This window comes from Achromobacter sp. GD03932, from assembly GCF_029839485.1.
GTDB classification, from domain to species: Bacteria; Pseudomonadota; Gammaproteobacteria; order Burkholderiales; family Burkholderiaceae_B; genus Achromobacter; species Achromobacter bronchisepticus_A.
The window spans coordinates 1-53,812 of the sequence record NZ_JAOCAT010000010.1; the positions used below are offsets into that span (position 1 = coordinate 1).

General features: G+C 63.0%; 62 protein-coding genes and 1 tRNA gene. 50 read left to right on the forward strand and 13 right to left on the reverse strand.

Annotated features, from left to right (window positions below):
• The first annotated feature begins 133 nt into the window (after positions 1 to 133).
• From N5C88_RS11315 to rpoC, 9 genes are all read left to right on the forward strand, one after another.
• Positions 134 to 209, forward strand: a tRNA-Trp gene (locus tag N5C88_RS11315).
• 64 nt (positions 210 to 273) lie between these two features.
• The gene (secE, locus tag N5C88_RS11320; protein ID WP_054459362.1) at positions 274 to 654 is read left to right on the forward strand and encodes a preprotein translocase subunit SecE; all 381 of its coding nucleotides are present in this window, start codon (positions 274 to 276) and stop codon (positions 652 to 654) included.
• Between the two features lie 9 nt (positions 655 to 663).
• Positions 664 to 1,197, forward strand: a complete 534-nt coding sequence (gene nusG, locus N5C88_RS11325; protein WP_006389586.1) for a transcription termination/antitermination protein NusG — start codon at positions 664 to 666, stop codon at positions 1,195 to 1,197.
• A gap of 66 nt (positions 1,198 to 1,263) precedes the next feature.
• On the forward strand, positions 1,264 to 1,695 hold the full coding sequence (gene rplK, locus N5C88_RS11330; RefSeq protein WP_006389587.1) for a 50S ribosomal protein L11: 432 nt from the start codon (positions 1,264 to 1,266) through the stop codon (positions 1,693 to 1,695).
• A 2-nt stretch (positions 1,696 to 1,697) separates the two neighbouring features.
• Positions 1,698 to 2,396 (forward strand): 50S ribosomal protein L1, encoded by a 699-nt coding sequence (gene rplA, locus N5C88_RS11335; protein ID WP_054459364.1) that lies wholly within the window; start codon positions 1,698 to 1,700, stop codon positions 2,394 to 2,396.
• A gap of 249 nt (positions 2,397 to 2,645) precedes the next feature.
• Positions 2,646 to 3,170 carry a 50S ribosomal protein L10 gene (gene rplJ, locus N5C88_RS11340; protein WP_013397032.1) on the forward strand — a complete coding sequence of 175 codons (525 nt, stop codon included), beginning with the start codon at positions 2,646 to 2,648 and terminating at the stop codon, positions 3,168 to 3,170.
• A gap of 81 nt (positions 3,171 to 3,251) precedes the next feature.
• Entirely contained in the window at positions 3,252 to 3,632 is a 381-nt protein-coding gene (gene rplL, locus N5C88_RS11345) for a 50S ribosomal protein L7/L12 (RefSeq protein WP_042795892.1), read from the forward strand.
• Between the two features lie 163 nt (positions 3,633 to 3,795).
• The gene (gene rpoB, locus N5C88_RS11350; protein ID WP_059380284.1) at positions 3,796 to 7,908 is read left to right on the forward strand and encodes a DNA-directed RNA polymerase subunit beta; all 4,113 of its coding nucleotides are present in this window, start codon (positions 3,796 to 3,798) and stop codon (positions 7,906 to 7,908) included.
• Positions 7,908 to 12,152, forward strand: a complete 4,245-nt coding sequence (rpoC, locus tag N5C88_RS11355) for a DNA-directed RNA polymerase subunit beta' (RefSeq protein WP_059380283.1) — start codon at positions 7,908 to 7,910, stop codon at positions 12,150 to 12,152. The genes rpoB and rpoC overlap by 1 nt, the downstream gene beginning before the upstream one ends.
• A 108-nt stretch (positions 12,153 to 12,260) precedes the next feature.
• Here the strand turns inward: rpoC and N5C88_RS11360 are convergent, their stop codons facing one another.
• Complete coding sequence (locus N5C88_RS11360) at positions 12,261 to 12,656, reverse strand: TssQ family T6SS-associated lipoprotein (RefSeq protein ID WP_280015334.1); 396 nt, start codon at positions 12,654 to 12,656, stop codon at positions 12,261 to 12,263.
• Positions 12,657 to 12,811: 155 nt separating this feature from the next.
• On the opposite strand from N5C88_RS11360, the gene N5C88_RS11365 reads away from it, so the two are divergent.
• On the forward strand, positions 12,812 to 14,080 hold the full coding sequence (locus tag N5C88_RS11365) for a serine/threonine protein kinase (protein ID WP_280015335.1): 1,269 nt from the start codon (positions 12,812 to 12,814) through the stop codon (positions 14,078 to 14,080).
• Between the two features lie 12 nt (positions 14,081 to 14,092).
• On the opposite strand, the gene N5C88_RS11370 is transcribed toward N5C88_RS11365, so the two are convergent.
• The 3 genes from N5C88_RS11370 to N5C88_RS11380 all read right to left on the reverse strand — a co-directional run bounded on the left by N5C88_RS11370 (position 14,093) and on the right by N5C88_RS11380 (position 18,284).
• On the reverse strand, positions 14,093 to 16,414 hold the full coding sequence (locus N5C88_RS11370) for a CHASE2 domain-containing protein (protein ID WP_280015336.1): 2,322 nt from the start codon (positions 16,412 to 16,414) through the stop codon (positions 14,093 to 14,095).
• A gap of 10 nt (positions 16,415 to 16,424) precedes the next feature.
• A complete protein-coding gene (locus N5C88_RS11375; RefSeq protein ID WP_280015382.1) occupies positions 16,425 to 17,480 on the reverse strand; it encodes a FecR domain-containing protein in 1,056 nt (351 codons plus the stop codon).
• An 87-nt stretch (positions 17,481 to 17,567) separates the two neighbouring features.
• Complete coding sequence (locus N5C88_RS11380; RefSeq protein WP_059380278.1) at positions 17,568 to 18,284, reverse strand: response regulator transcription factor; 717 nt, start codon at positions 18,282 to 18,284, stop codon at positions 17,568 to 17,570.
• Between the two features lie 271 nt (positions 18,285 to 18,555).
• Between N5C88_RS11380 and N5C88_RS11385 the strand changes: the two genes are divergently transcribed.
• The 18 genes from N5C88_RS11385 to N5C88_RS11470 all read left to right on the forward strand — a co-directional run bounded on the left by N5C88_RS11385 (position 18,556) and on the right by N5C88_RS11470 (position 31,141).
• Positions 18,556 to 19,260: a winged helix-turn-helix domain-containing protein gene (locus N5C88_RS11385; protein ID WP_280015337.1), complete on the forward strand. Its 705-nt coding sequence runs from the start codon at positions 18,556 to 18,558 to the stop codon at positions 19,258 to 19,260.
• Between the two features lie 550 nt (positions 19,261 to 19,810).
• The gene (rpsL, locus tag N5C88_RS11390; RefSeq protein ID WP_005017264.1) at positions 19,811 to 20,188 is read left to right on the forward strand and encodes a 30S ribosomal protein S12; all 378 of its coding nucleotides are present in this window, start codon (positions 19,811 to 19,813) and stop codon (positions 20,186 to 20,188) included.
• A gap of 166 nt (positions 20,189 to 20,354) precedes the next feature.
• Positions 20,355 to 20,825 carry a 30S ribosomal protein S7 gene (rpsG, locus tag N5C88_RS11395; RefSeq protein ID WP_006216561.1) on the forward strand — a complete coding sequence of 157 codons (471 nt, stop codon included), beginning with the start codon at positions 20,355 to 20,357 and terminating at the stop codon, positions 20,823 to 20,825.
• 18 nt (positions 20,826 to 20,843) lie between these two features.
• On the forward strand, positions 20,844 to 22,946 hold the full coding sequence (gene fusA, locus N5C88_RS11400; RefSeq protein WP_054459383.1) for an elongation factor G: 2,103 nt from the start codon (positions 20,844 to 20,846) through the stop codon (positions 22,944 to 22,946).
• A 76-nt stretch (positions 22,947 to 23,022) separates the two neighbouring features.
• Complete coding sequence (gene tuf, locus N5C88_RS11405) at positions 23,023 to 24,213, forward strand: elongation factor Tu (protein WP_119449751.1); 1,191 nt, start codon at positions 23,023 to 23,025, stop codon at positions 24,211 to 24,213.
• Positions 24,214 to 24,288: 75 nt separating this feature from the next.
• A complete protein-coding gene (gene rpsJ / locus N5C88_RS11410) occupies positions 24,289 to 24,600 on the forward strand; it encodes a 30S ribosomal protein S10 (RefSeq protein ID WP_003806903.1) in 312 nt (103 codons plus the stop codon).
• 445 nt (positions 24,601 to 25,045) lie between these two features.
• Complete coding sequence (gene rplC / locus N5C88_RS11415; protein ID WP_008168945.1) at positions 25,046 to 25,735, forward strand: 50S ribosomal protein L3; 690 nt, start codon at positions 25,046 to 25,048, stop codon at positions 25,733 to 25,735.
• Between the two features lie 4 nt (positions 25,736 to 25,739).
• Positions 25,740 to 26,360, forward strand: a complete 621-nt coding sequence (gene rplD / locus N5C88_RS11420) for a 50S ribosomal protein L4 (protein WP_013397019.1) — start codon at positions 25,740 to 25,742, stop codon at positions 26,358 to 26,360.
• A complete protein-coding gene (gene rplW, locus N5C88_RS11425; protein ID WP_006216557.1) occupies positions 26,357 to 26,653 on the forward strand; it encodes a 50S ribosomal protein L23 in 297 nt (98 codons plus the stop codon). Before rplD ends, rplW begins: the two co-directional genes overlap by 4 nt.
• Positions 26,654 to 27,481: a 50S ribosomal protein L2 gene (gene rplB, locus N5C88_RS11430; protein ID WP_025136344.1), complete on the forward strand. Its 828-nt coding sequence runs from the start codon at positions 26,654 to 26,656 to the stop codon at positions 27,479 to 27,481.
• A 12-nt stretch (positions 27,482 to 27,493) separates the two neighbouring features.
• Positions 27,494 to 27,769, forward strand: coding sequence for a 30S ribosomal protein S19 (gene rpsS, locus N5C88_RS11435; RefSeq protein ID WP_006216555.1), 276 nt, complete (start codon positions 27,494 to 27,496; stop codon positions 27,767 to 27,769).
• A 3-nt stretch (positions 27,770 to 27,772) separates the two neighbouring features.
• Entirely contained in the window at positions 27,773 to 28,102 is a 330-nt protein-coding gene (gene rplV, locus N5C88_RS11440; RefSeq protein WP_043541551.1) for a 50S ribosomal protein L22, read from the forward strand.
• 9 nt (positions 28,103 to 28,111) lie between these two features.
• Positions 28,112 to 28,906 carry a 30S ribosomal protein S3 gene (rpsC, locus tag N5C88_RS11445; protein ID WP_042795906.1) on the forward strand — a complete coding sequence of 265 codons (795 nt, stop codon included), beginning with the start codon at positions 28,112 to 28,114 and terminating at the stop codon, positions 28,904 to 28,906.
• A gap of 2 nt (positions 28,907 to 28,908) precedes the next feature.
• Positions 28,909 to 29,325: a 50S ribosomal protein L16 gene (gene rplP / locus N5C88_RS11450; protein ID WP_006389610.1), complete on the forward strand. Its 417-nt coding sequence runs from the start codon at positions 28,909 to 28,911 to the stop codon at positions 29,323 to 29,325.
• A gap of 11 nt (positions 29,326 to 29,336) precedes the next feature.
• Entirely contained in the window at positions 29,337 to 29,528 is a 192-nt protein-coding gene (rpmC, locus tag N5C88_RS11455) for a 50S ribosomal protein L29 (protein WP_003806912.1), read from the forward strand.
• 2 nt (positions 29,529 to 29,530) lie between these two features.
• The gene (gene rpsQ / locus N5C88_RS11460; protein ID WP_006216549.1) at positions 29,531 to 29,812 is read left to right on the forward strand and encodes a 30S ribosomal protein S17; all 282 of its coding nucleotides are present in this window, start codon (positions 29,531 to 29,533) and stop codon (positions 29,810 to 29,812) included.
• Between the two features lie 133 nt (positions 29,813 to 29,945).
• Complete coding sequence (locus N5C88_RS11465) at positions 29,946 to 30,464, forward strand: hypothetical protein (protein WP_280015338.1); 519 nt, start codon at positions 29,946 to 29,948, stop codon at positions 30,462 to 30,464.
• A gap of 146 nt (positions 30,465 to 30,610) precedes the next feature.
• Positions 30,611 to 31,141 (forward strand): hypothetical protein, encoded by a 531-nt coding sequence (locus N5C88_RS11470; RefSeq protein WP_124260371.1) that lies wholly within the window; start codon positions 30,611 to 30,613, stop codon positions 31,139 to 31,141.
• A 108-nt stretch (positions 31,142 to 31,249) separates the two neighbouring features.
• On the opposite strand, the gene N5C88_RS11475 is transcribed toward N5C88_RS11470, so the two are convergent.
• The 6 genes from N5C88_RS11475 to N5C88_RS11500 are packed head-to-tail and all read right to left on the reverse strand — an operon-like array spanning position 31,250 to position 36,949.
• Positions 31,250 to 32,317 carry a branched-chain amino acid ABC transporter permease gene (locus N5C88_RS11475; RefSeq protein ID WP_059379393.1) on the reverse strand — a complete coding sequence of 356 codons (1,068 nt, stop codon included), beginning with the start codon at positions 32,315 to 32,317 and terminating at the stop codon, positions 31,250 to 31,252.
• An 11-nt stretch (positions 32,318 to 32,328) separates the two neighbouring features.
• Positions 32,329 to 33,339, reverse strand: a complete 1,011-nt coding sequence (locus N5C88_RS11480; protein ID WP_118933129.1) for a branched-chain amino acid ABC transporter permease — start codon at positions 33,337 to 33,339, stop codon at positions 32,329 to 32,331.
• Positions 33,336 to 34,085, reverse strand: coding sequence for an ABC transporter ATP-binding protein (locus N5C88_RS11485; RefSeq protein ID WP_280015339.1), 750 nt, complete (start codon positions 34,083 to 34,085; stop codon positions 33,336 to 33,338). Before N5C88_RS11485 ends, N5C88_RS11480 begins: the two co-directional genes overlap by 4 nt.
• The gene (locus N5C88_RS11490; protein ID WP_059379396.1) at positions 34,082 to 34,852 is read right to left on the reverse strand and encodes an ABC transporter ATP-binding protein; all 771 of its coding nucleotides are present in this window, start codon (positions 34,850 to 34,852) and stop codon (positions 34,082 to 34,084) included. Before N5C88_RS11490 ends, N5C88_RS11485 begins: the two co-directional genes overlap by 4 nt.
• A 15-nt stretch (positions 34,853 to 34,867) precedes the next feature.
• Entirely contained in the window at positions 34,868 to 36,040 is a 1,173-nt protein-coding gene (locus N5C88_RS11495; protein ID WP_118933127.1) for a substrate-binding domain-containing protein, read from the reverse strand.
• Positions 36,041 to 36,052: 12 nt separating this feature from the next.
• Complete coding sequence (locus N5C88_RS11500; RefSeq protein WP_118933126.1) at positions 36,053 to 36,949, reverse strand: alpha/beta fold hydrolase; 897 nt, start codon at positions 36,947 to 36,949, stop codon at positions 36,053 to 36,055.
• 168 nt (positions 36,950 to 37,117) lie between these two features.
• Between N5C88_RS11500 and N5C88_RS11505 the strand changes: the two genes are divergently transcribed.
• Positions 37,118 to 38,077 (forward strand): helix-turn-helix domain-containing protein, encoded by a 960-nt coding sequence (locus N5C88_RS11505; RefSeq protein WP_059379399.1) that lies wholly within the window; start codon positions 37,118 to 37,120, stop codon positions 38,075 to 38,077.
• A 99-nt stretch (positions 38,078 to 38,176) separates the two neighbouring features.
• Here N5C88_RS11505 and N5C88_RS11510 read toward each other — a convergent pair whose 3' ends face one another.
• A complete protein-coding gene (locus tag N5C88_RS11510) occupies positions 38,177 to 39,604 on the reverse strand; it encodes an NAD-dependent succinate-semialdehyde dehydrogenase (protein ID WP_118933125.1) in 1,428 nt (475 codons plus the stop codon).
• A gap of 147 nt (positions 39,605 to 39,751) precedes the next feature.
• On the opposite strand from N5C88_RS11510, the gene N5C88_RS11515 reads away from it, so the two are divergent.
• The 19 genes from N5C88_RS11515 to rplQ all read left to right on the forward strand — a co-directional run bounded on the left by N5C88_RS11515 (position 39,752) and on the right by rplQ (position 49,943).
• Positions 39,752 to 40,549, forward strand: coding sequence for an aspartyl/asparaginyl beta-hydroxylase domain-containing protein (locus tag N5C88_RS11515; RefSeq protein ID WP_280015383.1), 798 nt, complete (start codon positions 39,752 to 39,754; stop codon positions 40,547 to 40,549).
• Positions 40,550 to 40,902: 353 nt separating this feature from the next.
• On the forward strand, positions 40,903 to 41,271 hold the full coding sequence (gene rplN, locus N5C88_RS11520; RefSeq protein ID WP_006216531.1) for a 50S ribosomal protein L14: 369 nt from the start codon (positions 40,903 to 40,905) through the stop codon (positions 41,269 to 41,271).
• An 11-nt stretch (positions 41,272 to 41,282) separates the two neighbouring features.
• Positions 41,283 to 41,603, forward strand: coding sequence for a 50S ribosomal protein L24 (rplX, locus tag N5C88_RS11525; RefSeq protein ID WP_006389623.1), 321 nt, complete (start codon positions 41,283 to 41,285; stop codon positions 41,601 to 41,603).
• 12 nt (positions 41,604 to 41,615) lie between these two features.
• A complete protein-coding gene (rplE, locus tag N5C88_RS11530) occupies positions 41,616 to 42,155 on the forward strand; it encodes a 50S ribosomal protein L5 (protein ID WP_054457265.1) in 540 nt (179 codons plus the stop codon).
• A gap of 12 nt (positions 42,156 to 42,167) precedes the next feature.
• Positions 42,168 to 42,473: a 30S ribosomal protein S14 gene (gene rpsN, locus N5C88_RS11535; protein WP_006216527.1), complete on the forward strand. Its 306-nt coding sequence runs from the start codon at positions 42,168 to 42,170 to the stop codon at positions 42,471 to 42,473.
• 10 nt (positions 42,474 to 42,483) lie between these two features.
• On the forward strand, positions 42,484 to 42,879 hold the full coding sequence (gene rpsH, locus N5C88_RS11540; RefSeq protein ID WP_006216525.1) for a 30S ribosomal protein S8: 396 nt from the start codon (positions 42,484 to 42,486) through the stop codon (positions 42,877 to 42,879).
• Between the two features lie 12 nt (positions 42,880 to 42,891).
• Positions 42,892 to 43,425, forward strand: coding sequence for a 50S ribosomal protein L6 (gene rplF / locus N5C88_RS11545; RefSeq protein WP_054457262.1), 534 nt, complete (start codon positions 42,892 to 42,894; stop codon positions 43,423 to 43,425).
• 21 nt (positions 43,426 to 43,446) lie between these two features.
• Positions 43,447 to 43,812 (forward strand): 50S ribosomal protein L18, encoded by a 366-nt coding sequence (gene rplR, locus N5C88_RS11550; protein WP_013397004.1) that lies wholly within the window; start codon positions 43,447 to 43,449, stop codon positions 43,810 to 43,812.
• A 15-nt stretch (positions 43,813 to 43,827) separates the two neighbouring features.
• Entirely contained in the window at positions 43,828 to 44,349 is a 522-nt protein-coding gene (gene rpsE, locus N5C88_RS11555) for a 30S ribosomal protein S5 (protein WP_013397003.1), read from the forward strand.
• 3 nt (positions 44,350 to 44,352) lie between these two features.
• Complete coding sequence (gene rpmD / locus N5C88_RS11560; protein WP_006216520.1) at positions 44,353 to 44,538, forward strand: 50S ribosomal protein L30; 186 nt, start codon at positions 44,353 to 44,355, stop codon at positions 44,536 to 44,538.
• A gap of 9 nt (positions 44,539 to 44,547) precedes the next feature.
• Positions 44,548 to 44,988: a 50S ribosomal protein L15 gene (rplO, locus tag N5C88_RS11565; protein ID WP_059379401.1), complete on the forward strand. Its 441-nt coding sequence runs from the start codon at positions 44,548 to 44,550 to the stop codon at positions 44,986 to 44,988.
• Between the two features lie 14 nt (positions 44,989 to 45,002).
• A complete protein-coding gene (gene secY, locus N5C88_RS11570) occupies positions 45,003 to 46,328 on the forward strand; it encodes a preprotein translocase subunit SecY (protein WP_013397001.1) in 1,326 nt (441 codons plus the stop codon).
• 8 nt (positions 46,329 to 46,336) lie between these two features.
• The gene (gene infA / locus N5C88_RS11575; RefSeq protein WP_003806927.1) at positions 46,337 to 46,555 is read left to right on the forward strand and encodes a translation initiation factor IF-1; all 219 of its coding nucleotides are present in this window, start codon (positions 46,337 to 46,339) and stop codon (positions 46,553 to 46,555) included.
• 34 nt (positions 46,556 to 46,589) lie between these two features.
• Positions 46,590 to 46,703 carry a 50S ribosomal protein L36 gene (gene rpmJ / locus N5C88_RS11580; protein WP_003806928.1) on the forward strand — a complete coding sequence of 38 codons (114 nt, stop codon included), beginning with the start codon at positions 46,590 to 46,592 and terminating at the stop codon, positions 46,701 to 46,703.
• A gap of 43 nt (positions 46,704 to 46,746) precedes the next feature.
• A complete protein-coding gene (rpsM, locus tag N5C88_RS11585; protein WP_006216517.1) occupies positions 46,747 to 47,112 on the forward strand; it encodes a 30S ribosomal protein S13 in 366 nt (121 codons plus the stop codon).
• Positions 47,113 to 47,127: 15 nt separating this feature from the next.
• The gene (rpsK, locus tag N5C88_RS11590; RefSeq protein WP_006216516.1) at positions 47,128 to 47,529 is read left to right on the forward strand and encodes a 30S ribosomal protein S11; all 402 of its coding nucleotides are present in this window, start codon (positions 47,128 to 47,130) and stop codon (positions 47,527 to 47,529) included.
• Between the two features lie 11 nt (positions 47,530 to 47,540).
• Complete coding sequence (rpsD, locus tag N5C88_RS11595; RefSeq protein WP_054457258.1) at positions 47,541 to 48,164, forward strand: 30S ribosomal protein S4; 624 nt, start codon at positions 47,541 to 47,543, stop codon at positions 48,162 to 48,164.
• 215 nt (positions 48,165 to 48,379) lie between these two features.
• Positions 48,380 to 49,366 carry a DNA-directed RNA polymerase subunit alpha gene (gene rpoA, locus N5C88_RS11600; protein WP_006216514.1) on the forward strand — a complete coding sequence of 329 codons (987 nt, stop codon included), beginning with the start codon at positions 48,380 to 48,382 and terminating at the stop codon, positions 49,364 to 49,366.
• 184 nt (positions 49,367 to 49,550) lie between these two features.
• Entirely contained in the window at positions 49,551 to 49,943 is a 393-nt protein-coding gene (gene rplQ, locus N5C88_RS11605) for a 50S ribosomal protein L17 (RefSeq protein WP_006389635.1), read from the forward strand.
• A 72-nt stretch (positions 49,944 to 50,015) separates the two neighbouring features.
• Here rplQ and N5C88_RS11610 read toward each other — a convergent pair whose 3' ends face one another.
• Positions 50,016 to 50,453: an HIT family protein gene (locus N5C88_RS11610; RefSeq protein ID WP_059379403.1), complete on the reverse strand. Its 438-nt coding sequence runs from the start codon at positions 50,451 to 50,453 to the stop codon at positions 50,016 to 50,018.
• 122 nt (positions 50,454 to 50,575) lie between these two features.
• On the opposite strand from N5C88_RS11610, the gene cutA reads away from it, so the two are divergent.
• Positions 50,576 to 50,923 carry a divalent-cation tolerance protein CutA gene (cutA, locus tag N5C88_RS11615; protein ID WP_059379404.1) on the forward strand — a complete coding sequence of 116 codons (348 nt, stop codon included), beginning with the start codon at positions 50,576 to 50,578 and terminating at the stop codon, positions 50,921 to 50,923.
• Positions 50,924 to 51,009: 86 nt separating this feature from the next.
• A complete protein-coding gene (dsbD, locus tag N5C88_RS11620; RefSeq protein WP_280015384.1) occupies positions 51,010 to 52,812 on the forward strand; it encodes a protein-disulfide reductase DsbD in 1,803 nt (600 codons plus the stop codon).
• 106 nt (positions 52,813 to 52,918) lie between these two features.
• On the opposite strand, the gene N5C88_RS11625 is transcribed toward dsbD, so the two are convergent.
• On the reverse strand, positions 52,919 to 53,767 hold the full coding sequence (locus N5C88_RS11625) for an IclR family transcriptional regulator (protein ID WP_280015340.1): 849 nt from the start codon (positions 53,765 to 53,767) through the stop codon (positions 52,919 to 52,921).
• Positions 53,768 to 53,812: the final 45 nt, after the last annotated feature.

Sequence of the window (53,812 nt, forward strand, 5' to 3'; positions counted from 1 at the left end):
GCAATACCCGGATGGGTAGAGTGGACTCTCAAGTCCCTCTATCCATCTTTGCTGTAAAAGTAGTATGATGTATGGTTCCGCAAGTTGTTGCATGTAAGGCGGAAGCAGCTGTGTAGTGCAAGTGTAGTGTTTTAGGGGCATAGCTCAATTGGCAGAGCGTCGGTCTCCAAAACCGAAGGTTGTAGGTTCGATTCCTACTGCCCCTGCCACCGCCAGGATAAACCCGCGGGAGATCATCGCGAGTTACGCATTCACGGCGGCTCGCGTCGCAATATGTCTAATACCAGCGTAGAAACCGTAACCAGTACCGCCGACCGGGTGAAGCTCGGGCTGGCGGTTCTTGTCGTTATTGCTGGCATCGTCGGGTTTTCCGTGCTCAGCGCGCAACCGATGCCTGCACGTATCGGCGTATTCGTCGGCGGCCTTGTGATCGCAGCCGTGATCGCCTGGTTCAGCGAACCCGGCCGCCGCACCCTGAGCTTCGCCAGCGAGTCCTACAACGAAGTCAAGCGTGTCTCGTGGCCCACGCGCAAGGAAACGACCCAGATGACGGGTATCGTTTTCGCGTTTGTGGCGGTCATGGGCCTTTTCATGTGGGTGCTCGACAAGGGCATCGAATGGATTCTTTACGGCCTGTTGTTGGGCTGGAAATAAGGACGGCGAATGAGTAAGCGTTGGTATGTCGTCCATGTGTACTCCGGCATGGAAAAAAGCGTACACAAGGCCCTGAACGAGCGCATCGAGCGCGCGGGTCTGCAAACGTCTTTTGGCCGCATTCTTGTGCCCTCCGAGGAAGTCGTCGAGGTCAAGGGTGGCCAGAAGTCGATCACCGAGCGCCGCATTTTCCCCGGTTATGTCCTGGTTGAAATGGACTTGACCGACGAAACGTGGCACCTGGTCAAGAACACCAACCGCGTCACCGGCTTTTTGGGTGGCTCGGGCAACCGTCCGACCCCGATTTCCGAAAAGGAAGTCGAGAAGATCCTCTCCCAGATGGAAGAGGGCGTCGAGAAGCCCCGCCCCAAGATCCTGTTCGAAGTGGGCGAGATGGTTCGGGTCAAGGAAGGTCCGTTTGCAGACTTCAACGGCAACGTCGAAGAAGTCAATTACGAAAAGAGCAAGGTTCGCGTGTCTGTCACCATTTTTGGTCGCGCCACGCCCGTCGAACTCGATTTCAGTCAGGTCGAAAAGACCTAATTTCAACCCCCGGGGAGCTCCCAGGCCTGAACGCCCAGGAGCGATATAACCCGCAAGGAGCAAAGCATGGCGAAGAAGATCGTCGGCTTTATCAAGCTGCAAGTGCCGGCTGGTAAGGCTAACCCCTCCCCCCCGATTGGCCCGGCCCTGGGTCAGCGTGGCCTGAACATCATGGAATTCTGCAAGGCGTTCAACGCCAAGACCCAAGGCATGGAGCCTGGTCTGCCGATTCCGGTGGTGATCACCGCCTTCGCCGACAAGAGCTTCACCTTCATCATGAAGACCCCGCCCGCGACGGTCCTCATCAAGAAGGCCGCCGGCGTGCAAAAGGGTTCGTCCAAGCCGCATACCGACAAGGTCGGCACGCTGACCCGCGCTCAAGCTGAAGAGATCGCCAAGGCCAAGGGCCCCGATCTGACCGCCGCTGATCTGGACGCCGCCGTGCGTACGATCGCTGGCAGCGCCCGCAGCATGGGCATCACGGTTGAGGGGATCTAATCATGGCAAAACTGTCCAAGCGCGCCGCCGCCATTGCGCAGAAGATCGACCGCACCAAGCTGTACCCGGTCGCTGAAGCCCTGACCCTGGTCAAGGAAACCGCCGTCGCCAAGTTCAATGAATCCATTGACGTGGCCGTGCAACTCGGCATCGACCCGAAGAAGTCGGACCAACTGGTTCGCGGCTCGGTCGTTCTGCCCGCCGGCACCGGCAAGTCGGTCCGTGTGGCCGTGTTCGCCCAAGGCGACAAGGCTGAAGCCGCCAAGGCCGCTGGCGCCGACATCGTCGGTCTGGACGACCTGGCTGACCAGATCAAGGCCGGTCAAATGGACTTCGACGTGGTCATCGCCTCGCCCGACACGATGCGTGTCGTGGGTGCCCTGGGTCAGATCCTGGGTCCCCGTGGCCTGATGCCGAACCCGAAGGTCGGCACCGTGACCCCGGACGTCGCTACCGCTGTCAAGAACGCCAAGGCCGGTCAGGTTCAGTACCGCACCGACAAGGCTGGCATCATCCACGCAACGATCGGCCGCGCGTCGTTCGGCGTGGAACAGCTGCAAACCAACCTGGCCGCTCTGGTCGACGCCCTGCAAAAGGCTCGTCCCGCAGCTGCCAAGGGCATTTACCTGCGCAAGCTGGCCGTTTCGTCCACGATGGGCGGCGGTGCGCGCGTGGAAATTGCCTCGCTGTCGGCCAACTAAGCCGATAGCTGTAAACGTACTTTGGGCTGCATCCGGATTCCTCCGGATGTTGCTGTCAAAGACCGCTGGAGCAGGGTGGTTCAAGCAGTACCGGACCCCTCCGCTTAATACCGAAGCCCGTAAGGTTCGGATCCAGCGTAGACGGCGTCCCCAGGAAGATTTCTTTACACGAAGAACTCGACCAGGCGCCGCATTCGGTTGACGCGCAAGGCTCAGGCCCCAGGCGTCTTTTGATGGAGTGTTCAAACCGTGAGTCTCAATCGTCAAGAGAAAGCGGTGGTAATCGAGGAAGTCTCGGCGGAAGTCGCCAAGGCCCAATCGATTGTTATCGCTGAGTACCGTGGTCTGGACGTCGCCTCTGTCACCGTACTGCGCAAAACTGCGCGTGAATCGGGCGTGTATCTGCGTGTTCTGAAGAACTCGCTGGCCCGTCGTGCTGTTGCCGGCACGGCTTTCGAGCCGTTGGCTGAGCAACTGACCGGTCCGCTGATCTATGGCATCAGCGCTGATCCGGTTTCGGCGGCCAAGGTCCTCGCAGGTTTCGCGAAAAGCAACGACAAGCTGGTCATCAAGGCGGGCGCTCTGCCCAACAGCCTGCTGAACCAAGACGGCGTGAAGGCTCTGGCCACCATGCCCTCGCGCGAAGAGTTGCTGTCGAAACTGCTGGGCACCATGCAAGCCCCCATCGCGCAATTCGTGCGTACGCTCAACGAAGTTCCGACCAAGTTCGCCCGTGGCCTCGCCGCCGTGCGCGACCAGAAGGCTGCGGCTTAATCGCCTGCCTTCACGGAATTCGCTGAACGACCGAGCGACACCCAAACCCTGGCATTACCAAAATATTTGGAGTTCTGAAAAATGGCACTTAACAAAGCTGAAATCCTTGACGCCATCGCTGGCATGACCGTGCTCGAGCTGTCCGAGTTGATCAAGGAAATGGAAGAGAAGTTCGGCGTGTCGGCTGCTGCCGCCGCTGTCGCTGTCGCTGCTCCCGCCGCTGGTGGCGCTGCCGCCGCCGCTGAAGAGCAAACCGAGTTCACCGTCGTCCTGACCGACGCCGGCGCCAACAAGGTCAGCGTCATCAAGGCCGTGCGCGAGCTGACCGGTCTGGGTCTGAAGGAAGCCAAGGACCTGGTCGACGGCGCTCCGAAGCCCGTCAAGGAAGCTGTGGCCAAGGCTGACGCCGAAGCCGCCAAGAAGAAGCTGGAAGAAGCTGGCGCCAAGGTCGAAGTCAAGTAAGACCTGCGTCAATTTGCCCGGGGACAGCGCAGTTTGCAGTCCCCGGGCTTTTGCGTTTCCAGGAAACCCCTACTGGGGGTATGCCCTTTACAGGGGGGTTTCCTGGAGTCGTATCACCTGGGGCCGTGGTTGACGGCCCATGCAACCTCGAGTCGGAGTGCTCATGCCTTACTCGTACACCGAAAAAAAGCGCATCCGCAAAAGCTTCGCCAAGCGTGAAGACGTTCAAAACGTTCCCTTCCTGTTGGCGACACAGCTTCAATCCTACCTAACTTTCCTGCAGGCGGATACCGCCCCGTCCGATCGCGTAGCCGACGGTTTGCAGGCGGCGTTCTCGTCGATTTTCCCGATCGTTAGTCACAACGGTATGGCGCGCTTGGAGTTCGTGAGCTATGTGCTCGGCGAACCGGTGTTCGATGTCAAGGAATGTCAGCAACGTGGCCTGACCTATGCCTCGCCCCTGCGAGCCAAGGTCCGCCTGGTGCTGCTTGACCGCGAAGTCAGCAAGCCCACCGTGAAGGAAGTGAAGGAACAGGAAGTCTACATGGGCGAAATTCCGCTCATGACGGGCACGGGTTCCTTCGTCATCAACGGCACCGAGCGTGTCATCGTTTCGCAGCTGCACCGCTCGCCTGGCGTGTTCTTCGAGCACGACCGCGGCAAGACCCACAGCTCCGGCAAGCTCCTGTTCTCGGCCCGCGTGATTCCTTACCGCGGCTCGTGGCTGGACTTCGAATTCGATCCGAAGGACGTCCTGTTCTTCCGCGTCGACCGTCGCCGCAAGATGCCCGTCACGATTCTGTGCAAGGCCATCGGCATGACGCCGGAATCGATCCTGGCCAACTTCTTCGACTTCGACAACTTCGAATTGAAGAGCGAAGGCGCGATGATGGAATTCGTGCCTGAGCGTTGGAAGGGCGAAATGGCCCGTTTCGACATCAGCGACCGCAGCGGCAAGGTCATTGTCGAAAAAGACAAGCGCATCAACGCCAAGCATCTGCGCGACCTGGCTGCCGGCGGCATCCAGCGCATCTCCGTGCCGGAAGACTTCCTGTACGGCCGCGTGCTGGCCAAGAACATCGTCGACCCGGACACCGGCGAAGTCATCGCCAACGCCAACGACGAGATCACGGAAAGCGTGCTGGGCGCCCTGCGCGCCGCCAACGTGCACGACATCCAGGCCCTCTACACGAACGACCTGGACCGCGGCCCGTACATCTCGCAAACGCTGCGCACCGATGAAACCGCCGACCAGATGGCCGCGCGCGTTGCCATCTACCGCATGATGCGTCCTGGCGAACCGCCCACCGAAGAAGCGGTGGAAGCGCTGTTCCAGCGTCTGTTCTACAGCGAAGAAACGTACGATCTGTCGCGCGTCGGCCGCATGAAGGTCAACAGCCGTCTGGGCCGTGGTGAAGACATCACGGGTCCGATGACGCTGACCAACGAAGACATCCTTGAAACCATCAAGGTACTGGTCGAGCTGCGTAACGGCCGTGGCCAGATCGACGACATCGATCACCTGGGCAACCGCCGCGTGCGTTGCGTCGGCGAACTGGCCGAGAACCAGTTCCGCGCCGGCCTGGTGCGCGTCGAGCGCGCCGTCAAGGAACGTCTGGGCCAGGCCGAGACGGAAAACCTGATGCCGCACGACCTGATCAACTCCAAGCCGATCTCGGCTGCCATCAAGGAGTTCTTCGGTTCGAGCCAGCTGTCGCAGTTCATGGACCAAACCAACCCGCTGTCGGAAATCACGCACAAGCGTCGCGTTTCCGCACTGGGCCCGGGCGGTCTGACCCGCGAGCGCGCCGGCTTCGAAGTCCGCGACGTGCACCCGACCCACTACGGCCGCGTGTGCCCGATCGAAACGCCGGAAGGCCCGAACATCGGCCTGATCAACTCCATGGCGCTGTACGCTCGCCTGAACGAGTACGGCTTCCTGGAAACGCCTTACCGCAAGATCATTGACGGCAAGGTCAGCGAGCAGATCGACTACCTGTCGGCCATCGAAGAAAGCCACTACGTCATCGCGCAGGCCAACGCCGCGCTGGACGAGGAAGGCCGTTTCGTGGACGACCTGGTGGCTTGCCGCGAAGCTGGCGAAACCATGCTGACCGCCCCGGCCAACGTGCACTACATGGACGTTGCCCCGTCGCAGATCGTGTCGGTCGCCGCCTCGCTGATTCCGTTCCTGGAACACGACGACGCGAACCGCGCGCTGATGGGCGCCAACATGCAACGCCAGGCCGTGCCTTGCCTGCGTCCGGAAAAGCCGGTCGTGGGTACGGGCATCGAGCGCACCGTGGCCGTTGACTCGGGTACGACCGTGCAAGCCCTGCGTGGCGGCCTGGTCGACCACGTCGACGCCGAGCGCGTCGTGATCCGCGTGAACGATGAAGAAAACGTCGCTGGCGAAGTCGGCGTCGACATCTACAACCTGATCAAGTACACCCGTTCCAACCAGAACACGAACATCAACCAGCGTCCCATCGTCAAGCGTGGCGACAAGGTCGCCAAGGGTGACGTGCTGGCTGACGGCGCATCGACCGACCTGGGCGAACTCGCCCTGGGTCAGAACATGCTGATCGCGTTCATGCCCTGGAACGGCTACAACTTCGAAGACTCGATCCTGATCTCCGAAAAGGTTGTTGCCGATGACCGCTACACCTCGGTCCACATCGAGGAACTGACGGTCGTTGCTCGCGATACCAAGCTGGGTCCGGAAGAAATCACGCGCGACATCAGCAACCTGGCCGAGACGCAACTGAACCGCCTGGACGATTCGGGCATCACGTACATCGGCGCCGAAGTCAGCGCCGACGACGTGCTGGTCGGCAAGGTCACGCCCAAGGGCGAAACCCAGCTGACGCCCGAAGAAAAGCTGCTGCGCGCCATCTTCGGTGAAAAGGCGTCCGACGTTAAGGACACCTCGCTGCGCGTGCCCTCGGGCATGACCGGCACCGTGATCGACGTGCAAGTGTTCACGCGCGAAGGCATCGTGCGCGACAAGCGCGCCCAGTCCATCATCGACGATGAACTGCGCCGCTATCGCCAGGACCTGAACGACCAGCTGCGTATCGTTGAAAACGACCAGTTCGACCGTATCGAAAAGATGCTGGTCAACAAGACCGTCAACGGCGGCCCGCGCAAGCTGGCCAAGGGCGCCACGATCACCAAGGCATACCTGGCTGATCTGGACCGCTGGCAGTGGTTCGACATCCGCCTGGCCGACGAGCCGCACGCCGTCGTGCTGGAGCAGGCCAAGGAATCGCTGGAGCAGAAGCGCCACCAGTTCGACCTGGCTTTCGAAGAAAAGCGCAAGAAGCTGACGCAAGGCGACGAGCTGCCCCCGGGCGTGCTGAAGATGATCAAGGTCTACCTGGCCGTGAAGCGTCGTCTGCAGCCTGGCGACAAGATGGCAGGCCGTCACGGCAACAAGGGTGTGGTCTCGCGCATCACCCCGGTGGAAGACATGCCGCACATGGCTGACGGCACGCCGGCCGACATCGTTCTGAACCCGCTGGGCGTGCCCTCGCGGATGAACGTCGGCCAGGTGCTGGAAGTGCACTTGGGCTGGGCTGCCAAGGGCGTGGGCCACCGCATCGCCGACATGCTGCGCGACGAGCGCACTGCGCAGGTCAAGAACGTCCGCGCCTATCTGGACAAGGTCTACAACACGACCGGCACCGGCGCGCGCATCGACGAGCTGACCGACGAAGAAGTCATGGAAATGGCCCAGAACCTCAAGAACGGCGTGCCGTTCGCGACGCCCGTCTTCGACGGCGCGACCGAAGAGGAAATCACCACGATGCTGGAACTGGCCTATCCGGACGACGTCGCCAAGCGCATGGCGCTGACGCCTTCGCGTACGCAGGCGTGGCTGTACGACGGCCGCACCGGCGAGCAGTTCGAGCGCCCCGTCACGGTCGGCTACATGCACTACCTGAAGCTGCACCACTTGGTCGACGACAAGATGCACGCGCGTTCGACCGGCCCGTACTCGCTGGTTACCCAGCAGCCTCTGGGCGGCAAGGCGCAGTTCGGCGGTCAGCGTTTCGGGGAAATGGAAGTGTGGGCGCTGGAAGCATACGGCGCCGCCTACACCCTGCAGGAAATGCTGACGGTGAAGTCCGACGACATCACCGGCCGTACCAAGGTATACGAAAACATCGTCAAGGGCGATCACGTCATCGACGCCGGCATGCCGGAATCGTTCAACGTGCTGGTCAAGGAAATCCGCTCGTTGGCCCTGGACATGGATTTGGAGCGTAACTAATGAAAGCGCTACTCGACCTCTTTAAGCAAGTCTCGCAAGACGAGCAGTTCGATGCCATCAAGATCGGCATCGCCTCGCCCGAGAAGATCCGTTCGTGGTCCTACGGCGAAGTTCGCAAGCCCGAGACCATCAACTACCGTACGTTCAAGCCCGAGCGCGACGGCCTGTTCTGCTCCAAGATCTTTGGCCCGATCAAAGACTACGAGTGCTTGTGCGGTAAGTACAAGCGCCTGAAGCATCGTGGCGTGATCTGCGAAAAGTGCGGCGTGGAAGTCACCGTCGCCAAGGTTCGCCGTGAACGCATGGGCCACATCGAGCTGGCCAGCCCCGTCGCGCACATCTGGTTCCTGAAGAGCCTGCCGTCGCGTCTGGGCATGGTGCTCGACATGACCCTGCGCGACATCGAACGCGTGCTGTACTTCGAAGCCTGGTGCGTGATCGAACCCGGCATGACGCCGCTCAAGCGCGGCCAGATCATGTCGGATGACGATTTCCTCGCCAAGACCGAAGAGTACGGCGACGACTTCCGTGCCCTGATGGGCGCGGAAGCCGTGCGCGAACTGCTGCGCACCATCGACATCGACCGCGAAGTGGAAACGCTGCGCGGCGAACTGAAGGCCACCAGCTCGGAAGCCAAGATCAAGAAGATCTCCAAGCGCCTGAAGGTGCTGGAAGGCTTCCAGAAGTCCGGCATCAAGGCCGAGTGGATGGTCATGGAAGTGCTGCCCGTGCTGCCGCCGGACCTGCGTCCGCTGGTGCCGCTGGACGGCGGCCGCTTCGCGACCTCCGACCTGAACGACCTGTACCGCCGCGTCATCAACCGCAACAACCGCTTGAAGCGCCTGCTGGAGCTGAAGGCTCCGGAAATCATCCTGCGCAACGAAAAGCGGATGCTGCAGGAAGCCGTCGACTCGCTGCTGGACAACGGTCGCCGCGGCAAGGCCATGACGGGCGCCAACAAGCGCCAGCTCAAGTCCCTGGCCGACATGATCAAGGGCAAGAGCGGTCGTTTCCGTCAGAACCTGCTGGGCAAGCGCGTCGACTACTCGGGCCGTTCGGTCATCGTGGTGGGTCCGCAGCTCAAGCTGCATCAGTGCGGCCTGCCCAAGCTGATGGCCCTGGAACTGTTCAAGCCGTTCATCTTCAATCGTCTGGAGATGATGGGCCTGGCCACGACCATCAAGGCTGCCAAGAAGCTGGTGGAAAGCCAGGAACCGGTGGTCTGGGACATCCTGGAAGAAGTCATCCGCGAACACCCGGTCATGCTGAACCGTGCGCCCACGCTGCACCGTTTGGGCATCCAGGCGTTCGAGCCGGTCCTGATCGAAGGCAAGGCCATCCAGCTGCACCCGCTGGTTTGCGCGGCGTTCAACGCCGACTTCGACGGTGACCAGATGGCCGTGCACGTGCCGCTGTCGCTGGAAGCCCAGCTGGAAGCGCGCACGCTGATGCTGGCCTCCAACAACGTGCTGTTCCCGGCCAACGGCGAACCGTCGATCGTGCCGTCCCAGGACATCGTGCTGGGTCTGTACTACACGACGCGCGAGCGCATCAACGGCCGCGGCGAAGGCATCTTCTTCACCGACGTCGCTGAAGTGCAGCGCGCCTACGACAACGGCGAAGTCGAACTGCAGTCGCGCATCACCGTGCGCCTGAAGGAACACGAGCGCGACGAGAACGGCGAATGGCAGCCGGTGATCCGCCGTCACGAGACGACGGTCGGCCGCGCGCTGCTGTCCGAAATCCTGCCCAAGGGCCTGCCCTTCACGGTACTGAACAAGGCGCTGAAGAAGAAGGAAATCTCGCGCCTGATCAACCAGTCGTTCCGCCGCTGCGGCCTGCGCGACACGGTGATCTTCGCTGACAAGCTGATGCAGTCGGGCTTCCGCCTGGCCACGCGCGGCGGTATCTCCATCGCCATGGGCGACATGCTGATCCCGACCGCCAAGGAAGGCATCCTGGCCGAAGCCAGCCGCGAAGTGAAGGAAATCGACAAGCAGTACTCGTCGGGTCTGGTCACGTCCCAGGAACGCTACAACAACGTGGTGGACATCTGGGGCAAGGCCGGCGACAAGGTCGGCAAGGCGATGATGGAACAACTGGCCACCGAGCCCGTGATCAACCGTCACGGCGAAGAAGTGCGCCAGGAATCGTTCAACTCCATCTACATGATGGCTGACTCGGGCGCCCGCGGTTCGGCCGCCCAGATCCGCCAGCTGGCCGGTATGCGCGGCCTGATGGCCAAGCCGGACGGCTCGATTATCGAAACGCCGATTACCGCGAACTTCCGTGAAGGCCTGAACGTACTCCAGTACTTCATCTCGACTCACGGCGCGCGTAAGGGTCTGGCCGATACGGCACTGAAGACCGCCAACTCGGGTTACCTGACCCGTCGTCTGGTCGACGTGACGCAAGACTTGGTGATTACCGAGGACGATTGCGGCACCTCGCAGGGCTACAACATGAAGGCCCTGGTCGAAGGCGGTGAAGTCATTGAACCGTTGCGCGATCGCATCCTGGGTCGTGTGGCTGCCGTTGATATCGTCAACCCGGACACGCAGGAAACGGCCATCGTCGCCGGCACCCTGCTGGACGAAGACATGGTCGACACCATCGACCGCATCGGCGTGGACGAAGTCAAGGTCCGCACGCCGCTGACTTGCGAAACGCGCCACGGTCTGTGCGCGCACTGCTACGGCCGCGACCTCGGCCGCGGCTCGCCGGTCAACCAGGGCGAAGCGGTTGGCGTCATCGCCGCTCAGTCCATCGGTGAACCGGGCACGCAGCTGACGATGCGTACGTTCCACATCGGTGGCGCGGCGTCGCGTTCGGCCCTGGCCAGCGCGGTGGAAACCAAGTCCAGCGGTACCGTCGGCTTTGCCAGCACGATGCGCTACGTCACCAACGCCAAGGGCGAACGCGTGGCGATCTCGCGCTCCGGCGAACTGGCGATCTTCGACGACAACGGCCGCGAACGCGAACGCCACAAGATCCCGTACGGCGCGACCGTGCTGGTTGGCGATGGCGAAGCCGTGAAGGCTGGCGCGCGTCTGGCGACGTGGGATCCGCTGACCCGTCCGATCGTGTCGGAATACGGCGGCGCCGTCCGCTTCGAGAACATCGAAGAAGGCGTGACCGTTGCCAAGCAGGTGGACGAAGTCACCGGCCTGTCGACGCTCGTCGTCATCACGCCGAAGACCCGTGGCGGCAAGATCGTCATGCGTCCGCAGATCAAGCTGGTCAACGAGAACGGCGAAGACGTCAAGATCGCCGGCACCGATCACTCGGTGAACATCTCGTTCCCGGTGGGCGCGCTGATCACGGTGCGTGACGGCCAGCAGGTTGCCGTGGGTGAAGTTCTGGCGCGTATTCCGCAAGAATCGCAAAAGACCCGCGACATTACCGGCGGTCTGCCGCGCGTGGCCGAGCTGTTCGAAGCCCGTTCGCCGAAGGATGCCGGCATGCTCGCCGACGTCACCGGCACGGTCTCGTTCGGCAAGGACACCAAGGGCAAGCAGCGTCTGGTCATCACCGACCTGGAAGGCGTTAGCCACGAGTTCCTGATTCCGAAGGAAAAGCAGGTTCTGGTGCACGACGGCCAAGTGGTGAACAAGGGCGAAATGATCGTGGACGGCCCGGCCGATCCCCACGACATCCTGCGCCTGCAAGGCATCGAGAAGCTGGCGACGTACATCGTCGACGAAGTGCAGGACGTGTACCGTCTGCAGGGCGTGAAGATCAACGACAAGCATATTGAAGTGATCGTCCGCCAGATGCTGCGCCGCGTGAACATCGTCGACGCCGGCGATACCGAGTTCATCCCGGGCGAGCAGGTCGAGCGCTCCGAGCTGTTGAACGAGAACGACCGCGTCACGGCTGAAGACCGCCGTCCGGCCAGCTACGACAACGTGCTGCTGGGTATCACCAAGGCCTCGCTGTCGACCGACTCGTTCATCTCGGCCGCTTCGTTCCAGGAAACCACCCGGGTCCTGACCGAAGCCGCCATCATGGGCAAGCGCGACGACCTGCGCGGCTTGAAGGAAAACGTCATCGTCGGCCGCCTGATCCCGGCCGGTACCGGCCTGGCTTACCACCATGCCCGCAGGGACAAGGAAGCGCTGGAGGCTGCGGAACGCGAAGCCGCCCGCCAGCTGGCCAACCCGTTCGAAGACTCGCCGGTCACGGTGGGCTCGGATGCGGAAACGCCGGCTTCCGACCTGGGCGCCGAGGATTCCGCCGAATAAGCGGAAACACCCGGCAGGGATGCCGCGCGCAGTCCGGCGCGGCATGCCCGGAATCAAAAAGGCCGCTGATGCAAATCAGCGGCCTTTTTTTTGTCTGGCGCAGGGAAGTTATTTTGGAACCTGTGCCTGCGCGTGCCGGAAGACGGGTCCCCAGACCGGATGGCCGGCTTCGTTGGGCGCCAGTTCAAAGGCGGGGTCCAGGGCCAGAATGCGGGCGAAACTGTCTTCGCACAGCCGCGCATACTTGCTCACGCAGTAGCTGAACGCCTGCAGCTTGTAGGCCTCGATGCGTACGGCCTTGGTGGAAGTGGCCAGGGCGTCGGAGGTGGCGACGCCGCGGATGACTTCTCCGTAGCGGCCGGCGCTATATTTGTCGCGTACCTGCTGCAGCTGGTCCAGGGCTTCCGCGGTGGGAGGCGCTTCCGGCTTTTGGGATGAGACGCCGGCGCAGCCCGCCAGCAGGGCCGATAAGCCGAGCAGACTACTCAGAACGCGAATTTTCATGGCTTCCAAAGGTGTAGAGAGGTTTAGCGGTACGCTATCGTGCCACAGCCTGATGCGCTCGGACATTTTCGGCAATGTCCTTGCGGTGCGGATTGGATAATATTCGCCTTATTCCATAGTTAATTCAGCTGTCGCGCGACAGCGCAGTCCCGATCATGTCTTCTTCCGCCGGCCTCCTGACGCCGCGTGGCCCTTTTTCCGGCGCCGCGCCGCTTGCACTGCGTCCGCTGAGCGCCATCGCCGCCAGCACGGCGGGGGGCGTGCCGGAAACCCGCATCAAGCGGCTTTTGTCCGATCTGCTGCCGTCCTTGATGGCGCTGCATGCCCAAGGTGAAATCTGCGGCGATATTTCGCTGGACACGGTGGGCATGGACGAAAACGCCCGTGCCCATCTGGTGCCCGAACTGGTCGTGGCGCGTTCGCGCCGCGCTACCCGCACGCCGACCCCGGGGTTTGCGCCGTTCGAGCTCTACACGGATTCGATGGAATGGCCGCGCGGCCCTTGGAGCGATATCTACGCCTTGTGCGCGGTGATGCACGCCCTGATCATTGGCAGCAAGCCCGTCCCGGCGCCCGAACGCCGGGCTGAAGATACCTACGAACCGCTCGCGTCCCTGGGTTTGCCGAAATACAGCCCGCACTTCCTGTCAGTGGTCGACGCCGGCCTGGCCATGGCGCCCGCTGACCGCCCGCAGACGCTGGCCGACTTGGCCGGCATGCTGGGCATCGCCGCGCAGGTCGAAACGGCGCCGGATCCGGTGATTCCGGCGCCGGCTTCGCGCGCGGCGCCGGCGGCTGCTGCCGCAGTGCATCAACCCGCCCGCGGGCGCCATCCGCTGCTGGTGCTGCTGCTCATCGTGGCATTGATTGGCGCGGGCGTATATGCCTGGTTCGAGTCTGGCATGGGCGCGCCCAATGCACTGATCACCCGGTCCGAAGTGGTCCAGCCGAACCCGCCGGCGGTGCATCCCCTGCCGCCGCCATCGGCGCCGGCGCCGGGCGCCACGTCTGCGGCGCCGCCATCGCTGCCCGAGGTTCGAACCCCGCAGGAATCCGCGCCTCAACCCCCAGTCGCGGGAAGCGCGCCAGCTCAGGGCGACACTCCGGCTCAGCCGGCGCTGCCTGCCGAGGCGTCTGGGACTGCGCCAACTTCACCCGCGGCCGCGCCGGCCGAGACTCCCGCCGTGGCCGAAGAGGCTCCCAAGCCCAAACCGGTTCCCGTGCAGGTGCGATTGGACATCCGCCCATGGGGCGAGGTCTGGATCAATGGCGTGGCGCGTGGCATCAGTCCGCCGGTCAAGGAACTGCGGCTGATTCCCGGCAAGTACCAGGTGGTGCTGCGCAACGCCGATCTGCCGCCCTACCGCATGACGCTGGAGGTCAAGGCGGGCAAGCCCGCCGTGATCTCGCACGTCTTCCAATAGGGAGCGCCGCGGCTACGCCGCGGGCATTTCCTCCGGCGCCATCGGCAGGCGCAGCGTGAAGACCGAACCCACGCCCAGCTCGCTGCTGACCTCGACCGATCCGCCGTGGCGTTCGGCCACCGTGCGCACGAATGCCAGGCCCAGGCCCGCGCCGCCGACATCGCCGCGGGTTTCCACACCCACGCGCGAGAACGGCTCGAACAAGCGGGCCAGGTCCTGCGCTGCGATACCCTGGCCCTGATCGCGGATGTTGACGCGCCAGAAGCCAGGTTCCTCGTCGATGCCGCATTCGATCCGCGTGTCCGCCGGGCTGTATTTGATGGCGTTGTCGATCAGATTGCACAGCGTGCGCATGAGCAGCGTCTGATCGCCGCGGACGTAGGCGCCGGGCAGCGGTAGCGCGAGGGTGAGTTCGATGCCGCGTTTCTGTGCCGAGGCCCAGAATTCGTCCACGGCGTCCTGCAGCAGGCTACCCAGATCCAGCTCCACCGCGCTGATCGTCATCGACTCGGCGCGCGTGAGGTGCACGAAATCGTCGACCAGGCGCAGCGTGCGGTTGGCCAGCGCGGCGATGCGGCCCAGGGTTTCACCCTGGCCTTCGGTCGAACCGCTTTCCTGTTTCATTTCGACCAGCGCGAGGATCGAGCTTTGGGGCGCGCGCATGTCGTGCGAGATGAAGCGCAGGGTTTCCTCGCGTTGGCGTTCCGCCTGGCGGATGCGCGAGATGTCCGTCAGCGTGGTGACGGTGCCGGCGAAGTTGCCTTCGGCGGTATGGATGGGGGCGCATTTCAGGATCAGGTCGCGCCCGGCGTGGTCGCGTATTTCCAGGTCGGCGCTCCAGGGCGATGACGCGGCGACCGGGCCTTGGCCGCTGAGCGCTTCGGCGACGCGTTGGCGGGTGGCGGGATCGGAGATGGTCTTCTCGAGCAGGTGCGCGGCCGGACGGCCGACGCGGGGAGGGCGCATGCCCAGCCGCTGGAAATACATGACAGCAGCCTGGTTGCGGAATTGCATGCGGCCGTCCTGATCGAAAACCAGCGTGGCGTCCGGCATGCCGTCCAGGCCGTCAGCGAGGAAGCGGCGCAGGTTGCGCACGCGGGCCAGCGCCCGGCGCAGCTCCCCGACGCGGCTCTCCAGCGACACGCTGGGTCCCGCGCCCTGGGCGCCGGCCTCGTTCAGCACCGGCGGGTACTCGCGCTGCAGGCGGCGCAGTTCGTTGTCCATGTAGCGCAGCGCGGCCTCCTGGCTGCGCCAGCTCCAGAGCGGATAGCACAGCGTCACGCCCAGCAGCGCCGCAGCGGGCGCGAACCACACATAGGCGTAGGCCAGCAGCAGCAGCGCGGTCAGCAGGATGAGGGCGAACAGCGCCAGGCTGACCAGCAGGGCCCGCTTGGGCGACAGCCGCCACAGGGCCAGGCAGGCCAGCAGCACGGGCAGCGCCGCAAACAGCGCGTTGCACCAGGCGGGCGGCAGCCTATAGGCGATGTCGTCGCGCGCGGCGTGCAGCAGGTTGGCGATGATCTCCACCCCCGACATGCCGCTGACGTCATGTGAAACCGGTGTCGGGTAGGCGTCGCCCAGGCCGGTGGCCCAAGCGCCGACTAGCACGTACTTGTCGCGCAGTTCCTCCGGCGACAGATCTCCACGCAACACGGACAGGTAGGACACGGTCCGCGTATGCGCGGTGGGGCCGGCGTAGGGAATCAGGATGCTGCCGTCAGGCGCGGCACGTTGCAACAGCTTTTGCGCGGAATCCGGTTCGCCGCCGACGTCGAGCATGGCCAAGGCCAGATGGTTCCAGCGGCGGTCTCCAAGCCGCGCGGTCAGGGTGGCTTCGCGCACCACGCCATCGGGGTCGATGCGCGCGTTGATGAAGCCTTTCGCGGCGGCGGCCTGCGACACGCCGGGGATGGGTTCGTTGACGGCGGCAGGGCGGTCGAGCCGGTCCAGCACGACCGGCAGGACGGTACGGCCGTGGCGCCGGATGCTGTCGGCCAGAATGCGGTCGTCGTTCGGATTGGCCATGTCCGGCTCGGCGAAGATCAGGTCCAGCGCGACGGCGCGAGCGCCCTGGAGCCGGTCCAGCAGCGCCGCGTGGACCGCGCGCCGCCAGGGCCAGTGGCCCAGCGCCTTGACGCTGTCATCGTCTATCGCGACGATCAGGATATCGGGATCGGCACCGCGTCCGGTCATCGACAAGGCGCGGTCATAAAGAATCTGGTCGAAACGGCCCAGGCCGTTGAAAGCGCCCAGGATGGCGGCAAGCGCCGCCAAAGCCACAGTCAGCCACAGCCCTGAGCGCGAGGTCCGGTCCTGCGGATCGGCATCGGCCATGGGGCGGGCTCTAGTAATCGGTCAGCGTGATCAGGCCGCCCGTGCCGCTGGCCACGCCAGAGCCGTCGGAGGTCAGGAGCATGTTCGCGCCCTCGAAGGTGGCGATCGCGTCGCGCCCGTTCAGGCCCAGGTCATCCACTGCGCGCACCGACACGTAGTAGGTGCCGGGACCGGGCGCCGTAAAGCGGATGTCGTTGCTGGGGAAGCTCGTCGACGATACCGGCAACGCGCCTTCGGCATCGCGCGAAACGCGCACCAGATAGCTCTGTGCGCCGGACACGGGCGAGACGTCGGCGGTCCAGGCGCCGCCGCCCGCCCGCGTGGGCGTGCCCAGCTGCGGCGCATCCAGCAGCGCACGCATGCCCGAGACCACGCCGTCCGAGCCGACTGCCGCGCCGTAGCCCGTGGCCACCGCCACGGGCTTGGCCGGCGCCGATCCGGGGGCGTGGGGCTGCAGCCGCACGCTGCCTTCCAGCACTTCGCTGTGCACGCCTTGTGCGCCGCTTTGCACGCGGAAGCGCGTGCCGCGTACGCCGGTGACTGCGACCGGCGTGCGGATTTCGAAACGGCCCACGCCTTGTCCCGCGGGTGCCACGGACGATTCCACGCCGCCCTTTTGCACCCGGACGACGGAATCCGTCAGCGCGGTACCTTCAAACTGGCGCAGGCGCGTCAGCTCGACCGAACCGCCAGCCGGCAGCGTCAGCTTGGAACCATCGGCCAGCTCCAGCGTCACGAAGCCGTTGGCGGCGGTGCCGACCGTACTACCTTCGGCCACGGTGTCGCCAGCCCGCAGGGCCTTGCCGTCGACGTTCGCCTGGCCGCTGACGTGCACGACACGGGCATCGGCGGGCCGCACGGGAATCATGGACAGGGGAATGCGCAACTCCAGCCCGATGGGCAGGGCTTCGGGCGTGACGACCTTGTTCAGGGTCTGCAACTGGTTCCAGTTGGCCGGCTTGTGCGTATAGCGGGTCGCCAGGTCGATCAGCGTATCGCCTTGGCGGATGCGGTAGATGAAATCATCCCCCAGCGCGCCGGCGGGCTGGCTGTGCGCCGGCGCCATCAGCGTGAGGCAGGAAATCAGGCCAAGCAAAGAAAGCGCGCGGCAGCGGCTCATGACTCTCGTTTCTCCAGGGATGCGCGCAGGCGCTTACTGCGGATTGACTGCGATGTCTTCCGGCGAGCTGATCAGCTCGAGCCGGTAGCCCAGCGCATAGGAAGACGTGAGGCGCACGCCATGTTCCGGACGCAGCTGGAGCTTTTGCCGGATGTTCGACAAATGGGTGTCCAGGGTGCGCGAGGTGGCCGGAATTTCCCGGTTCCATACGCATTCGGCCAGCACGTCGCGGGACATGAGGCGGCCGACATTGCGGAAAAACAGCAGCGCCAGTTCGAATTCCTTGGGGGCGAGCGGCACAACCGCGGAATCCAGGGTGATGCTGCGGGCGGCGGGCTCGATGCGATAACGCGCTACGTCGAAGGCATCGTCCGCAGGTTCGGCGATCTGGCTGCGGCGCAGCAAGGCCGCCACCCGCGCCAGCAGCTCCAGGGGGCGCAACGGTTTGACGATGTAGTCGTCCGCGCCGGCGCGCAGGCCTTCCACCAGATCGTCCTCGCTGGACCGATTGGTCAGGAAGATGACTGGGATGCGCGGACCGATATTGGCACGCAGCCACCGCACCACATCATCACCATCGATGTCGGGCAGATGCCAGTCCAGCAGCACCAGGTCGAAATGCTCAGTGCGCAGCGCGGCCAGCAGATCGCGGCTTTGCTGATAACTGGTGCAGTCGTATCCGGCAGTGGTCAGAACTTGCTGGATGCGGCGTGCTTGATCCAGGTCGTCTTCCAGCGACGCGATTTTCATCAGACGTGTTCTCGCGAAGGTTTGCTACGCAAGCGCGCGCTATGGCGCCCTACTGCAAGATGAGAAAGGAATATATAGGTGTAAACGAATGATAACTCGGGAGAGGCCCCGGCTGGCTACGTTATGGCAAGAACTGTCAAACATTGCAAAGTTGACGAATCTTGACTGGAGTTGTTGCGTAACAACGCGCCACACTGTCTCAATCGTTCTCCCCCTCCCTCAGTATGGCGAGGGCGGAGCCGGTCGAGGTTGTTGGTCGGATGGAACAGATATGAATCAATTGCGCATACTTATGATGTCACCGGACGAGGCCGCTCGCGGCATTGCCGTGTCCGCATTGTTGCAAGCTGGTATTTCTGCACGCGGTTGCTCGACGTCTCTCGAATTGTTTGGATTGCTCAACGGCGGCGGCTATGACGTCGTGGTCCTGGATGTCGGGACCTTGGGCGAAATCGGCTACGCCCTGGTGGCGCGTCTGCACGGCTCGTCGTCGATGGGCATCGTGGTCACGGGGCGCGGCATGTCGGTGGATAGCCGCCTGCGCTGCCTGCAAAGCGGCGCGGACGCCTGTCTGCCAGATCCGCAGGATCCGCGCGAGCTGGCCTGCATCCTGCTGTCCCTGGCCCGTCGCCTGCCCGCGGGGCAGGAAGCGGCGTCCGTGGGCGAGGCCGCCCCGAACGGACAGTGGGAACTGCGCGACCAGGGCTGGACTCTGGCGGCGCCCTCGGGGGCGACCATCTCCCTGTCCGCCAATGAACGCCTGATCGTGCGCTCGCTGCTGGAAGTCGCGGGCAAGGCCGTGGGCCGCACCGAGCTGGGTGACGAGCTGCAGGTCGAGGGCGGCTCGGTGCGCGCCAGCGGTTCGCGCAGCATCGACGTGATCGTCAGCCGCTTGCGCCGCAAGGCGGAGCTGGCCGGGGTGATGTTGCCGATACGCACGGTCTACGGCAGCGGCTACCTGTTCGCCGACCAGTAGCGCGGGCGGGTACACTGGCCGCCGCGCCAGGCGCCAGCCGCCGCCGGAAAGTCTGCTATCGTTTTTCCCGCAGTCGGCCGCGCTCAGTGGCCCCGGTTTTCGGTTCCGCTTTTTGGCGTATGTGGCCCTAATTTCCGCGAGCGCCGCCGAACTGGCGTTCTTCTGCCGGCAATATGCCACGTCGCCTGACTTACAATTTTCTTTGACAGCAAGCCTTTATCTCAGTTATGCTAAAGGGCTTACTGCTTTATTTCGCGCGCAAAAACTGGCCGCGGTAGGGCTCAGAAGTACGGTGTCTGGGAACGGGGTGCGTCACGAGCCTTTCGTCTTCCAAACCACACGGCTTCGCGGCATCGGGTCTTTCCGGCGTCGTCGCTCCACGGCATCCAGCTTTGTGCGTTTTGTCATAGTTTGTTGGCAAGCCCGCTCTTTTACGTATACGAACGTTTGAGGCGGTTTTGCGCGAACTGCCTTCTCCGAAAGTTCACTGCTTGAGGAGACGAGTACGTAAGTACTTACCCAGTGGTACGTAAAAGGGATTTCAAAGGTCATGCCTACCATTAGCCAACTCGTGCGCAAGCCGCGCGAAGTCAGCATCATCAAAAGCAAGAGCCCCGCGCTCGAAAACTGCCCGCAACGCCGCGGCGTGTGCACTCGCGTGTACACCACCACCCCCAAGAAGCCGAACTCCGCTCTGCGTAAGGTTGCCAAAGTGCGTCTGACCAACGGTTACGAAGTCATTTCGTACATCGGCGGTGAAGGCCACAACCTGCAAGAGCACTCGGTGGTTCTGGTGCGTGGCGGTCGTGTGAAGGACTTGCCCGGTGTGCGTTATCACATCGTGCGCGGTTCCCTCGACCTGCAAGGCGTCAAGGATCGTAAGCAAGCCCGCTCGAAGTACGGCGCCAAGCGCCCGAAGAAGGCTTAATAACGAGTCAGCAGTACCCCCGCGTGGCGGAAGTCCGTCACTAGGGAAGTGCGACCGCGCCATCCAGATGATGGGAATGTGCGCGGCACGTAAGGGGTCGTCTCCATGGACGGCCATGGCCGTGTAATGAAACACGGTTCAACTGAACAGACACAAGGAAGCAACAATGCCCCGTCGTCGCGAAGTACCCAAGCGCGAGATTCTGCCCGATCCCAAGTTCGGCAGCGTCGAACTCGCCAAGTTCATGAACGTCGTCATGCTGGACGGCAAGAAGGCCGTCGCCGAGCGCATCGTCTACGGTGCCCTCGAGCAAGTGCAAACCAAGACCGGCAAGGAGCCGATCGAAGTTTTCAGCCTGGCGATCAACAACATCAAGCCGATCGTCGAAGTGAAGAGCCGCCGCGTTGGCGGTGCCAACTACCAAGTGCCGGTTGAAGTGCGCCCCGTGCGCCGCCTGGCCCTGGCTATGCGTTGGCTCCGTGAAGCCGCCAAGAAGCGTGGCGAGAAGTCGATGGATCTGCGTCTTGCTGGCGAACTGATCGACGCCTCCGAAGGTCGTGGCGCCGCGATGAAGAAGCGCGAAGACACGCACAAGATGGCAGAGGCCAACAAGGCCTTCAGCCATTTCCGCTGGTAATTTAAGGACTAACCCACCATGGCCCGCAAAACCCCGATCGAGCGCTATCGCAACATTGGTATCTCTGCGCACATCGATGCAGGGAAAACCACCACGACCGAACGTATCCTGTTCTACACCGGCGTCAATCACAAGATTGGCGAAGTGCATGATGGCGCAGCCACCATGGACTGGATGGAACAAGAGCAAGAGCGTGGCATCACCATTACGTCGGCTGCTACGACGGCGTTTTGGCGTGGCATGGCCAAGAACTATCCCGAACACCGCATCAACATCATCGACACCCCGGGACACGTGGACTTCACCATTGAGGTGGAACGTTCCATGCGCGTCCTGGACGGTGCTTGCATGGTCTACTGCGCGGTGGGCGGTGTTCAGCCCCAGTCCGAAACCGTGTGGCGCCAAGCCAACAAGTACGGCGTGCCGCGTCTGGCCTTCGTCAACAAGATGGACCGCACCGGCGCCAACTTCTTCAAGGTCTATGACCAGCTGAAGAACCGCCTGCGCGCGAACCCCGTCCCCGTCGTGATCCCCATCGGCGCCGAAGACACGTTCAAGGGCGTGATCGACCTGGTCAAGATGAAGGCGATCATCTGGGACGAAGCCAGCCAAGGCATCAAGTTCGACTACGAAGACATTCCGGCCGAACTGCAAGGCGCGGCTGAAGAATGGCGCGAAAAGCTGGTCGAAGCTGCCGCCGAGTCGTCCGAGGAACTGATGAACAAGTACCTCGAGACCGGTTCGCTGGAAGAAGCCGAGATCAACCTGGCCATCCGTCAGCGCACCATCGCCGGCGAAATCCAGCCGATGCTGTGCGGCACCGCCTTCAAGAACAAGGGCGTGCAGCGCATGCTCGACGCCGTCATCGACTACCTGCCGTCGCCTGTGGATATTCCGCCGGTCGAAGGCACCGATGACAACGGCAACGAAGTCCTGCGTCAAGCCGACGACGGCGAGAAGTTCTCGTCGCTGGCGTTCAAGCTGATGACCGACCCGTTCGTCGGCCAATTGACCTTTGTCCGCGTGTACTCGGGCGTCCTGAAGTCGGGCGACACCGTGTTCAACCCGATCAAGGGCAAGAAGGAGCGTATCGGCCGCATTCTGCAGATGCACGCGAACAACCGCGAGGAAATCAAGGAAGTTCTGGCTGGCGACATCGCCGCCGTCGTGGGCCTGAAGGACGTGACCACCGGCGAAACGCTGTGCGATGTCGATTCGCACGTGACGCTGGAGCGCATGGAGTTCCCCGAGCCCGTGATTTCGCAGGCCGTGGAACCCAAGTCCAAGGCTGACCAGGAAAAGATGGGCCTGGCGCTGTCGCGCCTGGCGCAGGAAGATCCGTCGTTCCGCGTGCGCAGCGACGAAGAATCCGGCCAGACCATCATTTCCGGCATGGGCGAACTGCACCTGGAAATTCTGGTTGACCGCATGAAGCGCGAATTCGGCGTGGAAGCGAACGTCGGCAAGCCGCAAGTGGCTTACCGCGAAACCATCCGCAAGACCTGCGACGAAGTTGAAGGCAAGTTCGTCAAGCAGTCGGGCGGTCGCGGCCAGTACGGTCACGTGGTTCTGAAGGTCGAGCCGTTGGCTCCTGGCGGTGGCTACGAATTCGTGGACGCCATCAAGGGCGGCGTGGTTCCTCGCGAGTACATCCCCGCGGTGGACAAGGGCATCCAGGAAACGCTGCCTTCGGGCGTGTTGGCTGGCTACCCGATCGTCGACGTCAAGGTCACGCTGTTCTTCGGTTCGTACCACGACGTGGACTCGAACGAAAACGCGTTCAAGATGGCCGGCTCCATGGCATTCAAGGAAGGTCTGCGCAAGGCCAGCCCCGTGCTGCTGGAACCGATGATGGCCGTTGAAGTCGAAACGCCTGAAGACTACGCTGGCACCGTGATGGGCGATCTGTCCTCGCGTCGCGGCATGGTTCAGGGCATGGACGACATGGTTGGCGGCGGCAAGACCATCAAGGCCGAAGTTCCGCTGGCCGAGATGTTCGGTTACGCCACGAACCTGCGTTCGCTGACGCAAGGTCGTGCCACGTACACGATGGAATTCAAGCATTACTCCGAAGCTCCCAAGAACGTCGCTGACGAAGTCATCGCCGCTCGGGCCAAGTAAATAACCCTCGCCGCGTCCGCCCAAAAGGCGGCGCGGCAAATATCGAAATTTCCTTGAAAGTCAAAGGATAGAGATCATGGCAAAAGGCAAGTTTGAACGCACCAAGCCGCACGTGAACGTCGGCACCATCGGCCACGTTGACCACGGCAAGACCACCCTGACGGCGGCCATCACGACCGTTCTGTCGAACAAGTTCGGCGGCGAAGCCAAGGGCTACGACCAGATCGACGCGACTCCTGAAGAAAAGGCTCGCGGCATCACGATCAACACGGCTCACGTCGAGTACGAAACGGAAGCGCGTCACTACGCGCACGTTGACTGCCCGGGCCACGCTGACTATGTGAAGAACATGATCACGGGCGCCGCGCAAATGGACGGCGCGATCCTGGTCGTGTCGGCCGCTGACGGCCCGATGCCGCAAACCCGCGAACACATCCTGCTGTCGCGCCAGGTTGGCGTGCCGTACATCATCGTCTTCCTGAACAAGGCTGACATGGTTGACGACGCCGAGCTGCTCGAGCTGGTGGAAATGGAAGTCCGCGAACTGCTGTCGAAGTACGACTTCCCGGGCGACGACACCCCGATCGTGAAGGGTTCGGCCAAGCTGGCGCTGGAAGGCGACAAGGGCGAACTGGGCGAACAGGCCATCATGGCTCTGGCCGCTGCGCTGGACTCGTACATCCCGACGCCCGAGCGCGCCGTGGACGGCACGTTCCTGATGCCGGTTGAAGACGTGTTCTCGATCTCGGGTCGCGGCACCGTGGTGACCGGCCGTATCGAACGCGGCGTGATCAAGGTCGGCGAAGAACTCGAAATCGTCGGTATCGTTCCGACGGTCAAGACGACCTGCACGGGCGTGGAAATGTTCCGCAAGCTGCTGGACCAAGGTCAAGCCGGCGACAACGTGGGCATCCTGCTGCGCGGCACCAAGCGTGAAGACGTCCAGCGCGGCCAAGTTCTGGCCAAGCCGGGCTCGATCACCCCGCACACGGACTTCACGTCCGAGGTGTACATCCTGTCCAAGGAAGAAGGCGGCCGTCACACCCCGTTCTTCCAAGGCTATCGTCCCCAGTTCTACTTCCGCACGACGGACGTGACGGGCACGATCGAACTGCCGGCCGACAAGGAAATGGTTCTGCCGGGCGACAACGTGGCCATGACGGTCAAGCTGTTGGCTCCGATCGCCATGGAAGAAGGTCTGCGTTTCGCCATCCGTGAAGGCGGTCGTACCGTCGGCGCCGGCGTCGTCGCCAAGATCCTGAAGTAATTCGGATCACTTAAGCAGCACACAACCAGCGAGGGCGGTCTCGTCGCCTTCGCCTCTCGTTCTTTAGGAAACGCCATGAAAAACCAAAAGATCCGTATCCGCTTGAAAGCCTTCGATTACAAGCTGATCGATCAATCGGCCGCTGAAATCGTCGATACCGCCAAGCGTACCGGCGCTGTTGTCCGCGGTCCGGTGCCGCTGCCCACGCGTATCCGTCGCTACGACGTCCTGCGTTCGCCGCACGTCAACAAGACCTCGCGCGACCAGTTCGAAATCCGTACGCACCAGCGCCTGATGGACATCGTTGATCCCACCGACAAGACCGTTGACGCCCTGATGCGTCTGGACCTGCCGGCCGGCGTCGACGTCGAAATCGCGCTGCAGTAAAGCGCTTCGAGCCTGCTACCTTCGCCGGCAGGCACGAAATAAAGATGGCCGCATTCCTCGGGAGTGCGGCCATTTTGTTTTGGTCGCGTTTCTGGCGCGACACCTGCCCCCAGAGCGGGCAGGGTAGTCAAACCCTTTTCCAGATTTAGTTAGCAGGCGCTCACTACCGCATTCAGCCCCGGCCAGTGCCGCCAATATCACCAAGCTACACAAGCTGTGGTGGATTTACCCTCTGCGGTGGCGCCGAAGCGCGCTAAGTGCTTGTGTCCACTGGAAAAAACGTGCTAATATGCGAAGCTTGCCATTTTGTGGCAAGAGCAACTATGGGAAGAAGAAAGGCGGCCCCCGCCGGAATTCGTACCAGGTTGAACATAGTCGTAGGGCAAAGGCCGTTACCTTTTGCCTGATTAGCCCCGACCAATCGCAGTCGGGAATGGAGAAAACGATGTCGAATTCGACACCCACGCCCGCCGCTCACCGGCTGGGGCTGGTGGGTCGCAAGGTCGGCATGACCCGCATTTTTACCGAGGAAGGTGAATCCATCCCGGTGACCGTGCTGGACGTGTCGAACAACCGCGTGACCCAAGTTAAGTCGCTGGAAACCGACGGCTACGCCGCGATCCAGGTGGCTTATGGCACTCGTCGTGCCTCGCGTGTGGCTCAGCCGCAAACGGGCCACTACGCCAAAGCCGGCGCTGAAGCCGGTAGCATCCTCAAAGAATTCCGCCTTGATCCCGCTCGCGCCGCTGAATTTGCGGCCGGTTCCGTGATCGCCGTGGAATCGGTGTTCGAAGCCGGCCAACAGGTCGACGTCACGGGCACCACCATTGGTAAAGGCTTCGCCGGTACCATCAAGCGTCACAACTTCGGTTCGCAACGCGCGTCGCACGGTAACTCCCGTTCGCACCGCGTCCCGGGCTCGATTGGTCAAGCTCAAGATCCGGGCCGTATTTTCCCGGGTAAGCGCATGGCCGGTCACCTGGGTGATGTCACCCGCACCGTTCAAAACCTCGACGTCGTTCGCGTTGACGTTGAGCGCGGCCTGCTGCTGGTCAAGGGCGCTGTCCCCGGCCACGCTGGCGCCGACATCGTCGTGCGCCCGGCCATCAAGGCCCCGGCCAAGAAGGGAGCGTAAGTAAATGGATCTCAAGCTCCTGAACGACCAAGGTCAGGCCGCTGCTACGTTCAGCGCACCCGACACCATCTTCGGCCGTGACTTCAACGAAGCGCTGATTCATCAGATCGTGGTGGCTTTCCAAGCCAACGCCCGTTCGGGTAACCGCGCTCAGAAGGATCGCACTGAAGTCAAGCATTCGACCAAGAAGCCCTGGCGCCAGAAGGGTACCGGCCGCGCACGCGCTGGTATGACTTCGTCGCCGCTGTGGCGTGGCGGTGGTCGGATTTTCCCGAACTCGCCCGAAGAGAACTTCAGCCAGAAGGTCAACAAGAAGATGTACCGCGCCGGGATCCGTTCGATCCTGTCGCAGCTCGCTCGCGAAGACCGCATCGCCGTCGTCGAATCGTTTGATCTGGCATCGCCCAAGACCAAGGACGCAGCTGCCAAGCTGAAGAGCCTGGGCCTGGACTCGGTCCTGATCATCACCGACAGCGTTGATGAAAATGTTTACCTCGCCACCCGCAACCTGCCGCACGTTGCTGTTGTCGAGCCCCGTTATGCCGATCCGTTGTCGCTGGTCCACTACAAGAAAGTGCTGATCACCAAGCCGGCCATCGCTCAACTCGAGGAGATGCTGGGATGAACGCTGAACGCTTGATGCAAGTCATTCTGGCCCCGATCGTGACCGAAAAGGCCACCTTCGTTGCCGAGAAGAATCAGCAAGTCGCTTTCCGTGTCGTGGCTGACGCTACCAAGCCGGAAATCAAGGCTGCCGTCGAACTGCTCTTCAAGGTGCAGGTCGAGTCCGTGCAGGTCCTCAACCGTAAGGGCAAAGTCAAGCGCTTTGGCCGATTCGTTGGCCGTCGTCGCAATGAGCGCAAGGCTTACGTGTCGCTCAAGGACGGCCAGGAAATCGACTTTGCGGAGGTGAAGTAAATGGCCCTCGTAAAAGTTAAGCCGACTTCGGCTGGCCGCCGTGGCATGGTGAAGGTTGTCAGCCCGAACCTGCACAAGGGTGAGCCCTACGCGCCGCTGCTGGAAAAGAAGACCCGTGGTTCTGGCCGTAACAACAACGGTCACATCACGATCCGTCATCGTGGCGGTGGCCACAAGCAGCACTACCGCGTCGTCGACTTCCGTCGCGACAAGGATGGCATCCCGGCAAAGGTCGAGCGTCTGGAATATGACCCCAACCGTACGGCGCACATCGCTCTGCTGTGCTACGCCGACGGCGAACGTCGTTACATCATCGCTCCGCGCGGTCTGGAAGTTGGCGCCACGCTGCTGTCGGGCGTCGAAGCCCCGATCCGCGCTGGCAACACGCTGCCGATCCGCAACATCCCGGTGGGTACGACGATTCACTGCGTCGAAATGCTGCCTGGCAAGGGTGCTCAGATGGTCCGTTCGGCCGGCGCTTCCGCCGTCCTGCTGGCTCGCGAAGGCATCTACGCTCAAGTGCGTCTGCGCTCGGGTGAAGTCCGCCGTGTGCACATCGAATGCCGCGCCACCATCGGTGAAGTCGGTAACGAAGAACACAGCCTGCGCCAAATCGGCAAGGCCGGTGCAATGCGTTGGCGCGGTGTCCGCCCGACGGTTCGTGGCGTTGCCATGAACCCGGTGGATCACCCGCACGGTGGCGGCGAAGGCCGTACCGGCGAAGCACGCGAACCGGTCAGCCCGTGGGGCACTCCGGCGAAGGGTTTCAAGACCCGTCGCAACAAGCGGACGAACAATATGATCGTCCAACGGCGCAAGCGCAAGTAAGAGGCGAACACTATGTCACGTTCGATCAAGAAAGGCCCGTTTGTCGATGCTCACCTGATCAAAAAGGTGGACACGGCCGTCGCGGGCAAAGACAAGAAGCCGATCAAGACCTGGTCGCGTCGCTCCACGATCCTGCCCGAGTTCATCGGTCTGACGATCGCTGTGCACAACGGCAAGCAGCACGTTCCCGTTTACATCAACGAGAACATGGTCGGTCACAAGCTGGGCGAGTTCGCGCTGACCCGTACGTTCAAGGGTCACGCCGCGGACAAGAAGGCGAAGAGGTAAGCGATGGAAACTACTGCCATTATCCGTGGGGTTCACATCTCCGCTCAAAAGACCCGACTGGTTGCGGACCTGATCCGCGGCAAGTCCGTCTCGCAAGCGCTGAACATCCTCACCTTCTCGCCGAAGAAGGCGGCCGCCATCCTGAAGAAGGCTGTCGAATCCGCCATCGCCAACGCCGAGCACAATGACGGCGCCGACATCGACGAACTGAAAGTCACCACGATCTTCGTGGACAAGGCTCAGTCGATGAAGCGCTTCTCCGCTCGCGCCAAGGGCCGCGGCAACCGTATCGAGAAGCAGACCTGCCACATCACGGTCAAGGTCGGAGCTTAAGGAGTCACGATGGGTCAGAAAATTCACCCCACTGGGTTCCGTCTCGCGGTCACCCGTAATTGGTCCTCGCGTTGGTTCGCCGACGACAAGGCCTTCGGCTCGATGCTGGCCGAAGACATTCGCGTTCGCGAGTACCTGAAGAAGAAGCTCAAGAGCGCCTCCGTCGGTCGCGTGATCATCGAGCGTCCCGCCAAGAATGCCCGCATCACCGTCTACTCGGCTCGTCCGGGCGTGGTGATCGGCAAGCGCGGCGAAGACATCGAAAGCCTGAAGGCTGATCTGCAGCGCCTGATGGGCGTGCCCGTGCACGTCAACATCGAAGAAATCCGCAAGCCGGAAACCGATGCTCAACTGATCGCCGACTCGATCTCGCAACAGCTCGAGAAGCGCATCATGTTCCGTCGCGCCATGAAGCGCGCGATGCAGAACGCCATGCGTCTGGGTGCCCAAGGCATCAAGATCATGAGCTCGGGCCGTCTGAACGGTATCGAAATTGCTCGCACCGAGTGGTATCGCGAAGGCCGTGTGCCGCTGCACACCCTGAAGGCCAACATCGACTACGGCACCTCCGAAGCCCACACGACCTATGGCGTGATCGGCATCAAGGTCTGGGTCTACAAGGGCGACATGCTGGCCAACGGCGAATTGCCGCCGGAAACCGCTGCCCCGCGCGAAGAAGAACGTCGTCCGCGCCGCGCTCCGCGTGGTGATCGTCCGGACGGTGCTCGCACCGGTCGTCCGGGTGGCCGTGGTCGTGGTGGTCCCCGCAAGGCGGACGCTGCTCCGGCGCCTGAAGGAGAATAACCATGCTGCAACCCTCTCGCAGAAAGTATCGCAAAGAGCAGAAGGGCCGCAACACCGGTCTGGCGACCCGTGGTACCCACGTGTCGTTCGGCGAATTCGGTCTGAAGGCCACCGGCCGTGGCCGTCTGACCGCTCGCCAGATCGAAGCTGCTCGTCGTGCCATCAATCGTCACATCAAGCGTGGCGGCCGCATCTGGATTCGCATTTTCCCGGATAAGCCCATCTCGCAGAAGCCTGCCGAAGTCCGTATGGGTAACGGTAAGGGCAACCCGGAGTACTGGGTCGCTGAAATTCAGCCCGGCAAGGTGCTCTACGAAATGGAAGGGGTTAGCGAAGAGCTCGCGCGTGAAGCTTTCCGCCTGGCCGCTGCCAAGCTGCCGATTTCGACCACGTTCGTCGCGCGTCATATCGGTGCTTAAGGAGTACTAACATGAAAGCTAGCGAACTCCGTTCGAAAGATGCCGCCGAGCTCGGCAAAGAGCTCGAAAGCCTGCTGAAGGCACAATTCGGTCTGCGTATGCAGAAGGCCACGCAGCAACTGGCCAACACCAGCCAGCTGCGCAACGTGCGTCGCGACATCGCGCGCGTTCGTACCTTGCTGACCGAGAAGGCAGGGAAATAAAGATGAGCGAAACTCAAAACACCCAAGTGGCCAAGCGCCAGCGCACGCTGGTTGGCAAGGTCGTCAGCAACAAGATGGACAAGACTGTCGTCGTGCTCGTTGAGCGCCGCGTCAAGCACCCCATCTTCGGCAAGATCATCATGCGTTCCGCGAAGTACAAGGCGCACGATGAATCGAACCAGTACAACGAAGGCGATACGGTTGAAATCGCTGAAGGCCGTCCCATCTCGCGCTCGAAGTCGTGGCGCGTGGTGCGTCTGGTTGAAGCCGCACGTATCATCTAAGTAAAGCAGTACATCGGAACGGCGCGCCGTTCTGATATAAGACGGCAAGGGATCAAACCCTTGCCGTTTTTTTTCGTCCAGCGCGTCCTCTCCGACGCCCGCAACCACGTACTTCGGGATAGATGACAAAGACATGAAGTATGTTCCGAGATCCGCGCTGATGGGCGCCGTGGCCTGCTGCCTGGGCCTGTTCGTGTTTCCTGCCTTGGCGCAACCGGCCGTGGGGCCCGCCGCGCCTGCCGCTGTGGTGCCCGAAGTCCGAGGCCGCGACGTCCTCACCGCTGGCCCCGATCAGCGCGTGGGGCTACCGTCGGAATCACGCGACCATGCGCTCATCTTTGGCACTCAGGACGCAGATGAATTGGCGCTCGCGAGACAGGAGCGCGCGCTCGATGAGCAGCGGTTGCAACTGCAGGCGCTGGAGCGGTTGCTAGGTCAGCCGCCGAAAGATCGTTCAGAGCCTTCGGGCAGAATTCCGCTGAATCGAAATTCGGTCGACCTTCCACTCCCGGCCATGCCCAAACTGGCGCCAGCGCCGGCGGGTTCTAGGTCGGACGGCACCGCAGATGCGCGGCGCCAGGTCGACGATATGCAGCGGCGGGTTGATGGATTGCTGCGCAACGCCGACGCGCTTCGCGAACCGGCCCGCTGATCGATCGCGCCATCCACCATTTCTTCTGAAACGCAGCGTAGCAACTGTCCGTGCGCGGGGGATTCCCCGCTCCTGATGTGCCTGTTACAACTCTCGCGGGTACGCATTTCGCGTTTCCGAGTTTCCGTCAGCTGGAGCACGAAACAATGGGTGGATCTGTGGGCAAGTTCATGGCCGCTTGCGGTTGCGCATCGGTGCTGGCGCTATCGGCTACGCCGGCGGCGCGGGCCGATCGCAACAACGTGCAATTGAAGGACTTCGTCGTGGAGAGGCCGTTTAGCGAGAGCATGCTTGTTGTCGGCCATAACGGTCGGGTAAGCACCGGCATGGAAGTCGACAAGCTGACCCGCCAGCTGAGCGAACAGGCCGACGCGCTGACTGAGTTGCGACGCAAGAACGAGGAGCTCAACCGCAAGCTGGAGGAGCAGGCGCAGAAGCTCTCCGCGCTAGAGCGTAAACAAGGCGATGGCGGTCGTAGCAGCGATGGTCAGCGCAGCGATCTGGACAAGCTGGCTCGCAGCGCCGACAGTCAGAAGAATGAGTTGGAAAAACTGTCGCGCAGCGTATCGCAGCTCAACAGCAATTCGGATTCCAGCAGCCGCAACATCGAAGATCTGCAACGGCGCCTGGATGATGTGAAGCGCAGTCTGGATGATGTGCGCAGCCGTGTGAAATAGCACTCCGCAGTGACAGGGCAACCAGGCGTAGGCGTATTGCCACACTGCTTTCGCCTGGCCCCGCTGCGGGGATGTAGCGCTTTGACGGGAGATCGGGAAACCGCGCGACTAGCGCCGCGCCGCCAGTTCCCGCAGTCGGCCCGCAATCCCGGTAGGGAAGTAATACACCGACACCACGAACAAGATCCCCAGCCATAGCAGCCACCGGTCCGGCTCGAACAGCAGCGCCAACGGCGCCACGCCCGACACCGCGTCGTGGATCACGTGCAGGCCATCTTGCAGATAGCTCTGCGCGAACACGAACAGGCTCGCGCCCACCACGGCGCCGTACATGGTGCCCATCCCGCCGATCACTAGCATCAGCAGGATGTTGAGCATGATCTCGAACGACAGCGAGGTATCCGGCCCGTTGTAGCGCAGCCAGAGCGCGTACATGGCGCCCGCTAGCGTGGCGAAGGCGGCCGCCAGCAGATTGGACAGGCTGCGGTAAAGCACCGTGCGGTAGCCGATGGCTTCGGCGCGGAACGGGTTCTCGCGTATGGCTTGCAACACCCGGCCGAAGGGCGAATTCACGATGCGCAGCAACAGCAGGAACAGCACCACGCAGACCGCGGCGATCAGGTAATAGGTGATCACGCGGCCATCCACCGTCACGCCGAAGATCTGTTCGGAGAACGGCCGGAAGGCCGGCCGCAGCATCTGCGGCACCTTGAAGTTCAGGCCATCCTCGCCACCCGTCAGATCGGACAATTGCGACACCAGCGTCTGGAACGCCGCGGCGACGGCCAGCGTGATCATGGCGTAGAAGATCGCGCGCACGCGCAGGCTGGCCAGGCCGATCAGCAGGGCGAAGGCCAGTGAAACCACCAGGCCGCCGCCCAAGCCCGCGAACACCGCGGTCCAACCCGGTTCCATGCGGATGCTGGCGATCGCCACGCCATACGCGCCGATGCCGAAGAACATGGTGTGCGCGAAGCTGACGATGCCGGTGTAGCCCAGCAGCAGGTCATAGCTGGCGACCAGGATCACGAACACCAGGATCTTCGCGGCCACCGCCAGCGATTTGGGGCCGGGAAACAGAAAGGGCGCGGCGGCCAGCAGGGCCACGATGGCGATCAGCGCCATGGCCAGCAGCGTGCTGCGCGGAGGGTCGCCGGAAAGCAGGCGTACGGACATGTCGGCAGTTCCTAGCGATTCGTGACCGGATACACGCCCTGCGGACGCCACAGCAATATGGCGACCATCAGCGCGATGTTCGAAAACAGGGCGGCCTTGGGCAGGAGGAAGCCGGTGTAGTTGGCCATCAGTCCGACCAGCAGCGCGCCGATCAGGCAGCCCACGGTGGAGCCCAGGCCGCCGATCATGATGACGATGAAGATCAGCACGTTGACCTGCGCGCCCAGCTGAGGCACGACCGATTGTTGGTACATGCCCCACAGCACGCCGCCCAGTCCCGCCAGCATCGAGCCGGCCACGAACACGCCGACGAACAGATGACGGATGCGGTAGCCCAGGCTTTCCACCATCTCGCGGTCCTCGACGCCGGCGCGGATCAGGAGGCCCAGTTTTGTGCGGTTGAGCAGCCACAGCATGCCGCCTAGTACCAGCAGGCCCGTCAGCAGGGCGACGATGCGGAACTTCTCGATGGCGGCATCGCCCAGCAGGAACGCGCCGCGCAGCGCCTCGGGCAGCGGCAGCGAAATCGTCTGGGGACCCCACAGCATCTTGATGATCTCTTCGCCGATGATCATGCCGCCCATGGTGATGAGGATCTGCTTCAGATGCTGGCCATAGACGGGCCGCACGATGATGCGTTCGAACGCCAGGCCCACGGCGCCCGCGACCAGCATGCCGACGATCATGGCGGGCAGTACCGCGCCCAGGTTGATCCACAGGCTGCCCGACTGCGTCCAGTCGGCCATGGCGCCCAGCACGGTCGCGGCCATGTACGCGCCGATGGCGATGAAGAGGCCGTGGCCGAAGTTCAGCACGTCCATCAGGCCGAACACCAGCGTCATGCCCGAGGCCACGATGAAGATGATCATGCCCATGGCCAGCCCCGCCAGGGTCAGGGTGACCCAGGTGGAGAAGGATCCGACCAGGGGTAGGGCCAGCGCGGCCAGGGCCAGCACCAGGAGGACAGGGCGCAGGTCCGCGCGTACGCGCGGCAGCGGGGTATCGAGTTCGAGCGTGCTCATTGGTGGCTTCCCAGCGACAGGCCCAAGAGGCGCGTCTGTAGTTCGTCGTCCGCGGCCAGTTCGGCCATGCCGCCCGCGTGGACGACGCGGCCGTTGTCCATCACGGCGACGTGATCGCCGACCAGGCGCGCGAAGTTGAAGTTCTGCTCGACCAGCAGAATGGTGGTGGACGCCTGCTTCAGTTCGATGAAGGCGTCGATCATGTTCTGGATGATGGCGGGCGCCAGGCCTTTGCTCGGCTCATCCACCAGCAGCAGCCGGCGCGGCTCGATGATGGCGCGCGCCACGGCCAGCATCTGCTTCTGTCCGCCCGACAACTTGCCGGCGGGATGCAGCCAGAACTTCTTCAATGCAGGAAAGAAACCGAAGATCCATTCCAGCCGCGCCGTATCCAACTGGCTGGCATTCCTGGCCTGGCGCGCCGCCAGCAGGATGTTCTCCTTCACGGACAGGTCGGCGAAGATGCCCATGTTCTCCGGCACGTAAGCCATGCCCATGCGCGCCATGTCGGGCGGCGAGGTGCGCGTGCCGGGGCCGCCGACGGGCGCGCCGTCAAAGCTCACCTGGCCTTGCGACGCCCGCCACAACCCCATGATGGTGCGCAGCGTGGTGGTCTTGCCGGCGCCGTTGCGGCCCAGCAGCATGGTCACGGCCGCCGGCGCGACGGCCAGATCCACGCCGTGCAGGATGTGGTACGCGCCGATATGCGTATGCACGTTCTTCAATTCCAGCAGCGCTTGCGTCATGCCGCCTTCTCCACTGGACTCACGCCCAGATAGGCCTGCTGCACGATGGGCGAGGCGATCACCGTCGCCGGGTCGCCGTCGGCCATCAGCTGGCCGTTGTGCAGCACCACGATGCGGTCCGCCAGTTCCCGCACCACGTCCATCTTGTGCTCCACGAGCAAGATCGTCTTCGACGGATCATTCTTGAGTTCGCGGATCAGTTCCAGCACGACGGGCACGTCGTCCACGCTCATGCCTGCCGTGGGTTCGTCAAACATGAAGACCTGCGGTTCCAGCGCGATCAGCATGGCGATCTCCAGCTTGCGCTGGTCGCCGTGCGGCAAGTCGGCGGCAGACTGGTCACGGCGCGCAGACAGGCGGGTGCGTTCCAGCAGCGCGTCGGCGCGTTCGATCAGGCCGCGGTCGTCGCTCCAGGTGCGCCAGAACCGGATCTGGCGCCAGCCCATGCCTTGCTGGCGCGATTGCAGGGCCAGGCGTACGTTCTCATGCACGCTCAGGCGCGGAAACAGCTGGGTCAGCTGGAAGGCTCGGCCCAGCCCCGCATGCATGCGCGCGGGCGCGGCCAGCGGCGTCAGGTCGCGCCCGTTCAGGCGCACCGTGCCGGCGCTGGCGCGCAGCTGGCCGGAGATCAGGTTGAAGTAGGTGGTCTTGCCCGCGCCGTTCGGGCCGACGATGGCGGTCAAGGTGCCAGGCGCAAAGCTGCAGCTGACTTCGTTGACCGCCACGTGTCCGCCGAAACGGATCGTGAGCGATTGGGTTTCCAGCATGGATGGGCAGCGCGCTCAGCGTTTGTTCTGAATCGGCACCGACATCTGGTCCGGCGTGATTTCCTTGACCAGGTCCTGCACGGCCCACGGCACCGACGGATCATTCTTGATGCGGAAGTGGTACATGGACTGCATGGCCTGGTGGTCTTCGGGACGGAAGGTCATCTTGCCCTTGGGCGTCTCGAAGCTCATGCCTTCCATGGCCTTGATCATCGTGTCGGTATCGGAATTGCCGTTGGTCTTGGCCAGCGCGGTGGCGATCGCGATGCCCGAGGCCATGCCGCCCGCGGTGAAGAAGTCCGGCGGCTGGCCGTAACGCTTCTGGTGTTCGGCCACCAGCCAGTCGTTGATCGGATTCTTGGGAATGCCATAGTAGTAATAGGTGGCGCCTTCCATGCCGGCCAGCGATTTCAGCGGCGTCATCGCGGCCAGCGTGTTGCCGCCGGTGGCGATCTCGATGCCGAAGCGCTTGGGATCCAGATCGGCGATCTTGAACGGATTGCCCGCGCCCGCCCACAGGATGAAGATGATCTTGCGGCCCGGCTTGTCCTTGAGCGCATCGAACAGGCGCTGCGCGCCAGCCGTGAAGTCGGTGGCGTTGGCCGGCAGGTATTCCTCGTGCACGATCTTGGCGTTCTTCAAGGCGCCCTTGAACGCCTTTACGCCGTCGCGGCCGAAGGCATAGTCCTGCGCCAGCATGGCGATCGACGTGCCGGCCTGGTCGAAGGCGACCGCATTGGCGATGGCGTCCTGCGACGAGTTGCGGCCGGTGCGGAAGATGTACTTGTTCCACTTGTCGCCGGTGATCGAATCCGCCACGGCAGGCTCGACCAGCAGGATCTTTTCGTATTCCTCGGCGATGGGCAGCATGGCCAGCGCGACGCCGGACGAGGTGGGGCCGACGGCGATGTCGGCGTTGTCGTCCGCATAGGCCGAGGCCAGCTGGGCGCGCGCCACGTCGGGCTTGCCCTGGTTGTCCTTTTCGATCACGCGGATCTTGCGCCCGGCGACCGTCATGGTGCCTTGCGTCGCATATTCCAGCCCCAGCATCAGGCCGTTCTGAGTTTGCTTGGCGTAGGCCTCCAGCGGACCGGTCTTGTCGTAGACGTGGGCCACGACGAAGTCTTTCGCCGCGATGGCGGAATTCATGCAGAGGCCGGCGAGCGCGGCGAGCAGGACGCGTTTCATGGGAGTCTCCTGTTATTGGGGGCGGTCAGCCGCCGTGTGATCCGGCGTGGCAAGGAATAGGCGGATGGCGTCGATCTGGGGAGCGACGTTCAGGGCGGGGGCGTGGCCGCAATCGGGGAAGTCGATGCGTTGCGCGCGCGGCCCGCGGCGGGTCATGGCGTCGGCGACCTCGGGCAGCAGCAGGTCCGAATCGGCGCCGCGCAGCAGCAGCAGCGGCATGCGCAGCGAGTCGTAGCCGCTCCAGCGGTCGTAGTCGGCGGGATGGTCGTTGAACTGGCCGACGATGGCCGGGTCATAGTGCAGTGTGATCCGGCCGTCCGGCAGCCGGCGTACGGATGTTTCGGCCATCCGGCGCCATTGTTCGTCGCTTTGCCAGCCGTAGGGCTTGTAGGCGACGCGCAGCCAGGCTTCCAGCTCCGTGACCGTATCGAAGGCCGGCGGCGCGCCGACATAGGCCACGATGCGGTCGATCGCGGCCTGCGGCAGTTCGGGCCCGATGTCGTTGACGACCAGGTGCGAGATCCGGTCGCGCAAAGTGGTGGCGGCAGCGTGCATGCCGGTGGCGCCGCCCATGGACGTCCCCACCCAGCGCACGCGGTCCAGCGACAGCCCGTCCGCCAGGGCGCGGGCCAGCGTTGCATAGAAGTCCAGCTGGTACTCGGCGACCGGGTCGGGGCTCCATTGCGACAGGCCCCGGCCGATCGCGTCCGGACAGATGATGCGGTAGTCGCCGGCGAGCGCTTGCGCCAGATCGTCGAAGTCGCGGCCGGTGCGTGCCAGCCCATGCCACATGATGATGGGGGGCGCGTCCGCCGCGCCCCATTCGGTGTAATGCAGCTCGCGGCCTGCGCAGCGCAAATAGCGCGAAGCCGGCGCGTGGCGGCCGGCTGGTGCGGGCGCTGGTGCCATGAGTCTCCTCCCGGGTTGTCCAGGTTGTGTGCTTATCGGGCTGAATATAGACTTGCGCCAAGCGCGCCTTCAAGGCGCCAGACGCCCCGCAGCAGGGTGAGTCAAGAATATGTAGACGCAGGATCACGAGCGCCCGGCCGCGGCGCAGGCGTCCAAGGAGACCGAACCATGTCCGATACGGAATTCGCCATTTCGGCCAGCGCTGGCGCTGACCGGCGCGACGAATGGCGCGCGGCGTTGTCGCACGCGTTCGGTCCCTTCGAGGTGCATGGCGGCGGGCCCGACAGCTTCGCCGGACATGTGCGCTATGCGCGGCGGGGCAGCCTGCAGTTCAACGATCTCCATTACCAGGGGCAGAAGCTGGAGCGCACCGCCGGCAACGTGTCGCGCCTGGATCAGGAGTTCTATACCTTTGGTCTGCCGCTGGCGGGACCCCTGGCCGTGCAGCAGCAGGGGCGAGAGTTCCAGGTCGAACCCGGCTGCGTCTATCTGATGAACCAGAGCCTGCCCTACCAGGCCACGGCGCAGGGCGCGGCGGGCTACCGCAGCCTGAGCGTGTCCTTTCCGCGCAGTGCGCTGTTGCAGCGCGATTCCCGCGTCGGCGCCTTCTACAAGCTGCGCGTCGATGACGGTTCGCCGCGAGGCGCCTTGCTGGCCAGCTACATGGACCACTTGTTCAAAGGGGTGGACGGCTGGTCGGATGTCGAAGCAGCGGAACTGGGCGAACGCCTGATCGACCTGATCGTGCTGTTCCTGGTGCAGTCAGGCCAGGGGCAGGTGTCGGAGTCGGACAGCAGCGTCACGCTGGCGCACCGGCAGCGCGCGCTGGCCTACATCCGCCAGCATCTGGCGGATCCGGCCCTGTCGCCGCAGCAGGTGGCGCAGGGCTGCGGCTTGTCGGTGGCCTATCTGCACCGCATCGCGCGTGCGGGCGGCCTGTCGGTCGAATCCTTCATCTTCGACCAGCGGCTCGACAAGTGCCGCGAACTGTTGTTGAACCCGCAGCACAGCCACCGCAGCATTGCCGAACTGGCCTATCAGGTGGGCTTCTCGCACCCCTCGCATTTCAGCCGCCTGTTCAAGCGCCGCTTCGGCATGACGCCGCGCGACTTGCGGGCAAGTTCCTGAGCGGCCTTCTGCCGCGAACTGCCCGGCCCGGTTCCCCCGGCGTGAGGCATAAAAAAAGCCCCGCAGAAAATCCTGCGGGGCTTTTTTGTCACTGCCAGGTCAGATGTGCGTAATGAATTTCGTGACCAGGTAGCCGTCGAACGTTTCCAGGCCGCCTTCGCTGCCGATGCCGCTGTCCTTGATGCCGCCGAAGGGCGTCTCGGCCAGGGCGCTGCCGAAGTGGTTGATGTTGACCATGCCGGCTTCCAGGCCGTTGGAGACCTTGGTGGCCGTCTGCAGCGAGTTCGTGAACACGTAGGACGACAGGCCGAAGGGCAGGCTGTTGGCGCGGCGCAGCACTTCATCGGTATCCGTGAAGCGGACCACCGGCGCGACCGGGCCGAAGGGCTCCTCGGTCATCAGCATGGAGTTGTCGGGCACTTCGGTCACGACCGTGGGGGCGAAGAAGAAGCCCTTGCGGTCCAGCGGGCCGCCGCCGACCACCACCTTGCCGCCGTGCTTCTTGGCGTCGTCGATGAAGGCGCTCATGGCGGGGACGCGGCGCTCGTGCGCCAGCGGACCCATGTCGGTGCCGGCTTCCAGGCCGTCGCCGACCTTGATGTTCTTCAGCACTTCCGAGAAGCGCGCGAGGAACTGCTCGTAGGCGCCGTTCTGGACATAGAAGCGGGTCGGCGACACGCACACCTGGCCGGCGTTGCGGATCTTGAACTTGGCCAGCATGGTGGCGGCGCGGTCGATGTCGGCGTCGTCGAACACCAGCACGGGCGAGTGGCCGCCCAGTTCCATGGTGACGCGCTTCATGTGGGCGCCGGCCAGCGCGGCCAGCTGCTTGCCCACCGGCACGGAGCCGGTGAACGACACCTTGCGCACGATGGGCGAGCGGATCAGGTAGTCGGAGATCTTGGCGGGTTCGCCCCAGACGATGTTCAGGCAGCCCTTGGGCAGGCCGGCGTCGTGGAACATGCGGGCAATGGCCATGACGGCGCTGGGCGAGTCCTCGGGGCCCTTCAGCACCACCGTGCAGCCGGCGCCGATGGCGGCGGCGATCTTGCGGATGGCCTGGTTGTACGGGAAGTTCCAGGGCGTGAAGGCAGCGCAGACGCCGATCGGTTCGCGCACCACGATCTGGCGCACGTCAGGATTGCGCGGCGGGACCACGCGGCCGTAGATGCGGCGGCATTCCTCGGCGTGCCAGTCGGCGTGTTCGGCGCAGGAGGTGACTTCGCCCACGGCTTCCGCCAGCGGCTTGCCCTGGTCCAGCGTCATGTTGCGGCCGATTTCCTGGGCGCGTTCGCGCGACAGCGTCGCGACCTTGCGCAGGATGGCCGAGCGGTCCATGGGAGAGGATTTCTTCCACGACTCGAACGCGCGCTGGGCGGCGGCTAGCGCCCGATCCAGATCCGCTTCGGTGGCGTGGGGCAGCTGGCCGAGAACTTCCAGCGTGGCCGGGTTGATGACGTCCTGGGTGCGCCTGCCCTCTCCGGCGACGAATTCGCCGTCGATATACAGCGCCAACTGTTCATACATGCCTGTCTTCCCTTGCGAAATAGGAGTGGATAGCGATCACTGTCGCCCACGCCAGTCTAAACCAGCTTGTCGGCGGCGGGGAGGGCCAATGCCCGGCCGCGCATTGGAGCCAATATGTCGGCGCAAGTCTTGCATGCGCGCGCCGGCATGGACAAAATGGTGCATCTTTGGCTGTCTATCGGGCTAATTATTGTGCAACCCGTCGATGCGCGTCCGCCCAGCAAGCCCAGTTTCTACTCGCGCGTCTTTTTCCGCTTCATAGACTGGTTGCGCAACCGCATCGCCCAGGCCTCGCTGGTCGGCGACCGTCCCATTTTCGACAACAGCCAGTTCCCCTGGGTCGCCGCGCTCGAGGCAGAGGCGCCCGCCATCCGCGCCGAGCTGGCCGGCCTGCTGTCCGAGCGCCAGTATCTGCCCGCCTTCCATGAGATCTCCCCCGACGTGGGCCAGATCACCTCGGACGATCAATGGAAGACCTTCGTCTTCATGGGCTACGGCCTGCGCTCCGAGCGCAATCTGGCGCGCTGCCCGGCGACCGCCCGGGCGCTGCAGGGAATCCCTGGTATCCGTACGGCGTTCTTCTCCATCCTGGAGGCCGGCAAGCGCATCCCCCTGCACACGGGTCCGTACAACGGCGTCCTGCGCCTGCACCTGGGACTGGTGGTGCCGGAACCGGTCGAGCAATGCTGGATCGAGGTCGGAGGTGAGCGTTACAGTTGGCGGGAAGGGCGGGCGGTGGTGTTCGACGACCTCTACCCGCATCAGGTCCACAACGACACCGCCGGACTGCGCGCAGTGCTCTTCGTGGACTTCGAGCGCCCCTGCCGCGTTCCGGTAAAATGGCTCAACCGCCTGGTGCTCATGGCCGCCCCGTTCACGGACGAGATCCGTCGCGGCAAGGCCAACCACGATGCCTGGGAAAAGGGCTACTACCGCCAGAAATAGGGGGCAGATAGCCTCGGTCCACCCCGGTCACGGGGAAAGCGTGGCTTTTGTGGGTTATCCACACAAAGTGCTTGCGCTCAAAAATTAACCACGTTAGAATTATCAGCTTTCCCAGATTGTCGATCGAGTTGGCCCGCGCCTATGCAGGTTAGCCCGACGTGTTGGGGGAATACCCGCAGGATTTCAACCCAGGGTCGTTGCGTTGCCAACCAGTTGCGTGAGTAGGGCGAAAGCTCCAGACATGCCAACACTAAAGCAGGGCGGCAGACCTGACGGGACCAAAACTGGCAGGAATTGCAGTGTTCCCTTGTTGGGAAAACCGTATTTCCAGTTAAGTTGGAACAGGAAAAATCATGATCCAAATGCAGACCACGCTGGATGTGGCCGATAACACTGGTGCGCGTCATGTCATGTGCATTAAGGTGCTCGGTGGCTCCAAGCGCCGTTATGCCGGTATCGGCGACATCATCAAGGTGAGCGTCAAAGATGCGGCTCCGCGCGGACGCGTCAAGAAAGGCGAAATTTACAATGCCGTGGTGGTTCGTACCGCCAAGGGCGTGCGCCGTAAAGACGGTTCGCTGATTCGTTTCGGTGGCAATGCCGCCGTGTTGCTCAACGCCAAGCTGGAGCCCATCGGCACCCGCATCTTCGGACCCGTTACGCGTGAACTGCGTACCGAGAAGTTCATGAAGATCGTGTCGTTGGCCCCGGAAGTGCTGTAAGGAGCCCTACGATGAACAACATTCGTAAAGGCGACGAAGTCATCGTCCTGACCGGCCGCGACAAGAAGCGTCGCGGTACCGTGCTGGCGCGCGTCGATGCCGACCACGTTCTGGTCGAAGGCGTCAACGTCGTCAAGAAGCACGTGAAAGCCAACCCGATGGCTAACAACCCCGGCGGGATTGTCGAAAAGACCATGCCGATTCACATCTCGAACGTCGCGCTGTTCAACCCGGCCACCGGCCGCGGCGACCGCGTGGGCGTGCAAGAAGTCGAAGGCCGCAAGGTTCGCGTGTTCCGTTCCAATGGTGCCGTTGTCGGCGCCAAGGCGTAAGGGGCGATAGACATGTCTCGTTTGCAAGATCTCTACAAGAGCAAGGTCGCTGCCGACCTGCAAGCCAAGTTTGGCTACAAGAGCACGATGGAAGTGCCGCGCATCACCAAGATCACCCTGAACATGGGTGTGTCGGAAGCGGTGTCGGACAAGAAAGTCATTGAGCACGCTGTTGGCGACCTGACCAAGATCGCCGGCCAGAAGCCCGTCGTGACGAAGACCAAGAAGGCTATCGCCGGGTTCAAGATCCGCGAAAACTACCCGATCGGTTGCATGGTCACGCTGCGCGGTCAACGCATGTACGAATTCCTGGATCGCCTGGTGGCGGTTGCGCTGCCTCGCGTGCGCGACTTCCGCGGCATCTCGGGTCGTGCGTTCGACGGCCGTGGCAACTACAACATCGGGGTGAAAGAGCAGATCATTTTCCCCGAAATCGAGTACGACAAGATCGACGCGCTGCGTGGGCTGAACATCAGCATCACCACCACCGCGAAGACCGACGAAGAAGCCAAGGCGCTGTTGACGGCCTTCAGCTTCCCGTTCCGTAACTAAGGGGCTGATGACGTGGCTAAACTTTCCCTCATCAATCGCGACATCAAGCGCGCCAAGCTGGCTGACAAGTTCGCCGCCAAGCGCGCTGAGTTGAAGGCGATCATCGACGACCAGTCGAAGACCGACGAAGAACGTTACCAAGCTCGGCTCAAGCTGCAACAGCTGCCGCGCAATGCCAACCCGACGCGTCAACGTAACCGTTGCGTGGTCACCGGTCGTCCGCGCGGCGTGTTCCGCAAGTTCGGCCTGACGCGCCACAAACTGCGTGAAATGGCGATGAAGGGTGAAATCCCCGGCATCACCAAGGCCAGCTGGTAGGAGAAACAATATGAGCATGAGCGATCCCATCGCCGATATGCTGACCCGCATTCGCAATGCGCAGCAAGTGGACAAAGTTACGGTGAGCATGCCCTCCTCGAAGCTGAAGGCGGCCATTGCCGCTGTGCTGAAGGACGAAGGCTACATCGACAGCTTTGAAATCAAGGGCACCCAGGCCAAGCCTGAGCTCGAGATCACCCTGAAGTACTACGCTGGCCGTCCGGTCATCGAGCGCATCGAACGCGTTTCGCGCCCCGGTCTGCGTATCTACAAGGGCCGTACCAGCATTCCTCAGGTCATGAACGGCCTGGGCGTGGCTATCGTTTCGACCTCGCGCGGCGTCATGACCGACCGTAAGGCTCGCGCCAACGGCGTCGGCGGCGAAGTGCTGTGCTACGTGGCCTAAGGAGAAATTCGAATGTCACGTATCGCTAAGTATCCGGTCGAACTGCCCAAGGGTGTTGAAGCCAACATCCAGCAGGATCAGATCACCGTCAAGGGCCCGCTGGGCTCCCTGACCCAAGCCCTGACCGGCGACGTCACGATTGCGTTGGACAATGGCAAGCTCACGTTTGCCGCCGCCAACGACAGCCGTCACGCCAACGCCATGTCGGGTACCGTGCGCGCTCTGGTGGCCAACATGGTCACGGGCGTGAGCAAGGGCTTCGAGCGCAAGCTGACCCTGGTCGGCGTGGGTTACCGCGCATCGATCCAAGGCGACGCCGTTAAGCTGCAGCTCGGTTTCTCGCACGACGTTTTGCACCAGTTGCCGGCCGGTATCAAGGCCGAGTGCCCGACCCAGACGGAAATCGTCATCAAGGGTGCCAACAAGCAAGTCGTCGGTCAGATGGCCGCTGAAATCCGCGCGTACCGCGAACCCGAACCCTACAAGGGCAAGGGCGTGCGTTACTCGGACGAACGCGTCGTCATCAAAGAAACCAAGAAGAAATAACGGCGCACGCAAGGACGAATCATGGACAAAAAAGTTTCCCGTTTGCGTCGTGCGGTTCCGACCCGCCGGAAGATCAACGAGTTGCGCGTTCATCGCCTCTCGATTTTCCGCTCGAACCAGCACATCTACGCCAACATCATTTCGCCGGAAGGCGATCGCGTTCTGGTCAGCGCCTCGACGGTCGAAGCCGAAGTGCGCGCGCAACTGGCCGGCCAAACCGGCCAGGGCGGCAACAAAGCCGCTGCGTCGCTGGTTGGCAAGCGCGTGGCCGAAAAGGCCAAGGCTGCCGGTATCGAACTGGTCGCTTTCGATCGCTCGGGCTTTCGTTACCATGGCCGCGTGAAAGCGCTGGCCGATGCCGCGCGTGAAGCCGGCCTGAAGTTCTAAGCGAGGATCTGTCAAATGGCTAAAGTACAAGGCAAGAACGCCGCGGAAAAAGAGAACGATGACGGCCTCCGCGAAAAGATGATCGCGGTCAACCGCGTGAGCAAAGTGGTCAAGGGTGGTCGCACCATGAGCTTTGCCGCGCTGACCGTGGTTGGCGATGGCGATGGCCGCATCGGCATGGGTAAGGGCAAGGCGCGTGAAGTGCCGGTGTCCGTTCAGAAGGCTATGGAACAGGCCCGTCGCGGCATGTTCAAGGTCGCTCTGAAGAACGGCACGCTGCACCACACCGTGGTTGGCAAGCATGGCGCCGCTACCGTGCTGATCTCGCCCGCTGCTGAAGGTACCGGCGTTATCGCCGGCGGCCCGATGCGCGCTATTTTTGATGTGATGGGTGTGCGTAACGTGGTTGCCAAGAGCCTGGGCTCGAGCAACCCCTACAACATGGTTCGCGCCACGTTGAACGGCCTGCGCGCCTCCATGACCCCGGCTGATGTTGCTGCCAAGCGCGGCAAGTCGGTCGAAGAAATCCTGGGGTAAATCATGGCTCAGAAGCAGATCAAAGTGACCCTCGTGCGCTCGGTGATCGGTACCAAGCAATCGCACCGTGACACGGTTCGCGGTTTGGGCTTGGGCCGTATCAACAGCAGCCGCGTGCTGGTCGATACGCCCGAGGTGCGTGGGATGATCCGTAAGGTGGATTATCTCGTTTCCGTCTCGGAAGCCTAAGGAATCACCATGTCGGATATGCAACTTAATTCGCTGAAGCCCGCCGAGGGCAGCAAGCACGCCAAGCGCCGCGTCGGCCGTGGCATCGGTTCGGGTCTGGGTAAGACCGCCGGCCGTGGTCACAAGGGTCAGAAGTCGCGTTCGGGCGGTTTCCATAAGGTTGGCTTCGAAGGCGGTCAAATGCCGCTGCAGCGTCGTCTGCCCAAGCGTGGTTTCACCCCGCTCGGCCAGCACCTGTACGCCGAAGTCCGTCTGTCGGACCTGCAAGCCCTGCCCATCGACGAAGTCGACGTGCAAGTGCTGAAGGCCGCTGGCGTGATTGGCCAGGCGGTTCGTTTCGCCAAGGTCATCAAGTCGGGTGAACTCTCGCGCAAGGTCGTGCTCAAGGGCATTACCGCGACGGCCGGCGCTCGCGCCGCCATCGAAGCCGCGGGCGGCTCGCTTGCTTGATCACGAGGTGACGAGTGGCTAACGCGCAGGCATTGGGCAAAACCGGAGCACGGTACGGCGATCTGAAGCGCCGCCTCGTGTTCCTGGTGCTCGCCCTGGTGGTTTACCGTTTGGGTACACACATCCCCGTGCCGGGCATCAACCCGGATGCGCTGGCGGACTTGTTCCGTCAGAACCAGGGCGGGATCCTGGGCCTGTTCAACATGTTCTCGGGCGGGGCGCTCTCGCGCTTCTCGATTTTTGCCCTGGGGATCATGCCGTACATTTCGGCATCCATCATCATGCAGCTGATGTCTGTGGTGGTGCCGTCGCTGGAATCGCTCAAGAAAGAGGGCGAAGCCGGCCGTCGGAAGATCACCCAATACACCCGCTACGGCACGGTCGTGCTGGCGCTGGTGCAGGCTGTGGGCATTTCGGTAGCGTTGGAGTCCCAGCAGGGACTGGTGATCGATCCGGGCATGCTGTTCCGCTTTACGACCGTCGTGACCTTGGTCACCGGCACCATGTTCGTCATGTGGCTGGGTGAGCAAATCACGGAACGTGGTCTGGGCAACGGGATTTCCATCCTGATCTTCGCAGGTATCGTTGCGGGTCTGCCCGCGGCGCTGGCTGCACTGTTGGACCTGGTCCGCACCAACTCGATGTCCGTGCTTTCGGCACTGTTCATCGTGGCTCTGGTGGTGCTGGTTACCGCTTTTGTGGTGTTCGTGGAACGCGGACAGCGCAAGATCACGGTGAACTACGCCAAGCGTCAGGTCGGCAACAAGGTCTACGGTGGTCAAAGCTCGCATTTGCCGCTGAAGCTGAACATGGCAGGGGTGATTCCGCCGATCTTCGCATCGTCGATCATTCTGTTCCCGGCCACGATCACGAGCTGGTTCTCCAGCAGTGAGAACATGCGCTGGCTTAGCGACCTGGCTGCGGCCCTGTCGCCTCGTCAACCGCTCTACATCACGCTGTACTCGGTCGCGATTATTTTCTTCTGCTTTTTCTACACGGCTCTGGTGTTCAACAGCCGCGAAACGGCGGACAACCTGAAGAAGAGTGGTGCGTTTGTTCCGGGCATCCGTCCGGGCGAACAAACAGCGCGCTACATCGACAAGATCCTGATGCGTCTGACGCTCGCAGGTGCCATCTACATCACGTTGGTGTGCCTGTTGCCGGAATTCTTGGTGATGCGCTGGAACGTTCCCTTCTACTTCGGTGGTACGTCCCTGTTGATTATTGTGGTGGTGACGATGGATTTCATGGCGCAGGTTCAGGCCTACATGATGTCTCACCAGTACGACTCGTTGCTCAAGAAGGCTAACTTCAAGGGCGCGGGTTTGCCGATGCGGTAAGCAAAAGAATGTCCAAGGACGACGTCATTCAGATGCAAGGCGAGGTTCTTGAGAACCTCCCGAACGCGACATTTCGCGTCAAGCTCGAAAACGGCCACGTGGTGTTGGGCCATATTTCCGGCAAGATGCGTATGCATTACATCCGGATCCTGCCGGGTGACAAGGTCACAGTGGAGCTCACGCCCTATGATCTGACGCGAGCCAGGATAGTTTTCCGCTCCAAATGAGCGGAACCGGATTACGGAAAATTAGGAGTCAACCATGAAAGTAATGGCATCGGTTAAGCGGATCTGCCGCAACTGCAAAGTTATCAAACGTCACGGCGTGGTGCGCGTTATCTGCACCGACCCGCGTCATAAGCAGCGTCAAGGCTAACCCGGGTTAGCGACTACGCAACAGATTTATTCAAGGAATAGTCATGGCCCGTATTGCTGGCATTAACATCCCGCCGCAACAGCACGCCGAGATCGGACTGACCGCCATTTTTGGCATCGGTCGTACGCGCGCTCGCAAGATTTGCGAAGCGGCAAACGTACCCTTTGACAAGAAGGTCAAGGATCTGAACGACGCTGAATTGGAACGCGTCCGCGAACATGTTGGTCTGTTCACGGTTGAAGGCGACCTGCGTCGTGAAGTACAGCTCTCGATCAAGCGTTTGATCGACCTGGGAACCTACCGCGGTATGCGTCACAAGCGCGGTTTGCCCGTGCGCGGCCAGCGCACTCGCACCAACGCCCGGACCCGCAAGGGCCCGCGTCGTGCTGCTGCGTCCCTGAAGAAATAATCGAGGAACTGGATTATGGCGAAAGCTTCCACCAGCGGCGCTTCGCGCGTGCGCAAAAAGGTCAAGAAGAACGTCTCGGACGGCATCGCGCACGTTCACGCTTCGTTCAACAACACCATCATCACCATCACCGATCGTCAGGGCAACGCGCTGTCGTGGGCCACGTCGGGCGGTGCTGGTTTCAAGGGCTCGCGCAAGTCGACCCCGTTCGCCGCGCAGGTCGCTGCTGAAACGGCTGGCCGCGTCGCGCTGGAGTACGGCATCAAGACGCTGGAAGTGCGTATCAAGGGCCCCGGTCCTGGCCGCGAATCGTCGGTCCGCGCTCTGAACGCGCTGGGCATCAAGATTTCGTCCATCGCCGACATCACGCCCGTTCCGCACAACGGCTGCCGTCCGCCGAAGCGTCGTCGTATCTAAAGGGAATCCACATGGCTCGTTATACTGGACCCAAATGCAAGCTCTCGCGTCGCGAGGGTACTGATCTGTTCCTGAAGAGCGCCCGCCGCTCGCTGGATTCCAAGTGCAAGCTGGATTCCAAGCCTGGCCAACACGGCCGCACTTCGGGTGCCCGCACTTCCGACTACGGTCTGCAACTGCGCGAAAAGCAAAAGCTCAAGCGCATGTACGGCGTGCTGGAAAAGCAATTCCGCAAGTACTTCGCTGAAGCCGAGCGTCGCCGTGGCAACACCGGCGAAACGCTGATCCAGCTGCTGGAATCGCGCCTGGACAACGTCGTCTACCGCATGGGCTTCGGCTCGACCCGCGCCGAAGCTCGCCAGCTGGTGAGCCACCGCGCCATCGAACTGAACGGCCACACGGCTGACATCGCTTCGATGCTGGTCAAGGCTGGCGACGTCGTGTCGGTCCGCGAAAAGGCCAAGAAGCAAGGCCGCATCAAGGAATCGCTCGACCTGGCCACCAGCATCGGCATCCCCCAGTGGGTGGAAGTCGATACGACCAAGTTGACCGGTACGTTCAAGTCGGCCCCCGATCGCGCTGACGTCGCTCGCGACATCAACGAATCGATGGTCGTCGAACTGTACTCGCGTTAATCAGGCCTGCCGGCGCTACCTTCGCAAGGCGCCGGCGAGCTGGTCTCGCGACCCGTTTGCACGTCCCGCAGCAGCCCGCTTTTCGCCTTCAGGCGGAGCGGGCTTTGCGGTAAGTATCGGCCGGTGTTTTTCGCATCGTCCGCGTTTCAAGTTTCACCCTGTCCATCAGCCTTATCGGTGTAACGAGCCGAGGGTATTGAAAAGGAACACAGTAAATGTCCACTCAAGGTTTCCTGAAGCCGCGCTCCATTGAAGTCGAACCGGTCGGCACGCACCATGCCAAGATCGTGATGGAGCCGTTCGAGCGTGGCTACGGTCACACGCTGGGCAACGCCCTGCGCCGCATCCTGCTGTCTTCGATGACCGGCTACGCGCCGACCGAAGTCCAGATGACGGGCGTGGTGCACGAATACTCGACCATCCCGGGCGTTCGCGAAGATGTCGTCGACATCCTGCTGAACCTGAAGGGCGTGGTCTTCAAGCTGCACAATCGCGACGAAGTGACCCTGGTTCTGCGCAAGACCGGCGCGGGTACCGTGCTGGCCAGCGACATCGAGCTGCCGCACGACGTCGAGATCATCAACCCCGGCCATGCCATCTGCAATCTGACGGACGCAGGCAAGCTGGAAATGCAGATCAAGGTTGAAAAGGGCCGCGGCTACGTGCCGGGCAACGTGCGCGCGCTGTCGGAAGACCGCACCCACACCATCGGCCGCATCGTTCTGGACGCTTCGTTCAGCCCGGTCCGCCGCGTGAGCTACGCGGTTGAAAGCGCCCGTGTGGAACAGCGTACCGACCTGGACAAGCTGGTCCTGGACATCGAAACCAACGGCGTGATCTCGCCCGAGGAAGCGGTGCGCCAGTCGGCCCGCATCCTGATGGACCAGATCTCGGTCTTCGCCGCCCTGGAAGGCGCTGGCGATTCGTACGAAGCCCCGGTCCGCGGCACGCCGCAGATCGATCCGGTGCTGCTGCGCCCGGTCGACGACCTGGAACTGACCGTGCGTTCGGCCAACTGCCTGAAGGCCGAAAACATCTACTACATCGGCGACCTGATCCAGCGTACCGAAAACGAGCTGCTCAAGACCCCGAACCTGGGTCGCAAGTCGCTCAACGAGATCAAGGAAGTCCTGGCCGCACGCGGCCTGACGCTGGGCATGAAGCTCGAAAACTGGCCCCCCCTGGGCCTGGAGCGTCCCTAAGTCTTGAAAGGGTGCCGCCTCTGAAAAGAGGCGGTTCCCGCAGGCAGCCGGCCTTGCGCCGGCCAGTTTGCGAAACCGTCGTAAAATGCACCGTTTTCTACCGGACCGCGGCCTGATTGCAGGTTGATAGAAGAGCCGGCAACCCGATGGCTGACGCCATCTTTAGATTCAAAGGAAACTTATCATGCGTCACGGTAATGGCTTGCGTAAGCTCAACCGCACCAGCAGTCACCGTCTTGCCATGTTCCGCAACATGGCCGTTTCGTTGATCACCCACGAAGCCATCAAGACCACGCTGCCGAAGGCGAAAGAATTGCGCCGCGTCATCGAACCCCTGATCACGCTGGGCAAGGAGCCCACGCTCGCGAACAAGCGTCTGGCTTTTGCCCGTCTGCGCGATCGCGATGCGGTGGTGAAGCTGTTCGCCGAAATCGGCCCGCGCTACGCGGCTCGTAACGGCGGCTACACCCGCGTGCTGAAGATGGGCTTCCGTCAAGGCGACAACGCTCCCATGGCTTTCATGGAACTGGTTGACCGTCCGGAAGTCGATGAAGCCGCTGAGGACAGCGCCGAATAATTTCGGTAGCTCGATAAGCGACAAGGGCGGGTCTTCGGACCCGCCCTTGTTTTTTTGTGCGGCCGCCGCGCGTTACGAGGCGTGCAGCTCGCCGCGCAGTTGCGCGGCTGTCGCGGCCAGCGCCTCGGCTGCGGGCTGGGGCGGCATCTTGAAGGTCAGGTCCTGCTGCTCGATGTACTGGGTGGACGTGACGTCCTGCGGATGATGCATGGGGATGACGTGGGCGTGCGCATGCGCCACGTGGATGCCGGTGAAGGCGAAGCCCACGCGCTCGACGTCATACAGGCGCTTCATGTGGCGTCCGAGCTTCTGGCCCAGGTTGAGGATGCTGCCCGCCAGGTCGGCCGGCATGTCCTCGTAATAGGGATAGTGCTGCTTGGGGATGATGAGCACGTGCCCGGGGCGCACCGGGTGGATATCGAGAAAGGCCAGCAGGCGTTCGTCTTCGTGGATCACGTGCGCGGGGATTTCGTGACGGGCAATGCGGCAGAACAGGCAGTTATCGGACATGCGTGCCTCGGTGGGTGCGGGTGGCATGGCGGCGCGTTCTGGCCCGGCGGATCCGGACGATGGCCGCAATACCGATAAAATACCCCGAGTTACATCCCATACGGGTATTCCGAGGAGCCTCCATGTTGCGAGATGACGACGTTGTGCTGGTCATCAGCAATGCGCCCGACCTGCTGCTGGCCAAGCGGATCGCGCATGTCCTGGTCGAAGACGGATTGGCCGCCTGCGTGAACCTTGGCGCGCCGGGCCTGTCCATCTACATGTGGAAAGGAGAGGTCGAAGGGGCGGAAGAAATCCCCATCCACATCAAGACCACATACGCGCGCCACGAGGCTGTAGTGCAGGCCCTGGCGCAGATGCATCCCTACGATGTGCCCGAGATCATCGTGCTGCCCGTCATCGGCGGCGCGGCGCCCTATCTGGATTGGGTGCGTGAACAGACGGCCGTCACGCAGAACAAGAGAGACTGATGTTGCAACTAGTCGGTATCGGCGCGCTCCGGCGCGAGTCCCGCGCGTCGCGCGCCTTCTTCAGGCAGTGGTTGGCCCTGTTGGCCATGATGCTGCTGTTGCTGGGCTGGCAGGCTGCCGCGCGCGCCGAGGCCGAGTTCCTGGAGCCCGAGAAGGCCTTCGTATTCAGCGCCGAGATGGTGGCGCCCGAAATGCTGGAACTGCGCTACCGCGTCGCACCCGGCTACTACATGTACCGCGAGCGCTTTGGCATCACCATCAGTCCCATCGGCGCGGCCAAGCTGGGCGAGGCCGTCTATCCCAAGGGCGAGGTCAAGTACGACCCGACCTTCGAGAAGGACATGGAGGTCTTCCACCAGGACGTGGCGATCCGCGTGCCGGTGGCCGCGGGCGGACAGCCCTTCACCCTGACCCTGACCGCGCAAGGCTGCGCCGATGCGGGGCTGTGCTACCCGCCCATGGATAGCAGCGTGAAGCTCACGCCAGTGGCTGGCGGCTATGCGCTGGCCGGACCGGGAGGTATTTCCGCAGCCGCATCCGGCGCGTCCGGCGGCCTCGGCGCGCTGGTCAATGCCGGCGACACCGGCCTGGCCGACGCCTTGGGCGGCCTGGGTTGGGTGAAGACCGCCGGCGTGTTCCTGGTGCTGGGGTTGCTGCTGGCTTTCACGCCCTGCGTGTTGCCCATGATCCCCATCCTGTCCTCCATCGTGTTGGGCGGCGCCGCGCAGGCCAGGCCGTCGCGCGGTCGCGGTCTGGCCCTGGCCGCGACTTACGTGCTGGGCATGTCCGTGGTCTATACCGCGCTGGGCGTGGCGGCCGGACTGAGCGGAGCGGGACTCGCCGCCTGGCTGCAGACGCCTTGGATCCTGACGCTGTTCGCCATCCTGTTGGCCGTGTTGGCGCTGGCCATGTTCGATGCCTTTACGTTCCAGATGCCTGCAGGCATCCAGGGCTGGCTGTCGCAACGCTCTGCGCGCATTCCGGGCGGGCGCTACACCGGCGCGCTGGTGATGGGCGCGCTGTCGGCGCTGATCGTCGGCCCTTGCGTGGCCGCGCCGTTGGCGGGCGCACTGCTGTACATCTCGCAGACCGGGGACGTGGTGCTGGGCGGGTCGGCGCTCTTCGCAATGGCCTGGGGCATGGGCGTGCCGCTCTTGATCGTGGGCGCGTCCTCGGGCGCCTTGCTGCCCAAGGCGGGTCCCTGGATGGACGGCGTGAAGCGATTGTTCGGCATGCTCTTGCTGGGGACCGCCTGGTGGATGCTGATCCCTGTGGTGCCGACCTGGGTGCAGATGACGGGCTGGGCTTTCCTGGCTGTGGTTGCTGCGGTGATGCTGCGGGCGTTCGATGCCTTGCCCGATGGTGCGGGCGCCGCGCGCATGTTCGGCAAGGGCGTAGGCCTGTTGCTGGCGCTGGCGGCTGCGGCCTGGCTGATCGGCGCGGCCAGCGGCGGACGCGACGTGCTGCAGCCGCTGTCGCACTTTGCGGCGCGCGCCGATGCGCCCGCAGGCGTGGCGGCCAGCAGCGGCGAAGTGCATTTCCAGCGCGTGCGCAACAACGCCGAACTGGATGCCTTGCTGGCGCAAAGCCGTCAACCGGTGATGCTGGATTTCTACGCCGACTGGTGCGTGTCGTGCCGCGAGATGGAGCGCTTCACCTTTACCGATCCGGGCGTCGCGCAGCGCATGTCGGGCATGCTGCTGGTGCAGGCCGACGTGACCGCGAACAACGCCGATGACCGTGCGCTGCTCAAGCGCTTCCGCCTGTTCGGTCCACCCGGCATCATGTTCTTCGAGCCGGGCGGCAAGGAGCTGCCCGAGGCGCGCGTGGTGGGCTTCCAGGATGCCAAGCGCTTCACCGAATCGCTGGACAAGGTGTTGCTGCGTTGAGCATCGCAGCCTTGCCGCAAGGCTGACTCGAAATACACAAAGGCCGCTGCACGGATGCATCCATGCAGCGGCCTTTTTGCCGCGTGGCGATATTGCGTTGCCGGTCCTAGCTCTGGCGCGTCGCGCGCACGTCGCGGTTCTGCCAGCCCAGTTCAGCCGAGATCGCGTCGGCACAGCGTTTGATGTCATCGATCAGCGGACTGGTCCAGCGTACGTCGAACACGCCGGCGGCGCCGATGGCGGTGATCACCAGCACCACGTTGCCGTTCGAGTCGAACACCGGCGCGCTCAGGCCGTTGATACCGGGGATGGGATCGCCCATGGCGCGCGCGACGCCGCGCTGGCGGACTTCGCGCAGGGTCCGTTCGAACTTCTCCGTCTTGCCCAATGAAGGCACTGCGCCCAGGCGCAGATGGTCTTCGTGCAGCAGGCTTTCTATCTTCTTGGGCGGCAGCAGCGCCGCGAACACCTTGCCCGTTGCCGTGTTGGTCAGCGACATGACCGTGCCGGTGCGCATGTTGACGTGAATGGGGTAGTTGGATTCGTGCAGATGCACGATGACTGGCCCCAGGTTGCCCAGCACTGCGATGGCGATGGTCTGTCCGGTTCTTTCGGCGAACTCGCGCGTCATCGGGATGGCGATCTTGATGGGATCGAGCCGGTGCAACGCCGCCAGCCCCAGCTGCAGCGCGAGCGGTCCCAACTCGTATTCGCCGGTGTTTGGGTCTTGCCTGACCAGGCCCAGATTGCCGTAGCTGACGAGATAGGCGTGGGCGTTGGCGCCCGACATGCCGGCGACCTTCGCCAGCGCGCCCAGCGGTAGCGAAGACGAGTGTTCCAGCAGCGCCAGCAGGATCTTGCCGCCGACTTCGATGGACTGGATACCGCGTCTGCGCGGCGGCGAGGCGGGAGCGTGATCGGCATTGCGCTTGCCGGAGCTGGGTCTGGTGGCCATTTTCTTTTATCGAATGAGGTTGCCTATGTTAGTACTTTCGCTAAT

What these genes read in the sequence shown, in the direction of transcription:
- secE (WP_054459362.1), top strand. Translation starts at nt 274, where the DNA reads ATGTCTAATACCAGCGTAGAAACCGTAACCAGTACCGCCGACCGGGTG.
- nusG (WP_006389586.1), top strand. Translation starts at nt 664, where the DNA reads ATGAGTAAGCGTTGGTATGTCGTCCATGTGTACTCCGGCATGGAAAAA.
- rplK (WP_006389587.1), top strand. Translation starts at nt 1,264, where the DNA reads ATGGCGAAGAAGATCGTCGGCTTTATCAAGCTGCAAGTGCCGGCTGGT.
- rplA (WP_054459364.1), top strand. Translation starts at nt 1,698, where the DNA reads ATGGCAAAACTGTCCAAGCGCGCCGCCGCCATTGCGCAGAAGATCGAC.
- rplL (WP_042795892.1), top strand. Translation starts at nt 3,252, where the DNA reads ATGGCACTTAACAAAGCTGAAATCCTTGACGCCATCGCTGGCATGACC.
- rpoB (WP_059380284.1), top strand. Translation starts at nt 3,796, where the DNA reads ATGCCTTACTCGTACACCGAAAAAAAGCGCATCCGCAAAAGCTTCGCC.
- rpoC (WP_059380283.1), top strand. Translation starts at nt 7,908, where the DNA reads ATGAAAGCGCTACTCGACCTCTTTAAGCAAGTCTCGCAAGACGAGCAG.
- N5C88_RS11360 (WP_280015334.1), bottom strand. Translation starts at nt 12,656, where the DNA reads ATGAAAATTCGCGTTCTGAGTAGTCTGCTCGGCTTATCGGCCCTGCTG.
- N5C88_RS11365 (WP_280015335.1), top strand. Translation starts at nt 12,812, where the DNA reads ATGTCTTCTTCCGCCGGCCTCCTGACGCCGCGTGGCCCTTTTTCCGGC.
- N5C88_RS11370 (WP_280015336.1), bottom strand. Translation starts at nt 16,414, where the DNA reads ATGGCCGATGCCGATCCGCAGGACCGGACCTCGCGCTCAGGGCTGTGG.
- N5C88_RS11375 (WP_280015382.1), bottom strand. Translation starts at nt 17,480, where the DNA reads ATGGCGCCGGCGCACAGCCAGCCCGCCGGCGCGCTGGGGGATGATTTC.
- N5C88_RS11380 (WP_059380278.1), bottom strand. Translation starts at nt 18,284, where the DNA reads ATGAAAATCGCGTCGCTGGAAGACGACCTGGATCAAGCACGCCGCATC.
- N5C88_RS11385 (WP_280015337.1), top strand. Translation starts at nt 18,556, where the DNA reads ATGAATCAATTGCGCATACTTATGATGTCACCGGACGAGGCCGCTCGC.
- rpsL (WP_005017264.1), top strand. Translation starts at nt 19,811, where the DNA reads ATGCCTACCATTAGCCAACTCGTGCGCAAGCCGCGCGAAGTCAGCATC.
- rpsG (WP_006216561.1), top strand. Translation starts at nt 20,355, where the DNA reads ATGCCCCGTCGTCGCGAAGTACCCAAGCGCGAGATTCTGCCCGATCCC.
- fusA (WP_054459383.1), top strand. Translation starts at nt 20,844, where the DNA reads ATGGCCCGCAAAACCCCGATCGAGCGCTATCGCAACATTGGTATCTCT.
- tuf (WP_119449751.1), top strand. Translation starts at nt 23,023, where the DNA reads ATGGCAAAAGGCAAGTTTGAACGCACCAAGCCGCACGTGAACGTCGGC.
- rpsJ (WP_003806903.1), top strand. Translation starts at nt 24,289, where the DNA reads ATGAAAAACCAAAAGATCCGTATCCGCTTGAAAGCCTTCGATTACAAG.
- rplC (WP_008168945.1), top strand. Translation starts at nt 25,046, where the DNA reads ATGTCGAATTCGACACCCACGCCCGCCGCTCACCGGCTGGGGCTGGTG.
- rplD (WP_013397019.1), top strand. Translation starts at nt 25,740, where the DNA reads ATGGATCTCAAGCTCCTGAACGACCAAGGTCAGGCCGCTGCTACGTTC.
- rplW (WP_006216557.1), top strand. Translation starts at nt 26,357, where the DNA reads ATGAACGCTGAACGCTTGATGCAAGTCATTCTGGCCCCGATCGTGACC.
- rplB (WP_025136344.1), top strand. Translation starts at nt 26,654, where the DNA reads ATGGCCCTCGTAAAAGTTAAGCCGACTTCGGCTGGCCGCCGTGGCATG.
- rpsS (WP_006216555.1), top strand. Translation starts at nt 27,494, where the DNA reads ATGTCACGTTCGATCAAGAAAGGCCCGTTTGTCGATGCTCACCTGATC.
- rplV (WP_043541551.1), top strand. Translation starts at nt 27,773, where the DNA reads ATGGAAACTACTGCCATTATCCGTGGGGTTCACATCTCCGCTCAAAAG.
- rpsC (WP_042795906.1), top strand. Translation starts at nt 28,112, where the DNA reads ATGGGTCAGAAAATTCACCCCACTGGGTTCCGTCTCGCGGTCACCCGT.
- rplP (WP_006389610.1), top strand. Translation starts at nt 28,909, where the DNA reads ATGCTGCAACCCTCTCGCAGAAAGTATCGCAAAGAGCAGAAGGGCCGC.
- rpmC (WP_003806912.1), top strand. Translation starts at nt 29,337, where the DNA reads ATGAAAGCTAGCGAACTCCGTTCGAAAGATGCCGCCGAGCTCGGCAAA.
- rpsQ (WP_006216549.1), top strand. Translation starts at nt 29,531, where the DNA reads ATGAGCGAAACTCAAAACACCCAAGTGGCCAAGCGCCAGCGCACGCTG.
- N5C88_RS11465 (WP_280015338.1), top strand. Translation starts at nt 29,946, where the DNA reads ATGAAGTATGTTCCGAGATCCGCGCTGATGGGCGCCGTGGCCTGCTGC.
- N5C88_RS11470 (WP_124260371.1), top strand. Translation starts at nt 30,611, where the DNA reads ATGGGTGGATCTGTGGGCAAGTTCATGGCCGCTTGCGGTTGCGCATCG.
- N5C88_RS11475 (WP_059379393.1), bottom strand. Translation starts at nt 32,317, where the DNA reads ATGTCCGTACGCCTGCTTTCCGGCGACCCTCCGCGCAGCACGCTGCTG.
- N5C88_RS11480 (WP_118933129.1), bottom strand. Translation starts at nt 33,339, where the DNA reads ATGAGCACGCTCGAACTCGATACCCCGCTGCCGCGCGTACGCGCGGAC.
- N5C88_RS11485 (WP_280015339.1), bottom strand. Translation starts at nt 34,085, where the DNA reads ATGACGCAAGCGCTGCTGGAATTGAAGAACGTGCATACGCATATCGGC.
- N5C88_RS11490 (WP_059379396.1), bottom strand. Translation starts at nt 34,852, where the DNA reads ATGCTGGAAACCCAATCGCTCACGATCCGTTTCGGCGGACACGTGGCG.
- N5C88_RS11495 (WP_118933127.1), bottom strand. Translation starts at nt 36,040, where the DNA reads ATGAAACGCGTCCTGCTCGCCGCGCTCGCCGGCCTCTGCATGAATTCC.
- N5C88_RS11500 (WP_118933126.1), bottom strand. Translation starts at nt 36,949, where the DNA reads ATGGCACCAGCGCCCGCACCAGCCGGCCGCCACGCGCCGGCTTCGCGC.
- N5C88_RS11505 (WP_059379399.1), top strand. Translation starts at nt 37,118, where the DNA reads ATGTCCGATACGGAATTCGCCATTTCGGCCAGCGCTGGCGCTGACCGG.
- N5C88_RS11510 (WP_118933125.1), bottom strand. Translation starts at nt 39,604, where the DNA reads ATGTATGAACAGTTGGCGCTGTATATCGACGGCGAATTCGTCGCCGGA.
- N5C88_RS11515 (WP_280015383.1), top strand. Translation starts at nt 39,752, where the DNA reads ATGGACAAAATGGTGCATCTTTGGCTGTCTATCGGGCTAATTATTGTG.
- rplN (WP_006216531.1), top strand. Translation starts at nt 40,903, where the DNA reads ATGATCCAAATGCAGACCACGCTGGATGTGGCCGATAACACTGGTGCG.
- rplX (WP_006389623.1), top strand. Translation starts at nt 41,283, where the DNA reads ATGAACAACATTCGTAAAGGCGACGAAGTCATCGTCCTGACCGGCCGC.
- rplE (WP_054457265.1), top strand. Translation starts at nt 41,616, where the DNA reads ATGTCTCGTTTGCAAGATCTCTACAAGAGCAAGGTCGCTGCCGACCTG.
- rpsH (WP_006216525.1), top strand. Translation starts at nt 42,484, where the DNA reads ATGAGCATGAGCGATCCCATCGCCGATATGCTGACCCGCATTCGCAAT.
- rplF (WP_054457262.1), top strand. Translation starts at nt 42,892, where the DNA reads ATGTCACGTATCGCTAAGTATCCGGTCGAACTGCCCAAGGGTGTTGAA.
- rplR (WP_013397004.1), top strand. Translation starts at nt 43,447, where the DNA reads ATGGACAAAAAAGTTTCCCGTTTGCGTCGTGCGGTTCCGACCCGCCGG.
- rpsE (WP_013397003.1), top strand. Translation starts at nt 43,828, where the DNA reads ATGGCTAAAGTACAAGGCAAGAACGCCGCGGAAAAAGAGAACGATGAC.
- rpmD (WP_006216520.1), top strand. Translation starts at nt 44,353, where the DNA reads ATGGCTCAGAAGCAGATCAAAGTGACCCTCGTGCGCTCGGTGATCGGT.
- rplO (WP_059379401.1), top strand. Translation starts at nt 44,548, where the DNA reads ATGTCGGATATGCAACTTAATTCGCTGAAGCCCGCCGAGGGCAGCAAG.
- infA (WP_003806927.1), top strand. Translation starts at nt 46,337, where the DNA reads ATGTCCAAGGACGACGTCATTCAGATGCAAGGCGAGGTTCTTGAGAAC.
- rpmJ (WP_003806928.1), top strand. Translation starts at nt 46,590, where the DNA reads ATGAAAGTAATGGCATCGGTTAAGCGGATCTGCCGCAACTGCAAAGTT.
- rpsM (WP_006216517.1), top strand. Translation starts at nt 46,747, where the DNA reads ATGGCCCGTATTGCTGGCATTAACATCCCGCCGCAACAGCACGCCGAG.
- rpsK (WP_006216516.1), top strand. Translation starts at nt 47,128, where the DNA reads ATGGCGAAAGCTTCCACCAGCGGCGCTTCGCGCGTGCGCAAAAAGGTC.
- rpsD (WP_054457258.1), top strand. Translation starts at nt 47,541, where the DNA reads ATGGCTCGTTATACTGGACCCAAATGCAAGCTCTCGCGTCGCGAGGGT.
- rpoA (WP_006216514.1), top strand. Translation starts at nt 48,380, where the DNA reads ATGTCCACTCAAGGTTTCCTGAAGCCGCGCTCCATTGAAGTCGAACCG.
- rplQ (WP_006389635.1), top strand. Translation starts at nt 49,551, where the DNA reads ATGCGTCACGGTAATGGCTTGCGTAAGCTCAACCGCACCAGCAGTCAC.
- N5C88_RS11610 (WP_059379403.1), bottom strand. Translation starts at nt 50,453, where the DNA reads ATGTCCGATAACTGCCTGTTCTGCCGCATTGCCCGTCACGAAATCCCC.
- cutA (WP_059379404.1), top strand. Translation starts at nt 50,576, where the DNA reads ATGTTGCGAGATGACGACGTTGTGCTGGTCATCAGCAATGCGCCCGAC.
- dsbD (WP_280015384.1), top strand. Translation starts at nt 51,010, where the DNA reads ATGATGCTGCTGTTGCTGGGCTGGCAGGCTGCCGCGCGCGCCGAGGCC.
- N5C88_RS11625 (WP_280015340.1), bottom strand. Translation starts at nt 53,767, where the DNA reads ATGGCCACCAGACCCAGCTCCGGCAAGCGCAATGCCGATCACGCTCCC.